The organism is Sinomonas sp. T428B (genome assembly GCF_056780155.1).
This window is the reverse complement of sequence record NZ_JBRAZR010000001.1, coordinates 1,681,019-1,738,689: the sequence shown is the minus strand read 5'-3', so window position 1 is coordinate 1,738,689 and position 57,671 is coordinate 1,681,019. Positions and strand designations below refer to the sequence as shown.

Annotated in this window: 48 protein-coding genes (2 of these 48 running past the window's edge); 19 read left to right on the top strand and 29 right to left on the bottom strand. The window is 73.4% G+C overall.

Annotated features, from left to right (window positions below):
- Positions 1–1,070 carry the 5' portion of an alpha/beta hydrolase family protein gene (locus tag ACUYMY_RS07980; protein ID WP_481703059.1) on the bottom strand. It extends 205 nt beyond the left edge of the window, so 1,070 of the gene's 1,275 nt are visible here — the first part of the coding sequence; its start codon is at positions 1,068–1,070; its stop codon lies off the left edge, out of view.
- A gap of 105 nt (positions 1,071–1,175) precedes the next feature.
- On the opposite strand from ACUYMY_RS07980, the gene ACUYMY_RS07975 reads away from it, so the two are divergent.
- From ACUYMY_RS07975 to ACUYMY_RS07935, 9 genes are all read left to right on the top strand, one after another.
- Positions 1,176–1,667 (top strand): hypothetical protein, encoded by a 492-nt coding sequence (locus ACUYMY_RS07975; RefSeq protein ID WP_481703058.1) that lies wholly within the window; start codon positions 1,176–1,178, stop codon positions 1,665–1,667.
- Between the two features lie 14 nt (positions 1,668–1,681).
- Positions 1,682–2,122 (top strand): peptide-methionine (R)-S-oxide reductase MsrB, encoded by a 441-nt coding sequence (gene msrB / locus ACUYMY_RS07970; RefSeq protein WP_481703057.1) that lies wholly within the window; start codon positions 1,682–1,684, stop codon positions 2,120–2,122.
- A 218-nt stretch (positions 2,123–2,340) separates the two neighbouring features.
- Positions 2,341–3,777 (top strand): DUF6421 family protein, encoded by a 1,437-nt coding sequence (locus ACUYMY_RS07965; protein ID WP_481705004.1) that lies wholly within the window; start codon positions 2,341–2,343, stop codon positions 3,775–3,777.
- Entirely contained in the window at positions 3,774–4,610 is an 837-nt protein-coding gene (locus ACUYMY_RS07960) for an SDR family NAD(P)-dependent oxidoreductase (protein ID WP_481703056.1), read from the top strand. The genes ACUYMY_RS07965 and ACUYMY_RS07960 overlap by 4 nt, the downstream gene beginning before the upstream one ends.
- A gap of 98 nt (positions 4,611–4,708) precedes the next feature.
- Entirely contained in the window at positions 4,709–5,779 is a 1,071-nt protein-coding gene (locus ACUYMY_RS07955) for a threonine aldolase family protein (RefSeq protein WP_481705003.1), read from the top strand.
- Between the two features lie 71 nt (positions 5,780–5,850).
- Entirely contained in the window at positions 5,851–6,444 is a 594-nt protein-coding gene (locus ACUYMY_RS07950) for a DUF3000 domain-containing protein (protein WP_481703055.1), read from the top strand.
- A 12-nt stretch (positions 6,445–6,456) separates the two neighbouring features.
- Positions 6,457–7,812 carry an HRDC domain-containing protein gene (locus tag ACUYMY_RS07945; RefSeq protein ID WP_481703054.1) on the top strand — a complete coding sequence of 452 codons (1,356 nt, stop codon included), beginning with the start codon at positions 6,457–6,459 and terminating at the stop codon, positions 7,810–7,812.
- A 117-nt stretch (positions 7,813–7,929) separates the two neighbouring features.
- Positions 7,930–9,165 (top strand): thiolase family protein, encoded by a 1,236-nt coding sequence (locus tag ACUYMY_RS07940; RefSeq protein ID WP_481703053.1) that lies wholly within the window; start codon positions 7,930–7,932, stop codon positions 9,163–9,165.
- On the top strand, positions 9,162–11,351 hold the full coding sequence (locus tag ACUYMY_RS07935; RefSeq protein ID WP_481703052.1) for a 3-hydroxyacyl-CoA dehydrogenase NAD-binding domain-containing protein: 2,190 nt from the start codon (positions 9,162–9,164) through the stop codon (positions 11,349–11,351). Before ACUYMY_RS07940 ends, ACUYMY_RS07935 begins: the two co-directional genes overlap by 4 nt.
- A 17-nt stretch (positions 11,352–11,368) precedes the next feature.
- On the opposite strand, the gene ACUYMY_RS07930 is transcribed toward ACUYMY_RS07935, so the two are convergent.
- The 12 genes from ACUYMY_RS07930 to ACUYMY_RS07875 form a co-directional block, all read right to left on the bottom strand.
- Complete coding sequence (locus tag ACUYMY_RS07930; RefSeq protein ID WP_481703051.1) at positions 11,369–11,983, bottom strand: hypothetical protein; 615 nt, start codon at positions 11,981–11,983, stop codon at positions 11,369–11,371.
- A 52-nt stretch (positions 11,984–12,035) separates the two neighbouring features.
- Entirely contained in the window at positions 12,036–13,691 is a 1,656-nt protein-coding gene (locus ACUYMY_RS07925) for an ABC transporter ATP-binding protein (RefSeq protein ID WP_481703050.1), read from the bottom strand.
- Positions 13,688–14,389, bottom strand: coding sequence for an energy-coupling factor transporter transmembrane component T (locus ACUYMY_RS07920; protein WP_481705002.1), 702 nt, complete (start codon positions 14,387–14,389; stop codon positions 13,688–13,690). The genes ACUYMY_RS07925 and ACUYMY_RS07920 overlap by 4 nt, the downstream gene beginning before the upstream one ends.
- 94 nt (positions 14,390–14,483) lie before the next feature.
- Positions 14,484–15,311 carry an ECF transporter S component gene (locus ACUYMY_RS07915; protein ID WP_481703049.1) on the bottom strand — a complete coding sequence of 276 codons (828 nt, stop codon included), beginning with the start codon at positions 15,309–15,311 and terminating at the stop codon, positions 14,484–14,486.
- 91 nt (positions 15,312–15,402) lie between these two features.
- Positions 15,403–16,503, bottom strand: coding sequence for a nucleoside hydrolase (locus ACUYMY_RS07910; RefSeq protein WP_481705001.1), 1,101 nt, complete (start codon positions 16,501–16,503; stop codon positions 15,403–15,405).
- 63 nt (positions 16,504–16,566) lie between these two features.
- Positions 16,567–17,544 (bottom strand): aldo/keto reductase, encoded by a 978-nt coding sequence (locus tag ACUYMY_RS07905; protein WP_481703048.1) that lies wholly within the window; start codon positions 17,542–17,544, stop codon positions 16,567–16,569.
- Positions 17,545–17,622: 78 nt separating this feature from the next.
- On the bottom strand, positions 17,623–18,180 hold the full coding sequence (locus tag ACUYMY_RS07900; RefSeq protein WP_481703047.1) for a hypothetical protein: 558 nt from the start codon (positions 18,178–18,180) through the stop codon (positions 17,623–17,625).
- Entirely contained in the window at positions 18,177–18,758 is a 582-nt protein-coding gene (locus ACUYMY_RS07895) for a DUF402 domain-containing protein (RefSeq protein WP_481705000.1), read from the bottom strand. Before ACUYMY_RS07895 ends, ACUYMY_RS07900 begins: the two co-directional genes overlap by 4 nt.
- Positions 18,759–18,829: 71 nt before the next feature.
- Positions 18,830–20,836: a 1-deoxy-D-xylulose-5-phosphate synthase gene (gene dxs / locus ACUYMY_RS07890; protein ID WP_481703046.1), complete on the bottom strand. Its 2,007-nt coding sequence runs from the start codon at positions 20,834–20,836 to the stop codon at positions 18,830–18,832.
- A gap of 120 nt (positions 20,837–20,956) precedes the next feature.
- Positions 20,957–23,779 (bottom strand): aconitate hydratase, encoded by a 2,823-nt coding sequence (locus ACUYMY_RS07885; protein WP_481703045.1) that lies wholly within the window; start codon positions 23,777–23,779, stop codon positions 20,957–20,959.
- Between the two features lie 161 nt (positions 23,780–23,940).
- Positions 23,941–25,311 carry a class I SAM-dependent RNA methyltransferase gene (locus ACUYMY_RS07880; protein WP_481703044.1) on the bottom strand — a complete coding sequence of 457 codons (1,371 nt, stop codon included), beginning with the start codon at positions 25,309–25,311 and terminating at the stop codon, positions 23,941–23,943.
- Positions 25,308–27,281, bottom strand: coding sequence for an APC family permease (locus ACUYMY_RS07875; protein WP_481703043.1), 1,974 nt, complete (start codon positions 27,279–27,281; stop codon positions 25,308–25,310). The genes ACUYMY_RS07880 and ACUYMY_RS07875 overlap by 4 nt, the downstream gene beginning before the upstream one ends.
- 56 nt (positions 27,282–27,337) lie before the next feature.
- Here ACUYMY_RS07875 and ACUYMY_RS07870 point away from each other — a divergent pair, with 56 nt between their 5' ends.
- Positions 27,338–28,012, top strand: coding sequence for a potassium channel family protein (locus ACUYMY_RS07870; RefSeq protein ID WP_481703042.1), 675 nt, complete (start codon positions 27,338–27,340; stop codon positions 28,010–28,012).
- Entirely contained in the window at positions 28,009–28,728 is a 720-nt protein-coding gene (locus ACUYMY_RS07865; protein ID WP_481703041.1) for a potassium channel family protein, read from the top strand. Before ACUYMY_RS07870 ends, ACUYMY_RS07865 begins: the two co-directional genes overlap by 4 nt.
- 4 nt (positions 28,729–28,732) lie before the next feature.
- Here ACUYMY_RS07865 and ACUYMY_RS07860 read toward each other — a convergent pair whose 3' ends face one another.
- The 4 genes from ACUYMY_RS07860 to dut form a co-directional block, all read right to left on the bottom strand.
- Complete coding sequence (locus ACUYMY_RS07860; RefSeq protein WP_481703040.1) at positions 28,733–29,512, bottom strand: DUF3159 domain-containing protein; 780 nt, start codon at positions 29,510–29,512, stop codon at positions 28,733–28,735.
- 1 nt (position 29,513) lies between these two features.
- Positions 29,514–29,831: a single stranded DNA-binding domain-containing protein gene (locus ACUYMY_RS07855; protein ID WP_481703039.1), complete on the bottom strand. Its 318-nt coding sequence runs from the start codon at positions 29,829–29,831 to the stop codon at positions 29,514–29,516.
- Positions 29,824–30,597, bottom strand: coding sequence for a DUF3710 domain-containing protein (locus ACUYMY_RS07850; RefSeq protein ID WP_481703038.1), 774 nt, complete (start codon positions 30,595–30,597; stop codon positions 29,824–29,826). Before ACUYMY_RS07850 ends, ACUYMY_RS07855 begins: the two co-directional genes overlap by 8 nt.
- 74 nt (positions 30,598–30,671) lie before the next feature.
- On the bottom strand, positions 30,672–31,199 hold the full coding sequence (dut, locus tag ACUYMY_RS07845) for a dUTP diphosphatase (RefSeq protein ID WP_481703037.1): 528 nt from the start codon (positions 31,197–31,199) through the stop codon (positions 30,672–30,674).
- Between the two features lie 69 nt (positions 31,200–31,268).
- Between dut and ACUYMY_RS07840 the strand changes: the two genes are divergently transcribed.
- The gene (locus tag ACUYMY_RS07840; protein ID WP_481703036.1) at positions 31,269–31,778 is read left to right on the top strand and encodes a DUF3093 domain-containing protein; all 510 of its coding nucleotides are present in this window, start codon (positions 31,269–31,271) and stop codon (positions 31,776–31,778) included.
- Positions 31,779–31,891: 113 nt separating this feature from the next.
- Here ACUYMY_RS07840 and ACUYMY_RS07835 read toward each other — a convergent pair whose 3' ends face one another.
- The gene (locus ACUYMY_RS07835; RefSeq protein WP_481703035.1) at positions 31,892–32,191 is read right to left on the bottom strand and encodes a DUF4193 domain-containing protein; all 300 of its coding nucleotides are present in this window, start codon (positions 32,189–32,191) and stop codon (positions 31,892–31,894) included.
- Positions 32,192–32,479: 288 nt separating this feature from the next.
- Here ACUYMY_RS07835 and sepH point away from each other — a divergent pair, with 288 nt between their 5' ends.
- A complete protein-coding gene (gene sepH / locus ACUYMY_RS07830; RefSeq protein WP_481703034.1) occupies positions 32,480–33,874 on the top strand; it encodes a septation protein SepH in 1,395 nt (464 codons plus the stop codon).
- A 22-nt stretch (positions 33,875–33,896) separates the two neighbouring features.
- On the opposite strand, the gene ACUYMY_RS07825 is transcribed toward sepH, so the two are convergent.
- The 4 genes from ACUYMY_RS07825 to ACUYMY_RS07810 form a co-directional block, all read right to left on the bottom strand.
- On the bottom strand, positions 33,897–34,571 hold the full coding sequence (locus tag ACUYMY_RS07825; protein WP_481703033.1) for a thymidine kinase: 675 nt from the start codon (positions 34,569–34,571) through the stop codon (positions 33,897–33,899).
- On the bottom strand, positions 34,564–35,772 hold the full coding sequence (locus tag ACUYMY_RS07820; protein WP_481703032.1) for an alkaline phosphatase family protein: 1,209 nt from the start codon (positions 35,770–35,772) through the stop codon (positions 34,564–34,566). Before ACUYMY_RS07820 ends, ACUYMY_RS07825 begins: the two co-directional genes overlap by 8 nt.
- Complete coding sequence (locus tag ACUYMY_RS07815) at positions 35,769–36,476, bottom strand: DUF5998 family protein (protein ID WP_481703031.1); 708 nt, start codon at positions 36,474–36,476, stop codon at positions 35,769–35,771. The genes ACUYMY_RS07820 and ACUYMY_RS07815 overlap by 4 nt, the downstream gene beginning before the upstream one ends.
- A gap of 76 nt (positions 36,477–36,552) precedes the next feature.
- Positions 36,553–39,261, bottom strand: coding sequence for a bifunctional acetate--CoA ligase family protein/GNAT family N-acetyltransferase (locus ACUYMY_RS07810; protein WP_481703030.1), 2,709 nt, complete (start codon positions 39,259–39,261; stop codon positions 36,553–36,555).
- A gap of 66 nt (positions 39,262–39,327) precedes the next feature.
- Here ACUYMY_RS07810 and ACUYMY_RS07805 point away from each other — a divergent pair, with 66 nt between their 5' ends.
- From ACUYMY_RS07805 to ACUYMY_RS07795, 3 genes are read left to right on the top strand one after another with little or no spacing between them, the layout of a single operon-like run.
- Positions 39,328–41,913, top strand: coding sequence for a DNA gyrase/topoisomerase IV subunit A (locus tag ACUYMY_RS07805; protein ID WP_481703029.1), 2,586 nt, complete (start codon positions 39,328–39,330; stop codon positions 41,911–41,913).
- A gap of 58 nt (positions 41,914–41,971) precedes the next feature.
- Positions 41,972–42,490: a DinB family protein gene (locus tag ACUYMY_RS07800; RefSeq protein ID WP_481703028.1), complete on the top strand. Its 519-nt coding sequence runs from the start codon at positions 41,972–41,974 to the stop codon at positions 42,488–42,490.
- Between the two features lie 51 nt (positions 42,491–42,541).
- Positions 42,542–42,937 (top strand): VOC family protein, encoded by a 396-nt coding sequence (locus tag ACUYMY_RS07795; RefSeq protein WP_481703027.1) that lies wholly within the window; start codon positions 42,542–42,544, stop codon positions 42,935–42,937.
- Positions 42,938–42,974: 37 nt separating this feature from the next.
- Here ACUYMY_RS07795 and cydC read toward each other — a convergent pair whose 3' ends face one another.
- Genes cydC through ACUYMY_RS07780 form a run of 3 tightly spaced genes read right to left on the bottom strand, consistent with a single transcriptional unit; the run spans position 42,975 to position 49,117 of the window.
- A complete protein-coding gene (gene cydC, locus ACUYMY_RS07790; protein ID WP_481703026.1) occupies positions 42,975–46,445 on the bottom strand; it encodes a thiol reductant ABC exporter subunit CydC in 3,471 nt (1,156 codons plus the stop codon).
- 4 nt (positions 46,446–46,449) lie between these two features.
- Positions 46,450–47,511, bottom strand: coding sequence for a cytochrome d ubiquinol oxidase subunit II (gene cydB, locus ACUYMY_RS07785; protein WP_481703025.1), 1,062 nt, complete (start codon positions 47,509–47,511; stop codon positions 46,450–46,452).
- A 10-nt stretch (positions 47,512–47,521) separates the two neighbouring features.
- Positions 47,522–49,117 (bottom strand): cytochrome ubiquinol oxidase subunit I, encoded by a 1,596-nt coding sequence (locus ACUYMY_RS07780; protein WP_481703024.1) that lies wholly within the window; start codon positions 49,115–49,117, stop codon positions 47,522–47,524.
- Between the two features lie 238 nt (positions 49,118–49,355).
- Between ACUYMY_RS07780 and ACUYMY_RS07775 the strand changes: the two genes are divergently transcribed.
- The gene (locus ACUYMY_RS07775) at positions 49,356–49,727 is read left to right on the top strand and encodes a BlaI/MecI/CopY family transcriptional regulator (RefSeq protein ID WP_481703023.1); all 372 of its coding nucleotides are present in this window, start codon (positions 49,356–49,358) and stop codon (positions 49,725–49,727) included.
- Positions 49,728–49,749: 22 nt separating this feature from the next.
- Positions 49,750–50,715 (top strand): M56 family metallopeptidase, encoded by a 966-nt coding sequence (locus tag ACUYMY_RS07770; protein ID WP_481703022.1) that lies wholly within the window; start codon positions 49,750–49,752, stop codon positions 50,713–50,715.
- Positions 50,716–50,830: 115 nt separating this feature from the next.
- Here ACUYMY_RS07770 and ACUYMY_RS07765 read toward each other — a convergent pair whose 3' ends face one another.
- Positions 50,831–52,936 (bottom strand): DNA gyrase/topoisomerase IV subunit B, encoded by a 2,106-nt coding sequence (locus ACUYMY_RS07765; protein ID WP_481703021.1) that lies wholly within the window; start codon positions 52,934–52,936, stop codon positions 50,831–50,833.
- Between the two features lie 261 nt (positions 52,937–53,197).
- On the opposite strand from ACUYMY_RS07765, the gene ACUYMY_RS07760 reads away from it, so the two are divergent.
- The gene (locus ACUYMY_RS07760; RefSeq protein WP_481703020.1) at positions 53,198–53,419 is read left to right on the top strand and encodes a DUF7455 domain-containing protein; all 222 of its coding nucleotides are present in this window, start codon (positions 53,198–53,200) and stop codon (positions 53,417–53,419) included.
- An 89-nt stretch (positions 53,420–53,508) separates the two neighbouring features.
- Here ACUYMY_RS07760 and ACUYMY_RS07755 read toward each other — a convergent pair whose 3' ends face one another.
- The 3 genes from ACUYMY_RS07755 to ACUYMY_RS07745 form a co-directional block, all read right to left on the bottom strand.
- Positions 53,509–54,795, bottom strand: a complete 1,287-nt coding sequence (locus ACUYMY_RS07755; RefSeq protein WP_481703019.1) for an RNA polymerase sigma factor — start codon at positions 54,793–54,795, stop codon at positions 53,509–53,511.
- Positions 54,796–55,194: 399 nt separating this feature from the next.
- Positions 55,195–56,643, bottom strand: coding sequence for a DUF4192 family protein (locus tag ACUYMY_RS07750; RefSeq protein WP_481703018.1), 1,449 nt, complete (start codon positions 56,641–56,643; stop codon positions 55,195–55,197).
- Between the two features lie 90 nt (positions 56,644–56,733).
- Positions 56,734–57,671, bottom strand: partial view of an MFS transporter gene (locus tag ACUYMY_RS07745; protein WP_481703017.1) — the 3' portion only. Its footprint extends 373 nt past the window's final position; only the last 938 of its 1,311 coding nucleotides appear in the window; the start codon falls outside the window, past its right edge — the gene reads right to left on this strand; it ends in the stop codon at positions 56,734–56,736.

The window sequence follows — 57,671 nt, the reverse complement described above, 5'->3', positions numbered from 1 at the left end:
AGGATGAGGGTGGGCGTGCGCAGCTCGACGGCGCGCGTGACCCAGTCCATGGCCTTGAAGTCCAGGGGCGCGGCGAGGCCCGTGAGCCAGCGGCCCCACGGGTGGCCAAGGAGGATCTGCCCGAACGTGCCGACCCGCGAGGGGATCCGGTTCACGCGCGCCTGGTGCGCGAGCACGTTGACCCAGTCCACCACGGGGGCATCGAGGACGAGGGCCCGGATGTACTGGCGCAGGGTCGAGAAGTCCGCGGCCCGGAGGCTGATCGCCCCGCCCATGGACCAGCCGAAGAGGACCACGTCCTTCGCGCCGTGGTCGAGTGCGTACTGGATCGCCACCTCGACGTCGCGCCACTCCGTCATCCCGAGCCCGTAGCGGCGGTCGGGGGCCGAGGGCGCCTCGCCGTCGTTGCGGTACGAGATGACGAGGCTCGTCAGGCCCAGCGAGTGCGCGGTGGGCAGGCCACGCAGCCCCTCCAGCCGCGAGGCCCCGCGGCCGTGCACCATGATCGCCCAGGTGGAGGAGGGGTCCTCGGCCGGGACGAGCCACGCGGGCCCGGGCCCGACGTCGAGCGGCAGGACGACCTCCTCGAACTCGAGGCCCGCATCCCGGGGGCTGCTGTACACGACGCCGCTCCAACGGGCCCGCACCGCGGTCGTTAGGTCCCCCGAGTACTCGGCCAGGACTGGCCGGGTCACGGTCATGTCGCCGGGCGCCGAGTCCTCGATGGGGCCGAGCCGGACGTGGCCCGCGCCCGCGTGGAAGAAGAGGCTGTACTCGCCGTCGACCAGGGTCTCGGGGGTCGCGCGCAGGATCACCCGCCGCTCGGCCCCCGTGCCCTGGACCGCGAGGATCTCCTGATTCTCCTCTTTGACGCGGTCCGGCATGACGATGCGCCGCGCGAAGTAGGTGGCGAGCCCAGAGCTCAGGGCCCCCATGCCCGAGGCGAGGACGAGCGCAGCGCCCGCGCCGCCGAGCGCCCACACACTGAGCGGGAGCGGCTCCGCGGACGACGGCGGGAGGCCCGCCGGGCCTGTCGGGTGCGGTTTCGCGCGCGGTGCTCGGGTGGCCATGCCCCCATTGTGGCAAGGAATCTCCGGCCGGCGCGCAGGGCGCCGGGCGGGTGGGGACGGCGTCGCGGCCTGCCGCTGCCGTGCGCCGGAGGCTAGTCTGAGTGCATGAGCGCGCCGATCCTGATCCTGACCGAAGTCGCCCTCGGACCGAGCGAGCGCAAGTCCATCCAGGGGCTCCTCGAGGCCGCGACTGCCCCGCTCGAAGTGCTCGTGCCCGCGGGCCGCAAGCGGCGCCTGATCGTCGACTTCCTCGACCACCTCTCGATGCTCGAGTTCGGCAAGGCCGTCGACGGGCTCACGGACAAGGGCCCGAGCCCCGAGGAGGCCCACCTCGTCGCCGAGACGGCGCTGGCGACCTCGCTCGCCGCCCTCGAGGGGCTCGGCGACAGCGTCTCCGGCGCCGTCGTCGACGGGGACCCGGTGCAGGCCCTCGCGGACCGCGTCACGGGATCGGGCGCGGAGCAGGCCGTCGTCGTGACCCTCCCGCACGCGGTCGAGGACACGTTCCACACGGATTGGGCCAACCAGGCCCAGCGCAGGCTCGGCATCCCCGTGCTGCACCTCTACGCGGGCACGGGATTCATCGGCGACTCCTGATCGTTGGGACAGACATGGAGAACACCACGACGGGCGGCCACCCGGCGCCCCGCCCCACCGTCCGCAAGTCCGACGAGGAGTGGCGCGCCCAGCTGAGCCCCGACGAGTACCGCGTCCTGCGGCAGGCCGGCACCGAGCGGGCCTACACGGGCGAGTACTGGGACACGCACACGAAGGGCAGCTACCGGTGCCGGGCGTGCGGCGCCGAGCTGTTCACGAGCCGGGAGAAGTTCGACTCGCACTGCGGCTGGCCGTCCTTCTGGGCTCCGCTCGCCGAGGACGCCGTCGTCTACCTGCACGACCGCACGCTCGGGATGGACCGCATCGAGGTCCGCTGCGCGACGTGCGACTCGCACCTCGGCCACGTCTTCGAGGGCGAGGGCTACCCCACGCCCACCGACCAGCGGTACTGCATCAACTCCGTCTCGCTGACCCTCGTCCCCGACGAGGGCTGAGCCGCAGCCCAGCCTGGGCAGGGGGCGGCAGAGCGGCAGCGCGCTGAGGATCAGCGCGCACTGCTCCGCCGCCCTCTTCTCCGCTCCTGAGCAACAGACTTTCTGATCTATACCTCTCCCGAGGAGAAGTCATGATGCCCTCTCGCTACGCTCGGCTCAGCAGCGAAACCACGCCGGCTCCGCCCCAGCGGACGCCACGATCAGGAAGCGAGAACATGATGTCCGCCACCGCCGTCGCGACCCCGACCGCCTCGAACCCGGAGCTCCCCGTCCAGCACGACCCAGCCTGGCTCTCGCTCAAGGCCGCGGCCGTGGCCCTGCGCTCCCTGCAGGCGCACGACGGCTCCCTCGCGGAGGGCGCCGACCGCGGCGAGGCGGCCCGGCTGGCCGCGGCGATCACCGCCGGCATCGAGGCGCTCGCCCCGCGCTTCCCGCACGACGCCGAGTACCTCCACCTGCTCGTGGCCGACTTCACGGCCTGGGCCGAGGCCGGCTTCGGGGTGCCGGACTTCCTCGACTCGCTCGTCGCCTTCCAGCCGCAGCTGGACCGCGTGGACGGCCTCGCCCATCTCGTGGTCTTCCCCATGTACACCCAGAACGGCAGCGCGGACCGACTCGTCGAGGCCGTGCTCGTCGAGGTCATCTGGCCCGAGTTCGTGGCCGAGCTCGAGGCCGGGGACTACAGCAACAGGCTCTTCGTGCCGATCCGCTTCCTCGACTTCACCCCGGGCTACGACACGAACTCGGCGGTGCTCTTCCCGGAGACCGTCGCGATGCGCGAGGTCCCGCACTTCACGTGGGGCGCGATCTTCGCCGACCGGGAGGCCGCGCGCTTCCGCCGCGTGCTCGACGCCGCGGCCAAGGTCACGAACCTCGACCTGCCCGCGGACGCCGCCGAGCTCATCGCGGACCAGCGGCTGACCGAGGAGACCTTCGTCATGTGGGACCTCATCCACGACCGCACCCACATGCGCGGCGACCTGCCCTTCGACCCGTTCATGATCAAGCAGCGCATGCCGTTCTTCCTCTACTCGCTCGAGGAGCTGCGCTGCGACCTCACCGCCTTCCGGGAGAGCGTCAGGATCGAGCGCGACGAGCACGCAGCCCCCGAGGCCCGCCGGCATGCGAGGCTCGTCCAGTATGCCGTGGTCTTCGACCGGATCTTCCGCTTCGCGATCAGCGGCACCCGCGTGCGCAACTACGACGGCCTCGGCGGCCAGCTGCTCTTCGCGTGGATGCACCAGCACCGCGTCCTGCACTGGACCGACACGAAGCTCTCGATCGACTGGGACGAGGTGCCCGGCGTCGTGAGCGCCCTGGGCGACGCGATCGACGAGCTGTACTGGCGTTCCATCGACAGGCCGAAGGTGGCACACTGGCTCGCAGCGTACGGGCTCGTCTCCTCGACCGTGACCCCGCACCCCGCCTCCGTGTGGGCCAAGGGCCCCGACGCCCTGCCGCTGACCGGCACGCCGCGCGAGATCACGGACACGGTGCTGGACGACGAGTTCCCGCTGTCGATGTTCTTCGAGGCACTGGAGAAGAAGATGCGCGCAGTCATCGGGTCCACGGCAGGCATCACGGGCGAGACGGCGCTCGCGCCCGCGCAGGGGGCGTCGGCCCTCAGGACGTCCACGCAGGGCGCCGCCGCGTGAACGCCGTCACGAGGGGGGCCGACGGGGCCGTCGTGGTCGTGGCCGGCGCGACCTCGGCCTCGGGCGTGGCGATGGTCCACGCCCTGCGCGCCGCGGGCGCCATCCCGGTCGCCGTCGGCAGCGACGCCGGCCGGCTCGCCAAGGCGTTCGGCGAGCCCGCGGCGTTCGGGGAGCCTGGGACGCTCGGCGAGAACCCGCTCGCGGGCGCGTCTGCCGTGCCCGCGCTGGCGCGAACCGGCACCATGGACGACGGCGGGGTCCCCCAGCGCGCGTGCGACCTCACCGACTTCACGGCGGTCCGCTCCCTCGCGGCGGAGCTGCGCGAGACGTTCGGCGCGGTCGACGGCGTCGTCCACCTCGTGGGCGGGTGGCGCGGCGGCAAGACGCTCGCCGACCAGTCTGACGAGGACTGGGAGGCCCTGTCCAAGACGTCGATCGCGACGCTGCGGAACACGAGCCGGGCCTTCTACGACGACATCGCCGGCTCGCCGCGGGGCCGGTTCGTCATCGTGTCCTCGACGCTCGTCGACCGCCCGCGGGCAGGCTACGCGAACTACGCGGCGGCCAAGGCGGCGGCCGAGGCCTGGGTCCGCGCCATGGCCAGGGGCCTGGCCACCGACCAGTCCGAGCGCGCGGAGGCGCCGCGGCCCCAGGCGAGCGCCGCCGTCGTGCTCGCCGTCAAGGCCCTGCTCGACGAGGGGATGCGCGCGGAGCATCCGGAGCGCCGCTTCGAGGGCTACACCCACGTCGACGACCTGGCCGCGCGGACCGTGGCCCTCTTCTCCGAGGATGCCGCCGGGATCAACGGCGCGCGCTTCGACCTGACCGCATGAGACCCGTGTCTCCAGAACCCCTAGGCAATACTGTGACCGTGACCGTGCCCCCTGCCGCCTCCTCGTCCCCTCACCGGACCGCGTCCACTGCTCCCCCCGTGGGTGCCCACGTGCCGGCGGGGTGGCCGCTGCACGATGCGTCAGTGCGCGGCTTCGCCTCGGACAACTACTCGGGCGCCCACCCCGAGGTCCTCGCGGCCCTCGCCGTGGCGAACGGCGGGCACCAGACCGCCTACGGCGAGGACTCCTACACGAGGCGGCTCCAGGAGGCCATGCGCGGCCTCTTCGGCGACAGTGCCGAGGCCTTCCCGGTGTTCAACGGGACGGGCGCCAACGTCCTGTCGCTCCAGTCCCTCCTGCCGCGCTGGGGCGCGGTCGTGTGCGCGACGACCGCGCACATCAACGTCGACGAGAACGGCGCGCCGGAGCGCGTCGGCGGGATGAAGCTCCTCGCCGTCCCGACCGCGGACGGGAAGCTCACGCCCGAGCTGATCGACCGCGAGGCCTGGGGCTGGGGGGACGAGCACCGCGCCCAGCCACTCGCCGTGTCCATCACCCAGACCACCGAGCTGGGGACGCGGTACAGCATCGAGGAGGTCCGGGCCATCGCGGACCACGCCCACTCGCTCGGCATGAGGGTTCACATGGACGGGGCCAGGCTCGCGAACGCGGCGGCGGGCCTGGGCGTGCCCGTGCGCGAGTTCACGTCGGACGCCGGCGTCGACGTCCTGACCTTCGGCGGGACGAAGAACGGCATGCTGTTCGGCGAGTGCGTCGTCGCACTCAACCCGGACGCCGCACGGGGCCTGACCTACCTGCGCAAGATGAACATGCAGCTCGCCTCGAAGATGCGCTTCGTCTCGGCCCAGTTCCTCGCCCTGCTCGAGGACGGCCTCTGGCTGCGCTCGGCGGGGCACGCGAACGCGATGGCTGCGCGGCTGCGGGCCGCCGTCGAGGGGATCGACGGGGTCGAGCCCACCCAGCCGACCGAGTCCAACGGCGTCTTCGCCGTCCTGCCGGAGGGCGTCGCGGACCGGCTGCGCGAGCGGTTCCGGTTCTACGACTGGGACCCGGGCCGCCGCGAGGTGCGCTGGATGTGCTCGTTCGACACGACGGAAGAGGATGTGGACGCGTTTGCAGCCGCCCTGCGCGAGGAACTCGCGCGCTAGCTGCTTGACGGCCTGAGCGGGCCCCGGCGTGCCTTCTCTGGCCGCCGGGGCCCCAAGCGTAGTCTGGAGATGTGACCGCACTAGCACACCTGCCTGCGGATTTCTCGAGCGCCCTCCGCTCCCTCCGCAGCGCTGCGAGCAGGCCGGAGCTCACGCTCCAGGAGATCCCCGCCCCCGCGCGCCTGGCCCCGTACGCGGTGGCGCTCGAGGCGGAGGTGCCCGACGACGAGGCGGGCGAGCTGGCAACGGGACGCTTCATCCTCCTGCACGATCCCCAGCCCCCGGCGGTGTGGGAGGGGACCTTCCGGATCGTGACCTACATCCGCGCGCAGCTCGAGCCGGAGATGGGCAACGACGCCCTCCTCGGATCGGTGGCATGGACCTGGCTCGTCGAGGCGCTCGAGCAGCACGGCGCGGCGTACACCGCCGCCGGAGGCACCGCGACCCGCGTCCTCTCGGAGGGCTTCGGGACGCTCGAGGGCCGCAGCGACACGATCGACATCGAGCTCCGCGCCTCGTGGACGCCCACCGGCCCGGCGCTGCGCGAGCACCTCGAGGCGTGGTGCGAGATGGTGTGCACCTTCGCCGGGATCCCTCCCCTGCCCGACGGGGTCGCGGCCCTCCCGCGCCGGCGCCGCCCGAGGCCAGCACCGCCCCGGCGGTAAACTGGCCCGATCATGACCGCACAGCCACAGGACGCAGCAGCGCCGGGATCGGAGGACGGGCCCCGCGGGGCCGCGCCCCCCACCGAGGACCAGCAGAAGACCCACATCACCGTCGACGGCTTCGAGGTCCCCGTTCCGGCCGTGATCGGCCTCGATGCCCCCCGCGACGGCGTGCCCCTCGTCATCTCGACCCAGGAGGGCCTCGAGCGCGCAGCGGCCGCGATCGCCGCGGGCACCGGGCCGGCGGGCGTCGACGCCGAGCGCGCCTCGGGCTTCCGGTACGGCCAGCGGGCCTTCCTCGTCCAGATCCGGCGCGAGGGCTCGGGCACATGGCTCATCGACCCCGAGCCCTTCACCGACCTCAGGATCATCCAGGAGGCCCTGCGCGGGGTCGAGTGGATCCTGCACGCCTCGACCCAGGACCTCCCGTGCCTCGCCGAGCTCGGCATGTGGCCCGACCGGCTCTTCGACACCGAGCTCGCTGCCCGCCTCGCCGGGCTCCCGCGGGTGGGCCTCGCCGCCGTGGTCGAGCACATGCTCGGCTTCGGGCTCGCGAAGGAGCACTCCGCGGCGGACTGGTCCACGCGGCCGCTCCCCGAGCCGTGGCTGCGCTACGCCGCGCTCGACGTCGAGGTGCTCGTCGAGCTGCGCGAGGAGCTCGTCGAACTGCTCGCCGAGCAGGGCAAGCTCGCATTCGCCGAGCAGGAGTTCGCCGCGATCCTCGCGGCCGGCCTCCCCGAGCCCAAGCCCGACCCCTGGCGGCGCACCTCGGGCGTCCACCAGATCCGCGACCGGCGCCAGCTCGCCGCGGTGCGCGAGCTCTGGCTCGAGCGCGACTCCCTCGCCGAGAAGCGGGACATCGCCCCGGGCAAGCTCATCCCCGACTCGGCGCTCGTCGCCGTCGCCCGCGCCATGCCGAGCACGGTCCCGCAGCTGCTCAGCACGAAGGGCTTCCATGGGCGCGCCGCGCAGCGCGAGGCGCCGCGGTGGCTGCGGGCGATCGCCACCGCGCGCCAGCTCGACGAGCTCCCTCCCCTGCACCTCCCGAGCACCGCTCCCCCTCCGCCGCGCGTGTGGGAGGACCGCGACCCGGAGGCCGCCGCACGGCTCAAGACCGCCCGTGCGCGGATCGCTGAGATCGCGGAGCGGCTCGGCATGCCGACGGAGAACGTGCTCACGCCGGACCACCTGCGCCGGATCGCGTGGCGGCCGCCGGAGACGCTCGACGCCGACTCGCTCGCCGAGGCGCTGCGCGGCCTCGGGGCCCGCGAATGGCAGATCGCCCAGGTGCTCCCCGACCTGCTGGCCGCGCTCGCGGACCCGGAGCCGCTCCCCGCCAGGGCGAAGGGGTCCTCCGCGGACCGATGAATCCCGACTCGTAGGCCCGGATGACGGCCTGCACGCAAGGCATTGCCAGGCGAAGTTACTGCTGAGTAACATGGGCGGGGGCGGCCAGCCGCCCCAACCGACCCAAGGAGCATGCGCATGGCCTCGAGCAGGCACCTCCGTGACGTCGTCTTCGTCGACGGCGTCCGCACCCCCTTCGGCAAGGCCGGCGAGACCGGCATCTACCACGGCACCCGGGCAGACGACCTCGTGGTGAAGACCATCCGCGAACTGCTGCGCCGGAACCCCACCCTCCCGGCGGAACGCGTCGACGAGGTCTCGATCGCGGCCACGACCCAGACCGGCGACCAGGGCCTCACGATCGGGCGCACCGCCGCGCTCCTCGCGGGCCTGCCCCGTACGGTGCCCGGATTCGCCGTCGACCGCATGTGCGCCGGCGCGATGACCGCCGTCACGACGACGGCGAGCGGGATCGGCGTCGGCGCCTACGACGTCGTGATCGCCGGAGGCGTCGAGCACATGGGCAGCCACCCCATGGGGGCGGGCGCCGATCCGAACCCGCGCTTCCTGTCGGAGCGCCTCGTGGACGCCACGGCCCTGACCATGGGGAACACGGCCGAGAACCTGCACGACCGCTTCCCGGCGATCACGAGGGAGCGCGCAGACGCGTACGCCGTCGCGTCCCAGGCCAAGCTCGCCGCCGCATACGAAGGCGGCCGGATCCAGGCGGATCTCGTTCCCGTCGCGACGCGCCGCCCCGACGAGGGCTTCGGCCTCGCCACGGTGGACGAGCCCCCGCGCCCGGGCACGACTCTCGCAGACCTCGCGTCCCTGCGAACGCCGTTTCGCCCGCACGGCCGGGTGACCGCGGGCAACGCCGCGGGCCTCAACGACGGCGCGACGGCGTGCCTCCTCGCCTCGGCCGAGGCCGCCGAGGAGCTCGGGCTCGCCCCACGCATGCGGCTCGTCTCCTTCGCGTTCGCCGGCGTGGAGCCGGAGGTCATGGGCATCGGGCCGATCCCGGCCACGGAGAAGGCGCTGTCCAGAGCCGGGCTGGGCATCTCGGACATCGGCCTCTTCGAGATCAACGAGGCGTTCGCGGTGCAGGTCCTGAGCTTCCTCGACCACTACGGGATCGCGGACGACGACCCCCGCGTCAACCGCTACGGCGGGGCCATCGCCGTCGGCCACCCCCTCGCCTCCTCGGGCGTGCGCCTCATGACCCAGCTGGCGCGCCAGTTCGCCGAGGACCCCACGGTCCGCTACGGCCTGACCACGATGTGCATCGGCCTCGGCATGGGCGGGACCGTCATCTGGGAGAACCCGAACCACCCCGACTACCAGCACCCCTCTACCGGAAGGGCGAGTGAATGACCACCGCATCCGAGTCCATCCCCGCCTCGCCGGCCGCCTCCCGCTTCGACGCCTTCGCCGGGCTCGCCGCCCAGGTCCCGGACGAGATCGTCACCCACTCGCTCGTCACCGACGTCGTCCTGCCCGGGACGGGGGGACGCAACGGCGGCGCGGTGACGATCGCCCTCATCACGCTCGACAACGGCCTCGACCACACGAAGCCCACCACCCTCGGCCCGAACACCCTCGTGGAGCTCGGCCGCACCCTCGAGGGCCTGCAGGCGCGGGCGGCAGCAGGCGAGATCCAGGCCGTTGCCGTCACGGGCAAGCCGCACTTCCTCGTGGCGGGGGCCGACCTGTCCACGGTCAAGACCCTCCGCGACCCGGTCCACGGGGCCCAGATGGCCCGGCTCGGCCACGCTGCATACGACCTCCTCGCGGACTTGGGCGTCCCGACGTTCGCGTTCATCAACGGCGTGGCCCTCGGCGGCGGGCTCGAGATCGCCCTCGCCTGCACCTACCGGACCGTCTCCACCGGGGCGCAGGGGATCGGCCTGCCCGAAGCTTTCCTGGGTCTTATCCCGGGCTGGGGCGGCGTGTGGCGGCTCCCGCACCTCATCGGCCCCGAGGCGGGCCTGACGGTCATGATCGAGAACCCGCTCAACAACAACCGCACGATCGACGGCGCGCAGGCCTTCCGGCTCGGCATCGCCGATGCGCTCTTCGAGCCGGCCGACTTCCTCGAGCGCTCGCTCGCGTGGGCGGCGTCAGTCCTCGCCGGGGACACCGCCGTCGAGCGCCCGAACGCCGTCGATCCCGCGGCGGATCCCGCCGCAGCGCAGCGCTGGGCCGCCGCCGCTGCCGCCGCCCGCGCCCTCGTCGCCGCCAAGGTCGGCGACGCCGCACCCGCCCCAAGCAGGCTCCTCGACGTCTTCGAGGCAGGCTCCACGGCGACGCAGAGGGAGTCCGCAGAGCTCGAGGTCGCCGCGCTGACCGAGCTCATGCAGTCCCCCCAGTTCCGCGATACGGTCTACGCGTTCCTCGACCTCGTCCAGAAGCGCGGAAAGCGCCCCGCCGGCGCCCCGGACCCGGCGCTCGCCCGGCCCGTGGCGAAGGTCGGGATCGTCGGGGCGGGGCTCATGGCGAGCCAGCTCGCGCTGCTCTTCGCGCGCCAGCTCGCGGTGCCCGTCGTCATGACGGACATCGACAAGGTCCGGGTCGACAGGGGCGTCGCATACGTCCACGGGGAGGTCGACAGGCTCCTCGAGAAGGGCCGCATCACCCCCGACGCGGCCAACAGGACCAAGGCCCTCGTCAGGGGCACGGTCTCCAAGGCCGAGTTCGCCGACGCGGACTTCGTCATCGAGGCCGTCTTCGAGGAGCTCTCCGTCAAGAAGCAGGTGCTTGCCGAGGTCGAAGCGGTGGTCAAGCCCGAGTGCATCCTCGCGACCAACACGTCCTCGCTCTCGGTCACGGCCATGGCGGAGGAGCTGGCCCACCCCGAGCGCGTCGTCGGCTTCCACTTCTTCAACCCGGTCGCCGTCATGCCGCTGCTCGAGATCGTCCGGGCGCCCGAGACGGACGACGCCGTGCTCGCGACCGCGTTCGCGCTTGCGAAGGGGCTCAGGAAGACCGCCGTGCTGGTCAAGGACGCCACCGCGTTCGTCGTCAACCGCGTCCTGCTCCGCCTCATGGGCGAGGTCATGGCCGCGTTCGACGAGGGCACCCCGGCCGAGGTCGCGGACGGCGCCCTCAGGCCGCTGGGCCTGCCCATGACGCCGTTCGAGCTCGCGGCCCTCGTCGGCCTGCCGGTCGCGCAGCACGTCGCGGAGTCGCTCCACGCCGCCTTCGGGGACCGCTTCCACGTCTCGGCGAACCAGCAGGCGCTCATCGACGCGGGCGTGCCGGGGCTGTGGGCCCCGACGCCCGACGGCGGGCGGGAGGTCCCAGCCTCGACGCTCGCGCTGCTGAAGGTCGGCGACGCGCCATCGACGCCGGAGCAGGTCCTGGCCCGCTGCCAGGACGCGCTCGCGGAGGAGATCGGCCTGATCCTGGCCGAGGGCGTCGTGGCTGGCCCCGAGGACGTGGACCTGTGCATGATCCTCGGCGCCGGCTGGCCCCTGCACCTCGGCGGCATCACGCCCTACCTGGACCGCGTGGGCGCCTCCACCCGGGTCAACGGCCGCCCGTTCCACTCTGGGTCCTGAGGGCCAGAGGCAAAGGCTCAGTCCCCTCCGAAACCCTCGCGGAGGAACTGCGCGAGGGCCGGGGCCAGCCCGGCGAGGGCCTCGGCCTCGCCGGAAAGGGGGAAGCTCAGGGCGCCGGCCCACGCGCTCCGGACCAGCCCGCCGTCGTGCACCCAGTGCGAGGCCGTCCGCATCCCGCCCGCCACGACGTCGAGGCGCTCTGCGGCGAGGCTGCGTCCGTTGGGGAGCTCGACGGTCTCGGTGCCGCCGCGGCGCACCTCGGCCGGGGCCGGCGCCTCCTCGGGGCAGGCCTCGTCGACCCGGCGGTAGGCGGCCCGCGGCCGGTCCGAGGCGGCGAGCCGCGCGACGAGGAGGTGCTCCCCGGCCGCGGGCAGGGTGTCGACGCCGAGCCCGGCCTCCTCGCGCCGCGCGCCCGAGCGCAGGCCGCCCGGCTCCTGCCGGTAGCGGAAGGCGTGCCACGTGTCGCCGCGCTCGCTGAGCCGGATGAGCGACTCGCTGCCGAACGGCGAGCCGGAGCCGTCCTCGAACCCGACGCGCGTGACGAGGACCTCGCCGTCGAAGGCACGCAGCACGGCGCCGCGCCGCTCCCCGGCAACCCAGAAGCCCTCCCAGCGTTCCCACGCCGCCTGCACGATCCCCCCTCCAGGCACCGGGCTCACATCGCCGGTGCCACAGCGACTGACCCTACCGGATCGGCCCAGCGTCCACGCGTGTGAAGCGGCCCGCGTCGAGGGCCAGCACGCGGTGGGCGATCCGGTGGGCCCAGGGCAGCCCGTGGGTCGTCAGGACGACGGCGGCCCCCGCCTCGGCCGAGGAGGCCACCGCCGCCTCGAGCAGCAGCAGGCCCGGACGGTCGAGCCCGACTGTGGGCTCGTCGAGGAGCAGGACGCGGGGCCGGCGGGCGAGGACCGTCGCGAGCGCGAGCAGGCGCTGCTGAGCCCCGGAGAGCTCGTACGGGTGCGCGTGGGCCGCGTCCCCGAGGCCGACGGCGTCGAGGGCCTCGAGCGCGCGGGACCGGGCGGCGTCGCGGCCGAGCCCGAGCCGGCCGAGGCCGAACTCGACCTCGGCGTGGGCCGTGCGCGCGAAGAGCTGGTCCCGCGGGTCCTGGAACAGGGTGCCGACGTGCTCGGCGACGGCGCCCGCCGGACGGCCGGCGATGTCCCTGCCGGCGATCCTCACGGTGCCGGCCTCGGGGCGCAGGAGCCCGGCGAGGGTCCGCAGGGCCGTCGACTTCCCCGCCCCGTTTGGGCCCGTGAGGGCCACGACCTCCCCCGGAAGGACGGCCAGGGAGGCGCCGTCGAGCACCGGCCGGCCGGCGGGCCGGGCCTCCGCCCCCAGCCTCCGCAGGCGGCGGCCGGGACGTCGGGCCGCGCGGTCTGGGTAGGCACAGCGCACCGTGTCGAGCTCGGCGACGGGACCGCCGGCCGCCGACGGGCGGCGTTTGCCGTGGCGGATGGCCTCGTCGGAGGTGGGCCCGCGGTCCACGGGGTCACCCTCCGCAGGATCCCGGGGCAGGACGCCCGACCCCTCGAAGGTGCGGGAGCCGAGGACCTCGCGGGGCGGCCCCGAGGCGAGCGCCGTCCGATCCCCCAGCACGAGCACGTGCCCGGCCCGCCGCGCGAGCGCCCCCGCGCACGCGCCGAAGACGGCGACGGCGGTGCCCCCCGCCACGGCGCGGTCCACGATCGCGGCGAGGGCGGCGGCCCCGGCGGCGTCGAGGGACGCCTCGGGGTCGTCGAGGAGCAGGACGGCCGGGCGGTCCACGAGGGCGCAGGCGATCGCGAGCCGGCGCTGCTCGCCGCCGGAGAGGTGCTGCGGGCTCCGCCCGAGGAGGCCGGAGAGCCCCACCTCGGCCGCCGCGCCTGCGACGCGCGCAAGCATCTCCAGGCGCGGGGTGCCGCGCTGCTCGAGGGAGAACGCGAGCTCCTCCCCTACGGTCGCCGCCGCCCCCGTGAGCAGGTCGGCCGCGCGCTGGGGGACGTAGGCCACATGCCCTCCCCACGCCCCGAGCCGGAGCCGAGGGTCGTCGGGACCGCCCGTGAAGGACAGCGCGACAGCCGCGCCCGAGGCCCCGGCCTGGGCGTCTCCTGCCGCGAGCTCGAGCGTCCCCTCGAGCCGGCCGTGCCCTCCGGCCACCGCCCACCCGGCGAGGACCTTCGCGAGCGTCGAGGTCCCGCTGCCCGAGGCCCCGAGGACCGCCGTGAGCGTCCCCGGCCGCAGCGCTAGCCCCACCTCGCGCAGCACGGCCGGCCCGCCGTCGTCGTACGCGAAGCGCCGGATGCGGGCCGAGAGCGCGGGCCGCGCCGCGGCACCCGCGCCGGCCGGAGGATGCGCGCTCACCGGGCCGCCCCCGCGAGGGCTGGCACGACGATGGAGGCCAGGATCGCTGCGGCGGCCACGGCGAGGGACCAGCGCAGGGCCCGCTGGCTGCGCGAGTCGGGCTCGGGGAGGTAGGCCGTGCGCGGCCCCGGGAGGGACTGCCCGCGCGCCTCGAGCGCGACCGCTCGCTCCCCCGCCTCGTCCACGAGGGCCAGCACGAGGGGAAGCGCCTGGAGCCGCGCCGCGAGGAGCCGGCCGCCCGGGCTGCGCCGGACCACGAGCCCGCGCGCCTCCTGGGCTTCACGGATGCGGCGGAGCCTGTCCGTGACCGTCGCCGCTAGCCCGAGCGAGGCAGCCAGGACGTAGCCGAGCTGCGGCGGGACGCCGCGCCGGACGAGCGCGGCGCGGAGCAGGCCGACGTCGGCCCACAGCGAGAAGGCGAGCATGACGGCGGCGAGGGCGGCGGTGCGCAGGACGAAGGCCCCCGCGTAGGCCAGCCCCTCGGCGGTCACCCGGGCCGGGCCGAGCTCGGCCAGCACCGTGCGCCCCTCGGGGAAGAACAGGCCGTGGATCGCGAGCGCCCACAGCGCGAAGGGCACGACGACGGCCGCTCCGGCGGCGGCGACCCCCCGGGCGGTGCCGGCCCGCACCGCCGCCGCGACGGCCGCGGCGAGAGCGCCGAGCCACACGGCCCAGTGCGCCCAGGCGAGGCACGCCAGGCACGCGGTGCCGGCGAGGGCGAGCCCGGTCAGCGGGTTCAGGCGGCCGCGGCCTGGGGGCTCCCCCTCGGGCGGGGCCGCCGGGGTGGGGACGTCAGGCAGCGGGCGCCGCCTCGGAGTCGCGGGCCTTGCGCGGGACCGCGAGGACCCGGTGGCGCCGGACGAACTCGAACCGCCGGGTGGCGCGGCGCGGGAGCGCGTACGCGAGCGCGGCGGCCGCCGCGAAGGTCACGAGCTTGTCGACGAGGTCGGAGAGGATCGCGCCCTTGAGGACGGACTCGGCGAGCCCGTCCCCGGCCGCCCGGAAGAGGGCGATGACGGCGCCCGTCGCGCCGGTCGAGGTGCCGCCGTACACGGCCAGCGCCACCGTGGAGCCGATGAAGGCGGCGGCGAATCCGGTCGCGATGGCCGCGAGGGGGAGCCACCAGAGTTGCCGCACGGCTCCCCAGCGGGCAGCGAGCCCGGCCAGGGCGCCGATCACGGCGGCGCCCGCGGCGAACGGGATGAGCGTCGGGTTGAAGAAGGACCACACAATCGTGCTCAGCAGGCCCGTCGCGGCGCCGGCCGCGGGCCCGGCGAGGATGGCCACGAGGACGGTTCCGATCGAGTCGAGGTAGATCGGCACGAGGGCCGTCCCGACGAACTGGCCGAGCACGATGTTGAGCACGAGGGCCACGGGGATGACGGCGAGCGTCGTCGTCGGGAGCGTCGGGAGGATGCCGGCGAAGAGCAGCACGGTCGCGATCCCGTAGCCCGTGAGCGCGACGAGGGTCGCGGACGCCGACGGCGTGTCCACGGGCTCGCCGGGCTGCGTGAGGATGAGGAAGGCGAAGGTTGCGGCGACGGCGAGGGCGCCGAGCACGGTCAGTGCCGTCCTCAGGGGCGAGCGCCGCGGGGCCTCGGCGGTCAGGGGGTGCGACATGGGGCAGGTCCTTGCGGTGGGTGCTGGCGGGGATGGGACGCCTATGTCACCTCGGCGGGCCGGTGCGCTCGCGGCGCGCACGCGCCACAGTCTAGCCGAGCCCGGCCCGTCCGGGCCCAGCCCCGCCGAGCCGCCGCGCAAGGGCACCGACGCCTGTCACCAGCTCGGCGAAGGACTCCTCCGGGTGGTTCTCGCTCACGATCCGGGCATTGGGCGGCTCACCCCAGAGGCCGCGGAAGTCCGCCACGGTCGTGCCGAGCAGCCTCGGTGCCTCGGTCTCGACGTGCACCGTCGCGTCGCGGGTGGCGTAGCGCGCAGTCCCGGCGGCGACGCTCGCGGCGAAGTAGTCGTGGATGTGCGCGATGTAGCCCTGGTCGTAGCGCCGGTGGAACTCGAAGTAGAACCGCAGCATGTCGCTCACGTGCCGCACAAGCGTGTTGGACGCGCGGCTGCGGGTCCCCTCGGGCTGGTCCGGAAGGACGAGCTCGGGGTCGGTGCAGCCGGCGGCCCGGGCGAGGGCGGCGACGTGCTCGGGCTGCATCTCGATCCGCTCGGTCGCCTCGAGCGCGCACACGACCGGGAGCCGCTCGGCCGGCAGGCCGGCGTAGGCGGCGAAGACCTCGGCGGCGGCGTGCGGATCGACGTGCGTGTTCCACTCGGCGGTAGGCGTCGTGTTGCCCTGGTAGTTGTAGGCGCCGCCCATGATGACGACGCCGGCGAGCAGCTCGGGCAGGCGCGGCTCGGCGCGCAGGGCGAGCGCGAGGTTGGTCAGGGGCGCCGTCGCGAGCACCGTGAGCTGGCCCGGGCGAGCCCTCGCGAGCTCGACCCAGAGCCCGACGGCGTCCCGCGGCTCGGGCGCGCGGCGCGGCGGCGGGAGCTCCGCGTGGCCGATGCCCTGCGGGCCGTGGGTCTCGGGGGACGTGACGAGCGGCACGCGCAGGGGCGCCCTCGCGCCGACGGCCACGGGGACGTCTCCGCGGCCGCACAGCTCGAGGACCGCGAGCGTGTTCCGGGCCACCTCGTCCACGCCGACGTTGCCTGGCGTCGCCGTGACCGCGGCGATCTCGACGTGCGGCTGGCTGCAGAGGTAGACGAGCGCCAGTGCGTCGTCGATGCCCGTGTCGCAGTCCACGAGCAGCGACACGGGGGCGCGCGAGGGCTCGTGCGCCACGGGCCGGGAGGCCTCGTTCATCAGGGGCGCGCCGGAGGGGCCGGGCGCCTCGTTCACTGGCTCCATCGTCGAACCGGCTGGGCCCTAGAAGAGCGCGACCTTGGGGATGCGCGGGAAGATGTCGTCGAGCTCCTCGAGGTCCTCGGGGCTCGGCTGCCACGAGGCGGCCTCGGCGTTCTCGCGGATCTGCTCCGGCTTCGTCGCGCCCGCGATGACGCTCGCGACGGAGGGCTGGGCGGCCAGCCACGAGAACGCGACCTGCAGCTCGGTCAGCCCGCGCTCCTCCGCGAACGCCGAGAACCTGTCTAGCTGCTCCCAGTCGGCGTCCTGGACGAGGTTCGTGCGCGTGTGCGTCAGGCGGGACCCCTCGGGCGCCGTCCCGCGGGAGTACTTGCCCGTCAGCAGGCCGTTCGCGAGCGGGAAGTAGGGCAGGACGCCGAGCCCATACGCCTCCGCGGCCTCGGTCACCTCGAGCTCGGCCCGGCGGTCGAGGAGGTTGTAGTGGTTCTGGCTCGAGACGAAGGGGGTCCAGCCGCCGATGCGCGCGGCGAACTCGGCCTCGGCGATCTGCCACCCCGCCCGGTTGGAGTGGCCGATGTAGAGCACCTTGCCCTCGTGGACGAGGTCGTCGAGCGCGGCGAGGGTCTCCTCGATCGGCGTCGACGCATCCGGCGTGTGGTACTGGTACAGGTCGATCCGGTCCGTGCCGAGCCGGCGCAGCGAGCCCTCGACGGCCTGCCGGATGTACCGGCGCGAGCCGCGGGCGCCGAAGTCGCGTCCGTTGGCCCCGTGCATGTCCATGCCGAACTTGGTCGCGATGACGACGTCGTCGCGGCGGCCCGCGAGGGCCTTGCCCAGCATCTCCTCGCTCAGGCCAGGCGTCGCGCCGTAGACGTCGGCGACGTCGAAGAGCGTGATGCCCGCGTCGATCGCGGCGTGGACGACGGCGTCGGTGCCCTCCTGGGTCGCCGTCGGGGTGTTCGCGCGGCCGAGGTTGTTGCAGCCGAGCCCGACGGTCGAGACGGTCAGGCCGGAGTGGCCGAGGCGGCGGTAGTCAGTCATGCTGCCAGACTACTCGCGCCCGGAGTCCCCGGCGGGGAAGGCCGGCGGGGATGGCCAGCGGTGGTGGAGCGGCAGGGCTCAGAGGGAGAAGCCGCGCACGCCCGCCGGGGCGTGCCGGAGCTTGAAGGCCTCGGGGTCGGTGGCAGGAGCGACGGCGATCGAGAGCTTCGTGAAGTCGCTCGTGGCCTCGCGCAGGCACGTCTTGACGGCGGCGACGGCCTTGGCCGCGTCGACGCACGTCGTGAACACGTTGAGCTTCCCGGCGGCGATGCTGCTGCCCTCGACCGTGCCGAGCCCGCGCCACGCGAGGTGGGCGGAGAGGGCCTGGACGGCCTGCCGCTCGAGGTGGCGGTCGCGCTCGGTGCCCTCGGCCGTCTTGAGGGCGAACTGGGCGACGACGCGCCACTGCTCGTCCTCGGCGAGCGGCGCGTAGCCGTCGGCGTCGCACTGGGCCTCGAACGCGGCCAGGAGGGCCTCGGCGGCCTCGGCGTCGACGTCGTCCGTCGACTGCGTCGCCGAGAGGTGGCCGACCTTGCCGTGGTTGACGACGAACTGGCGGGCCTCGTCGTCGTGCCAGGCCTCTCGGAACTCGAGGGTGCCGTCCTCGGCGCGGCGGTAGAGGCGGGCGTAGCTCATGGGTGCTCCTTCCGGCCGCGCGCCATCCAGGCGTCGGCGGCCCCGTCGAACGGGCCCGTGCCCTCGAGCACGGCCCTGTGGAGGCGCGCGCACTCGGCGCGCACCGCGGCCACGAGCGGGCCGGGGTACGCCATCGTGCGGCGGTGCTCGTCGAACTCGTCCTCGTCGTCGACGAAGACCCCGTGGCGCGCCGAGCGGATGACGTCGAGGTCCATGTCGACCATGTGGAACTCGACGACGCCCGGATGCCCCTCGCCCGCGGGCTCGCCGATGCGCTTCCACGCGAGGTCCCACGCTAGGTCCACATAGATGCGGAAGTCCCCCGGGTTCGTCTCGTCGTAGAAGGTCGCGGCGTAGCCGCCGCTGCGCGGGACGAGCAGGACGGCGTCGGAGCGCGTGTGCAGGGCGGCCCCGGGGCGGGAGATGAACTCGCCGCGGCCCTGGTAGATCCACCAGCCGTGCTCGTCCTCGCCGAGGCTGAACCCCGGCACGACCCAGTGCGCCGAGCCGTCCCACTTGCGGTTGCGGGCGACGACGAGCTCGCCCGGGCGGGGCGTCCCCGTGCCGGCCGGCGGCAATGGCGCCCAGGGGGCCTCCGGGGTCAACGGGGCCGCCGGCCCGGGGGCTGCGCCGTCGTGCCTGCCGGCAGTCACAGCTGCGGGAGGCTGCCGGTCGTGGGGGCCGGCTGGCCCGGGAGGGGCCGCGCGAAGGGGACCTTCGTGCCGAGCACCTGGGCCACGATGTCGTGCGCGATCTGGCGCGGCGTGAGGCCCACGCGCTCGAGGACCTGCCCGCGCGTGCCGTGGTCGAGGAACTCCGCCGGGAGCCCGACCTCGTTCAGGGCCGTGTCGACCCCGGCCGCGCGCATCTCCTGGCGGATCCGGGATCCGACGCCGCCCGTGCGCACCCCGTCCTCGAGACACACGACGATCCGGTGCGCGGCCGCGAGCCGGATGACGCTGCGCGGGACGGGCAGGACCCACCGCGGGTCGATCACGGTTGAGCTGATGCCCTGCTGGGCGAGCCGCTGGGAGACGTCGAGGGCGGTCTCGCTCATGGCCCCGACCGAGACGAGCAGGACGTCGGCGCCCTCGACGCCGGCGGCGCCCGCGCCGCCGTCGTTCTCCAGGACGTGCCCGACGCGCGCGAGCACGTCCACGCCGTCGGCGAGCCGCTCGATCGCCTCGGTCTCGGCCCCGACGGTGCCCTTCGAGAAGCGCACGACCGTGGGCGCGTCGTCGACCGCGACGGCCTCTCGCAGCTCCTCGCGCAGCCGCGTCGCGTCGCGCGGGGCGGCGAGGTGCAGGCCTGGGATGCTCTGGACGAGCGCCATGTCCCACTGCCCGTGGTGGCTCGCGCCGTCGGGGCCGGTGACGCCCGCGCGGTCGAGGACGAGGGTCACCCCGGCCTTGTGGAGCGCCACATCCATGAGCAGCTGGTCGTAGGCGCGGTTGAGGAAGGTCGCGTAGACGGCCACGACGGGGTGGAGGCCGCCGAAGGCGAGGCCCGCCGCGGAGGCCACGGCATGCTGCTCGGCGATGCCGACGTCGAAGACGCGGTCCGGGTGCCGGGCGGCGAACTTGTGAAGGCCCACGGGGATGAGCATGGCGCCCGTGATGCCGACGACATCGGGCCGCTCGTCCGCGATCGCGGCGATCTCGTCGGCGAAGACCGACGTCCACGAGGTGCCGCCGCCGGGCTCGGCGGGCTCGCCGGTCTCGGGGTCGATGACGCCGACGGCGTGGAACTGGTCGGCCTCGTGGTTGCGGGCCGGCGCGTAGCCGTGGCCCTTCTCGGTCATGGCGTGGACGATGACGGGCCCGGCGTAGTTCTTCGCCGTCGTGAGCGCCTCCTCGAGGGCGCGCTCGTCATGGCCGTCGACGGGGCCGACGTACTTCAGGCCGAGGTCCTCGAACATGCCCTGCGGGGCCCACCAGTCCTTGATGCCCTTCTTGGTGGCATGGAGGCTCTTGTAGACGAACTGCGCGAAGGGCCCGCCCTCCTTGAGGCGGCGCTTGGCGAGGTCGAGCAGGCTCTCGTAGGCGGGAGCGGTGCGGACCCTGTCGATCGTCGGGCGCAGCGACGCGAGGTGGTCGGCGATGCCGCCGACGGTCGGGGCGTAGGAGCGGCCGTTGTCGTTGACCACGATCACGACGCGCCGGCGCTTGTCCGCCGCGATGTTGTTGATGGCCTCCCAGGCCATGCCGCCGGTGAGCGCGCCGTCGCCGATCACGACGACGGTGTACCGGTCCCCCTCCCCCGTGAGCTGGCGCGCGCGGGAGATGCCGTCCGCCCAGGACAGCGAGGAGGAGGCGTGCGAGGACTCGACGATGTCGTGCTCGCTCTCGGCGCGGGACGGGTAGCCCGAGAGCCCGCCCTCCTTGCGCAGGGAGGAGAAGTCCTTGCGGCCCGTGAGGAGCTTGTGCACGTAGGACTGGTGGCCCGTGTCGAACACGACGCTGTCCCGCGGCGAGTCGAAGACGCGGTGGATGGCGAGGGTCAGCTCGACGACGCCGAGGTTCGGGCCGAGGTGTCCGCCCGTCTGCGCCACGTTTTGGATGAGGAACTCGCGGATCTCGCCCGCGAGCCGCGTGAGGTCCTCGGCGCTGAGGCGGGCGAGGTCCCGCGGACCCTCGACGGACTCCAAGATGCCCAAGGGCGACTCCTTGCTCGAAACGTGCACGAACCACTCTAGCGCCTCGCGGCCACCCACCCCGTGCACGGGAAGGGGCCCCGCCTCACAGGCAGGGCCCCTTCCACGCTCGCGTCAGTTGACTCAGTTCGCCGAGATCTGGCGCAGCACGTACTGCAGGATGCCGCCGTTGCGGTAGTAGTCCGCCTCGCCGGGGGTGTCGATGCGCACGACGGCGTCGAAGGACTTCGCGCTGCCGTCCTCCGCCGTCGCGGTCACCTTCACGGTCTTCGGGGTCGTGCCCTCGTTGAGCGCGGTCACGCCCTGGACGGAGAAGACCTCGTTGCCCGTGAGGCCGAGCGTCGCGGCGGACTCGCCCTGCGGGAACTGGAGCGGCAGGACGCCCATGCCGATGAGGTTAGAGCGGTGGATGCGCTCGTAGCTCTCGGCGATGACGGCCTTGACGCCCAGGAGCGCGGTGCCCTTCGCGGCCCAGTCGCGGGACGAGCCGGAGCCGTACTCCTTGCCCGCGAGGACCACGAGCGGGATGCCGGCGGCCTGGTAGTTCACCGCGGCGTCGTAGACGTAGGCCTGCGGGGCGCCGTCCTGCGTGAAGTCCTTCGTGAACCCGCCCTCGACGCCGTGGAGCAGCTGGTTCTTGATCCGGATGTTCGCGAACGTGCCGCGGATCATGACCTCGTGGTTGCCACGGCGCGAGCCGTAGGAGTTGAAGTCCTTGCGCTCGACGCCGTTGGCCAGCAGGTACTGGCCTGCCGGGGTGTCGGACTTGAAGGAGCCAGCCGGCGAGATGTGGTCGGTCGTGACCGAGTCGCCGAGCTTGAGGAGCACGCGCGCGCCCTCGATGTCGGTGACGGGGTCCGGCTGCGCCTTCATGCCCTCGAAGTACGGGGGCTTGCGGACGTAGGTGGACTTGTCGTCCCACTCGAACGTGTCGCCGGTCGGCGTCGGGAGCGACTGCCAGCGGTCGTCGCCGTCGAAGATCGTCGCGTACGACTTCGTGAACATCTCCTGGTCGATGGAGGCGTCCATGACCTGCTGGACCTCGGCGGGGTTCGGCCAGATGTCCTTGAGGAACACGTCGTTGCCGTCCTCGTCCTGGCCCAGCGGGTCGGCGTCGAAGTCGAAGTCCATCGTGCCGGCGAGGGCGTAGGCGATGACGAGCGGCGGGGACGCGAGGTAGTTCATCTTCACGTCCGGATTGATGCGGCCCTCGAAGTTGCGGTTGCCCGAGAGGACGGCGGTGACCGAGAGGTCGTTGGCCTGGACGGCCTCGGAGATCTCCGACTCAAGCGGGCCCGAGTTGCCGATGCAGGTCGCGCAGCCGTAGCCGACCGTGAAGAAGCCGAGCTTCTCGAGGTACGGGATGAGGCCGGACTTCTCGTAGTAGTCGGTGACGACCTTCGAGCCCGGGGCCACGGAGGTCTTGACCCACGGCTTGGACGTGAGGCCCTTGTTCACGGCGTTGCGGGCCAGGACTGCCGCGGCGAGCATGACCGACGGGTTCGACGTGTTGGTGCAGGACGTGATCGAGGCGATGGTCACGGCGCCGTGGTCGAGCTCGAACTGGCGGCCGTCCTCCATCGCGACGTGGACGGGCTGCGACGGGCGGCCGAAGGAGCCGGACGCGGCGGACTCGACCGGGTTGGCCAGGCGCGCCGTCTCGTGGACGTGGCTGTCGGCCTCGGTCGTCGTCGGGGAGTCGGAGGCCGGGAAGGACTCGGCGATCGTCTCGTCGACGCTGCCGTCCTCGATCGAGATGTAGTTGTGCAGGTCCTTGCGGAACTGCTCCTTCGCGTCGGTGAGCTCGATGCGGTCCTGCGGGCGCTTCGGGCCGGAGATCGAGGGGACGACGGTCGAGAGGTCGAGCTCGAGGTACTCCGAGAAGCGCAGCTCGCGGGAGGCGTCGTGCCAGAGGCCCTGCTCCTTGCAGTAGGCCTCGACGAGGGCGAGGTTCTCCTCGGAGCGGCCCGTGAGGCGCAGGTAGTCGAGGGTCACGTCGTCGATCGGGAACATCGCCGCCGTAGAGCCGAACTCGGGGCTCATGTTGCCGATCGTGGCGCGGTTCGCGAGCGGCACGGCCGCGACGCCCTCGCCGTAGAACTCGACGAACTTGCCCACGACGCCGTGCTTGCGCAGCATCTCCGTGATCGTGAGGACGACGTCGGTCGCGGTCGCCCCGGCGGGGATGTTGCCGGAGAGCTTGAAGCCGACGACGCGCGGGATGAGCATCGAGACGGGCTGGCCGAGCATGGCCGCCTCGGCCTCGATGCCGCCGACGCCCCAGCCGAGCACGCCGAGGCCGTTGACCATCGTCGTGTGCGAGTCGGTGCCGACGCACGTGTCGGGGTAGGCGCGCAGCTTGCCGTCCACCTCGCGGGTCATGATCGTGCGCGCGAGGTACTCGATGTTGACCTGGTGCACGATGCCCATGCCCGGGGGGACGACCTTGAAGTCGTCGAACGCCGTCTGGCCCCAGCGCAGGAACTGGTACCGCTCCCCGTTGCGCTGGTACTCGATCTCCATGTTCCGCTCGATCGCGGACGCGTTGCCGAAGACGTCGATCTGGACCGAGTGGTCGATGACCATCTCCGCCGGCGCGAGCGGGTTGACGCGCTTCGGGTCTCCGCCGAGCTCCTTGACGGCCTCTCGCATCGTCGCGAGGTCGACAACGCAGGGCACGCCGGTGAAGTCCTGCATGATGACGCGGGCGGGGGTGAACTGGATCTCGGTGTTCGGCTGGGCGTTCGGGTCCCAGCCAGCGAGTGCGCGGATGTGGTCCGCCGTGATGTTCGCACCGTCCTCGGTGCGGAGCAGGTTCTCCAGGAGGACCTTGAGGCTGAAGGGGAGGCTCTCGTGGCCTTCCACAGAGTTCAGCCGGAAAATTTCATACTCGGTTCCGCCGACGTTCAGGACGCCTTTGGCTCCGAAGCTGTCCACAGTGCTCAATGCAGGACTCCTCTCGCAACACAGCCATCTTTGTCCCGGTACCATGGCGGTGCTAGTTAGGCACGCCTAACTCGGGTCAGTGCGTCCTCGAGGGGGGACGCGTGGCTTCGCCGCCCATCCTAGTTCTCGGCGACGGGCAGCAGGAGGGGGTGTAGCCAGGCTCACGCGCCGGGCAGCAGCAGTCCTACTACTTCCACGTGGTGCGTCTGAGGGTACAGGTCGAACGCCCGGAGGCTCTCGAGCCGCCAGCCCGCGTCGCGGAACCAGCCGACGTCGCGCGCGAACGATGCCGGATCGCACGCGACGTACGCGATCGCGCGGGGCGCCGCCGCGACGAGCTGCCGCACGACCTCCTTGCCGGCACCCGCCCGCGGCGGGTCGAGGACGACGGCGTCGAACGCGCCGCGGCGGCCGTGCTCGCGCAGCACCCGCTCGACCCGGCCCTGGACGACGGCGACCTCCTCGCGGCGCTTGAACGTCCGGCGCGCGTCGCGGCTCGTCCCGGGCGCGCCCTCGACCGACAGGACGTGCCCCGAGGGCCCGACCGCCTCCGCGAGCGGGGCCGTGAAGAGCCCGGCGCCGGCGTACAGGTCCGCCACTTGGGCGCCCGGGGCGAGGGCGCCGTCGAGCGCCTCGAGCACGGCGCCGACGAGGGTCTCGGGCGCGCGGCGGTGGATCTGCCAGAAGCCGTCGCCCGTGACGGTGTAGCGGTGGCCGAGCACGTTCTCCGCGACCCAGCCGCGCCCCCGGACGATCAGCGGCGTGCGGCTCCCCGCGCCCAGCGCGCTCGCCGAGACCGCGGGGTCGAGGCCCGCGAGGGCCTGCCGGAGCCTGCCAGGCGTCACCCCGTCGGCGAGCGTGAAGACGATGAGCGGCAGCGTGCCCGAGGCGGGCGCGGCCACGTCGACCCGCTCGACCCCGCTCAGGTCCAGCTCCCACAGGCGCAGCGCATTGATCTCGTCCGTCGCGAGCGGCATGGCCTGGACCGCGATGAGCGCCTCGGACCGGTGGGCGTGCATCGCGAGCCGCCCCTCGGGGGTGACCGCGAAGCTGCAGCGGGTCCGCCAGCCCAGCCCGCCGCGGTCGTCCGCTGCGGGCGTGCCGGCATCCTCCGGCGCGCGCAGCGGCACCGCCTCCGTCTCGACGTCCCACGCGAGGCCAGCGAGGCGCTCGAGCTGCTCGCGCACGACGGCGGACTTGAGCCGGCGCTGCTCGGCCAGGGCGATGTGGCCGAACTCGGCCCCGCCCACGGGCAGCCGGCCCTCGGCGTAGGCGCGCGGCGAGTCGGCGAGGTCCCACACGTGCTCGCGGCGGTGCGGCGAGGGCTCGAGGACGTCGACGACGTCGGCGCGCCAGAACTTCCCCGCGGGCTCGGCCTCGGTCAGGGACGCGCGGACGAACTCGCCGGGCAGGCCGTGGCGGACGAACAGGACGCGGCCCTCGTGCCGTGCCACGACGTGGCCGCCGTGGGCCACGGGGCCCAGCCGGAGCTCGAGGACGCGGTCCTGCAACGGTGTTTCTTCGGCGCTCACAGCTCCTGCAGCCTCCTGGCTTCCTCCGACGACTTCAGCTGCCACGGCACGCTCGCGACCATGACCCCGGGCTCGAAGTGGAGCCGGGTCTTGATCCGCAGGGCCGTCTGGTTGTGCACGAGCTGCTCCCACCACTTGCCCACGACGTACTCGGGGATGTAGACGACGATGAGGTCCCGCGGCGACTCGCGCCGCATCCCGCGGATGTAGTCCATGAGCGGTGTGATCGTCTCGCGGAAGGGGCTCGCGAGGACCGTCAGCGGGACGGGGATCTCGAGCTTCTCCCAGTCAGCGACCGTCTGGGCGGTCTCCTCGGGGCTGATGTCCACCGTCACGGCGTCGAGCGTCGAGGGCCGCGACGCCCGCGCATACGCGAGGGCCCGCAGGACGGGCTTGCGCACGTGCGAGACGAGCAGGACGGCGTGGACCCGGCTCGGCAGGGCGCGCGCGGAGACGTCGTCGCCCACCGCGAGCTCCCGCGCGACGTTCTCGTAGTGCGCGTGGATGCTCCACATGATGAGGAACAGCACGACCATGGACAGGATCGCGATCCAGGCCCCGTGCTCGAACTTGGTCACGAGCACGATCACGAGGACAAGGCCGGTGAGCCCGAACGCGATCCCATTGACGGCGCGGGAGCGCATGATCCGCACGCGCGCCCGCCGGTCCCGCTGCCGCCGCAGCTCGCGGCCCCAGTGCCGCACCATGCCGAGCTGGCTCGCCGTGAACGAGACGAAGACGCCCACGATGTACAGCTGGATGAGCCTCGTCACGTCCGCGTTGAACGCGACGATGAGCAGGGCCGCCCCGGCCGCGAGGGCGAGGACGCCGTTGCTGAACGCGAGCCGGTCGCCGCGCGTGCGCAGCTGCCGCGGGAGGTAGCCCTCCTGGGCGAGGATCGAGGCCAGGACGGGGAAGCCCGTGAAGGCCGTGTTGGAGGCGAAGACGAGGATCGCGACCGTGGCCGCGACAACGACATAGAAGAGGGCGTGGCCCGGCCCGAAGACGGCCTCGGCGATCTGCCCGATGGCGGGCATCTGGATGTAGTCCGCAGGGAGGGGCCGGCCGTCCAGGAGGAACTCCCGGCCGGGGTCCTGCACGATGTGCACCCGGGCGGCGTTGGCCAGGAAGATGACGCCGCCGAGCATCGCGGCGGCCAGGGCCCCGACGAGCAGAAGCGTCACGGCCGCGTTGCCGCTCTTGGGCGGGCGGAAGCTCGGGACGTTGTTGCTGATCGCCTCGACGCCCGTCACGGCCACGGCGCCCGAGGAGAACGCGCGCAGCAGCAGGAACGCGCCCGCGACGCCGACGAGGCCCTGCTCGAACTCCGGCACGGGCACGATGTCGAAGGCCGCGCTCTCCGCCGGGCGCAGCGTCCCCGTGAGCCACTGCACGAGGCCCACGGCGGTCATGCCGAGGATCGCCGCGACGAAGATGTAGGCGGGCAGCGCGAAGAGCGCGCCGATGCCGGTGATCCCGCGCAGGTTGGCCAGCGCGAGGAGGGCGACGCCGACGACGGCGATGAGCGCCTGGCGCCCGTGCAGGGAGGGGACGGCGGCGGTGAGGTAGGTCGCGGCCGAGGAGATCGACACCGCGACCGTCATGACGTAGTCGACGAGGAGGGCGCTCGCGACGGTGAGGCCGGCAGTGCGCCCGAGGTTGACCGTCGTCGTCTCGTAGTCCCCGCCGCCCGAGGGGTACGCGCGGACGTTCTCGCGGTAGGCGGCGACGACGACGAGGAGCACGACGATGACGGCGAGGCCGACCCACGGCGAGAGCGCGACGGCGGCGACACCGGCGAGGGCCAGGGTGAGGAGGATCTCGTCAGAGGCGTACGCGACCGAGGAGAGCGCGTCGGAGGCGAAGACGGGGAGCGCGACGCGCTTGGGCAGGAGTGTCTGCCCCAGGCGGTCATTTCGCAGTGCCCTCCCCACGAAGACACGCTTGACCGAGTTCAGAAGCGTCAGCACTCTGACACGTTATGCGCAAAGGAGCGCCCGTGTCATGGCGGGGTAGATTTGGGGACATGGCGCACTACGTGATCATGGGCTGCGGCCGTGTCGGGGTGACGCTGGCCCACACCCTCGAGGACTCGGGCCACTCGGTCGCCGTCATCGACCAGGACGACCGCGCCTTCCGCCGGCTCCGCCGCAGCTTCGCTGGCCGCAAGGTCACGGGCATCGGCTTCGACCGCGACACCATGAAGCAGGCCGGCATCGAGGAGGCCTACGCGTTCGCCGCCGTCTCGAGCGGGGACAACTCCAACATCCTCGCCACCCGCGTGGCGCGCGAGACCTTCCACGTCCCGCACGTCGTCGCGCGCATCTACGATCCCGGCCGCGCGGAGATCTACCAGCGCCTCGGGATCCCCACCGTCGCGGCCGTGCGCTGGAGCGCCGATCAGGTGCTGCGCCGCATCCTCCCCGAGTCGGGCGTCGCCGGGGACTTCCGCGAGCCCTCGGGCCGGCTCGTGCTGACCGAGGTCAACCTCGACCCCGGGTGGTTCGGGCACCCGCTCTCGGCGATCGAGAAGTCCGCCCGCGTCCGGGTGGCCTACCTCACGCGCTTCGGCGAGGGCCTGCTGCCCACCGCGTCGACGAGCTACCAGGAGGGCGACACGGTGCACGTCATGATGGACCTCGCCGACGCCGCCGAGGTCACCCGCGCCCTGTCCGCGCCGCCCGCGAAGGAGTCCGAGTGAAGGTCATCATCGCCGGGGCCGGGAGCGTCGGCAGCTCGATCGCACGCGAGCTCCTCGCGCACGGACACGACGTCCTGCTCATCGACCCGAAGCCCGAGGTGATCGGGCGCAGCGGGCTGCGCGGGGCCAAGTGGCTCATCGGCGACGCGTGCGAGCTGAGCACCCTCAAGGAGGCCCAGATCGCCGAGGCCGATGTCGTCGTCTCGGCGAGCGGCGACGACAAGGTCAACCTCGTCGTCTCGCTCCTGGCCAAGACCGAGTTCGGGGTCGGCCGCACGGTCGGCCGCGTCAACAACCCGAAGAACGACTGGATGTTCGACGGCTCGTGGGGCGTCGACGTCGCGGTCAACACGCCGCGGCTCATGACGGCGCTCGTCGAGGAGGCGGTCGAGATCGGCGACGTCGTGCGCCTCCTGACGCTGCGGACGGGCGAGGCCTCGCTCGTGGAGTTCACGGTCCCCGCGGACTCGGCGATCATCGGACGCACCGTTGGCGAGGTCGAGTGGCCTGCCGACTGCACGCTCGTGGCGATCCTGCGCGACCAGGCGCCGATCTCGCCGAGCCGGGACGACGTCGTCGACCACCGCGACGAGCTCTTCTTCCTCACGACGCTCGAGGCCGAGGACGCCCTGCGGCGCCTCCTCGCACCGCGGACGACGCCGGCCCCGGCCGAGGAGCGCGAGCCCGAGGACGAGGACGACGCCTTCGACGGCTGACGCGTCAGGCCCGGGACTCCTCGGGCAGGGGCCGCGAGACGATCCACGCGAGCCAGATCCCGAGCGCGTACAGCGGCACGCCCATGATGAGCCGCGTCGCGCCCAGGGCAACGAGGCCAGCGTCGCCGAGGAGGTACAGCGGCACCTGCACGACGAGCCGAAGCCCGAGGACGGCGACCATGATCCATGTTCCGAGCCTGTACTGGCGCATGCGCTGCGCGTCCTCGCGCCAGTGGACGCCCTCGTTGCGCAGGAACCCGAACACGACGCCCATCAGCGGCCAGCGCATCGTTATCGAGACGACGAGCGCGAGGATGTAGGCCGCGTTGGTCACGAACCCCGTCACGTAGAAGTTCTCGGCCCGGCCCGTGAACAGCGCGAGCGCGGCGGAGACGGCGATGCCCACGATGCCCGCGAAGGCCTGCGTCGGCGGCGTCCTGCCGACGAGCCGCACGGCGACGAAGACGGCGGCGACGGCCAGGGCGAGGACCGCCGAGAGCGCGAGGTCCCGGGCGACTGTGAAGGCCACGAGGAACACGAACCCCGGAAGGATGCTCTCGAGCACGCCCCGCAGACCGCCCGCGCTGCGCAGGACGTCGATGCGCCCGTCCCGGTGGCGGTGGAGGCCGGCCTTCGCGGCGTAGGCCGCCGCGAGGTCCTCGGGGCGCGGGACGCCGCCGTGGGCCGTGGGCCCCTGCCCTTCCGGCCCTTGCCGCTGTGGCCCGTGGTCGGGGCGGCCGTCCGGGGCTGGCGGCGTGGGCGCTCCGTCGTCGCGGGAAGTCACGTCAGTCCTCCTGGGCCAGGATCTCGTAGCGGGGGTTGTAGATGGTGGGAACGCCGTTGTAGTGGGCGAGCATGCCGGCGAACCGCAGCCGGCTCCCTGCCCCCAGCCCGCTCACGCGGCGCCGGCCGAGCCAGATGAGGGACAGCGCCGGACCGAGCCCAGGGCGGTCCGCGTCCTCGGCCACCACTGCGCTCACGCGGGGCGGCTCCGCGACCGGGACGTAGGTGACGGAGCGGACGACCCCGCGCCCCGACACGAGGCCGCGCTCCGGGAGGGACCGGAAGTCCTCGAGCACGGTGACGGGGCCCGCATCAGCCACGGTGGGTGATCTCCGGGCCGCGCTGCGGCGGCTCCGGCGCGCGCTGCCCGGCGCCCGTGGCGCCGTCAGCCGCTGCGGCGTTCCCCGCCGCAGCGTTCCCCGCCTCGGCGTTCGCCGCAGGGTTCTCCGCTTGCGCGGGAATCCGCAGGGGCAGCAGCTCGCGCGGCGGCAGCGGCGACTCGCCCCGGTCGACGACGATGTTCCGGAAGAGCTCCTCGAGCGGGGCCGCGGCCGCGCGGTCCTCAGCCGCGGGGCCGCCGATGACGCCGCGGAGGAACCACCGGGGCCCGTCGACGCCCATGAAGCGGGCGGCCCGGTAGCTGCGCCGCTCCCCCGAGGCGTCCGCGGGCAGGCGGGCGAGGAGCTCGGTCCCGAAGGCGCCCTCTGCCTCCTCGACCGTGCCTCCCTGGCTCGCGACCGACTGGGCGATCTGTGCGCGGATCTCGCCCCAGAGCCCCTCGGAGCGGGGCGCGGCGAACGCCTGGAGCTGGAGGCTCGAGCCCCCGAGGTCCATGGTCACGGCGACGACGCGCTGGGTGGCCTCCTCGAGCTCGAGGCGCAGCTGGAGGCCCTCCGTGGGGCGCACGAGGATCGAGCCGAGGTCCACGTAGCCGGTCTCGGTGCTCGCCTCGCTCGCGTCGAACGGCCCCTTCTGGGCGCGGCCGTAGCCGCTCTTGTCCGGCTCGGTCTGCCGGGCCTTCGGCTGGCCGAGCACCGAGGGATCCTCGGCGGTCAGCTTGGCATTCTTGCCGCGTCCGAACAGCACCACACCACTCCTTAGTCTTGCCGGCCCGCTGCCGGCACGCCCGCGGCGGCCATCGCGGGCCGACGCATCATGCGCTACTGGGCTGAATACCCGCCGGTCGAGCCGAAGCCCGACGCCCCCCGCACGGTGTCGGAGAGCTCGTCGACGGGGACGAACCGCGCGTGCTCGACGCGCTGGATGACCATCTGGGCGATTCTATCGCCGCGGCGCAGGGTCAGGGGGGCCGCTGAGTCGGTGTTGAGCAGCGTCACGGAGATCTCGCCGCGGTAGCCGGCGTCGACGGTGCCGGGGGCGTTGACGACGGTCAGGCCGTGCTTCGTCGCGAGGCCCGAGCGCGGGTGGATGAGCGCGACGTAGCCGAAGGGCAGGGCGATGCTCACCCCCGTCGGCACGAGGGCCCGCTCCCCCGGGGCCAGCGTGACGTCGGTGCGCGCGCGCAGGTCGGCTCCCGCGTCGCCCGGGTGCGCGTACGACGGCGGCTCGAGGCCGTCGTCGAGCATGCGGAGCTGGACGTCGAGGGTAGGCTCCCAGACGGGGAACTCCCCCTCGGGGGTGTGCCTCTCGAAGGCCTGGGCGGCGGGGGCCTGCTGCTGCGCTGTCACCCGTATACTCTACCGGCCTGTGGACAGGTGCTTTTGTCGCCGGGGACTGGGGGATGGAAAGCTGGTGCCATGCCTCACGACCCGACGCCGGCCTCCGGCAGCTCCACCCCCACCGGCCAGCCCGTCCTCTACTCCGAGCGGCTCTGGCCCGCCTGGTGGGTCTGGCTCGTCACCCTGGGCATCGCGGCCGCCGGCATCCTCATCTTCGCGCCCATCAGCCTCGCGGCCGGATATATCGCGGCCGTCGCGATCTTCGCCCTCCTCGCGGGCGGCCTCGTGGCGTCGACGCCGCTCGTCGCGGTCACGGCAGGGGGCTTCCGGGCGGGGCGCGCGTCGCTGCCGCTGGAGTTCGTGGGCGCCGTCGAGGCGTTCGACGGCGAGGAGGCCACCGCCGAGCGCGGCCCCCGGCTCCACGGGCTCGCCTACCTGTGCATCCGCGGCTGGATCCCTGGCCTCGTGCGCGTCGAGCTGACCGACCCCGAGGACACGACGCCGTACTGGCTCGTCTCCTCCCGCCGCCCGGACCGGCTCGCCGCGGCCCTCACGGAGGCCGCGGGCAGCCACCCCGCCCAGGCCTGATCAGGCGCCCAGGCCTGACCGGGCCAAAAACCTGATCACACAAAGGAAGGCCCCCGGCGCTGCTTGAACTGCGCGCCGGGGGCCTTCCGCTCACTCGTGCTGGGAGGGCCGGATCAGCCCTCGCACTCCTTGCAGAACAGGAGCCCGTTCCTCTCCCGGGCAATCTGGGAGCGGTGACGGACCAGGAAGCACGAGGCGCAGGTGAACTCGTCGGCCTGCGCGGGCAGCACTCGGACAAGGAGCTCCTCGCCGGACAGGTCGGCGCCGGGCAGCTCGTAGCTGTCCGCGGCCTCGGCCTCGTCCTCGTCCACGGAGGCAGACTGCTTCTCCGAGCGGCGGGTCTTCAGCTCTTCGAGGGAATCCTCGCTGAGCTCTTCCTCGTTCTTGCGCGGCGCATCGTAGTCGGTCGCCATAGTTTTTCGTTCACGCTCCGGTAGCTAGCCATGTCACGTGGCATCCCACGTAGTCCACTCCAACGCACTCGGCCCCCATTTTGTGCCCAGTGACGGGGAGATTGTTCCCGATGTGCGTCCAAAACGCCACTCGGGTCTCGGCGGCCCGCAGTGCGCGCCCCACCAGGGGGCCCGCCGAAGGGCGGCGGGGCGGGCGAATTTTCGCGGCACACCGGGCGTGTGCAGCAGGAAAAGGGGGCGTGGATGGCACAGTGCTGTGCAGGATCAATGCAAGGCTGGAGGCTTTCTATGCGGGAGCAACCGCAGGACCATGTGCAGCAGCTGCGGCTCGTCGGGGTGCACGACGACGGCGCCCACCTGCTCGTGAGCGCTGCATCGGGCGAGGTGTTCCGGCTGCCGCTGGACGAGGCGCTGCGGCGCGCCGTCTCCCGGCCCGCCCCGCAGCGGCCCCCCACCGGCGGAGCCGACGGCCCCATGATGTCCCCCCGGCAGATCCAGGCGGAGATCCGGGCCGGCGCGACCGCCGAGGAGGTCGCAGAGTCTTCCGGCATCCCGCTCGCGCGCGTGCAGCGCTACGAGGGCCCCGTGCTTGCCGAGCGCGAGCACATGGTGCGGCGCGCCCAAGCCGTCGAGGTCCCGGGACGCTTGCCCTCGCACGATCTCCTCCGCGGGCCCGCGGCCTCACAGCCCGTATCGCTCGGCGAGATGGTCGCGTATCGCCTCTCACTGCACCGCGTGCCGGCCTCGACGGTCGAGTGGGACTCGTGGCGCCGGCCCGACGGCCAGTGGACCGTGGTCGCGCGCTTCGCGCTCCCGGACGGCGCCCCCTCGTCCATCGGCGAGGAACCCCCGGCGATGTGGACGTACCACCCCGTGCACCGCACGGTCGCCAACGCCAACCGGTGGGCGCAGCAGCTCAGCGAGCTCGAGCCCCTCGACGGCCCCGCCCCGCGGCGACGGCTCGCCGCCGTCTCCGACCGGCCGTTCGACGTCGAGGCCGACGTCGCGCGCGAGGGTTCGCCCCGGGAGGCCGTGCTCCGGCAGGAGGAGGACCGCGAGGGCGAGCTCCTCGACATGCTCAGGGCGCGCCGGGGCCAGCGGCTCGGCGTCGACGAGGACGGCGACGATGCGCTCGCGCTCCTGCTGACCAACGGCATCCCCGCCGCGCACCCGCGCCCCTCGGAGGTCCCTGCGCCCGAGCCGGACCCGGAGGACGACGACGCCCCCTACGGCCCGGCGCTGCCGGCAGCCCGTGATACCGCGCCGGATGCGGCCGCCGAGCGTTCCATCTTGCGCGACGAGCCCGAGCACCCAGTCCTCCCCGAGCGCTCCGCCCCGCGCGGCGAGGCCGGACAGACCGCCGTGCCGCGCGGCGGCATCACCTCGCTCTTCTCGCGCCTCGAGCCGCCCGGCGACGACGCCGGCACCGGCCACCTCGGCCTCTTCCCGGGCGTGAGCACCGCGACGCGCGAGATCTCGATCATCCCCGCCCCCGCGGTCCCCGCCGACGGACCGGCCGCGGGCTCTTCGTCCGGCTCCCCGTCCCCGGGATCCCCGTCCTCGGGGGACCAGGACGACGGCGGCAGCACCCGGCCGCCCGAGCCCACACGCCGCTCGAGCCGGCCCAAGCGCTCCTCCGTGCCCAGCTGGGACGAGATCGTCTTCGGCACGAAGGGCGACTGACGCCGTCGGGCTGCTCGGCTTCCTAGTCGCCGAAGGGCAGGAGCTGGTCGCCCTCATGCAGGACGCGCGCGGGGGCCGCGGTCTGGCCCGCCATGTAGTGCCGCCGGCACAGGGTCTCGTAGCCCACGTCCGCCGACGCCCCGGCGTCGGGGCCGTGGCCGCCGTGCGAGGCGATGTCCGCGACCAGGACCTGCTCCCCCTCGAGGACCATCCGGCCCCCGACCGTGCGCGCGTTGTGGGTGGCCCGGCGGCCGCACCAGCACAGGGTCTCGACCTGGAGCACCTCGACGCGGTCCGCGAGCTCGACGAGCCGGCGCGAGCCCTCGAAGAGGCGGCCGCGGAAGTCCGTCGAGATGCCGAACGCATAGACGTCCGCGTCGAGCTCGTCCACGACGCGAGCGAGCTCCTCGACCTGCTCGGCGAGGTAGAACTGCGCCTCGTCGCAGATGAGGTAGTCCACCTCGGCGGCGTGCGTGCGGCGCGTGACGACCTCGTCCCAGAAGCTCGTGGTGCCCGTGACCTCGATCGCGGGCGTGCGCAGCCCGAGCCGGCTCGTGATGGCGGCCTCGCCCGAGCGGTCGTGCCGGGTGAAGAGGAGCCCCCGGCGGCCTCCGGCCCGGTGGTTGTAGTCCATCTGGAGGGCGAGGGTCGACTTGCCGCTGTCCATCGTGCCCGTGAAGAAGGCGAGCTCAGCCACGGCGGCGCCTCTTGGGCTGAACGCGGCCGCCGGCGCGGAAGGCCACGAGCGGCACGAGGCGCTCGGCCTTCGTCCACGAGCCGTGCTGGCCCACCATGCTGAACGCGGTGGGCCGCGCGCGGCGGCCGTCGAAGAGCGCGAGGTCGCCGTGCGCGGCGACGAGGACGTCCCCGATGCGCTCCCGGACCTGCTCCGAGACGGGCCCGAAGAGGCCGTGGCCGATCGCCTCCTCGCGGGTCATGATCCACGCCTGCCCGCCGAAGCGCGCCCGCCAGCGGTCCATGACGGCCGACCGCGCGGCGTCGTCCGCCCCGTCCTCGAGGTGCAGGTGCAGCATGCGCGGCTCCCCCGCCGTGTGGCGGATGCCGTGCGTGAGCTCGGGCTCGGCGCCGAAGTCGATCCGCCGCGCGGGCGGGATGTCCACCATGCCGTGGTCCCCCACGACGAGGATGAGGGTTCCTGCGGGCAGCTGTGAGCCGAGCCGGCGCACGCACGCGTCGACCTCCTCGAGCGCTTCTTCCCATTCGGGCGAGTCGCAGCCGTACTCGTGCCCGGCCTTGTCCACCTCGTTGAGGTAGAAGTACGCGAGCATGCGGGGGTGCGCCGCCATCGCGGCGGCCGCGGCCGTCGTGCGCTCGTGCAGCGTCGTGGCGCCGATGAACTCACCGCCGCGCAGGGCCGCCCGCGTCATCGGCGAACCCTCGAACTGCGGCAGGCTCACGGTCGCGACATGCGCATGGCCCTCGAGCCGCTCGAAGACGGTCGGGAAGGGCTGCCAGGCCGTCGGATCGACGTCCGGGTCCCACCCGTTGAGCTGGTTCACGACGCGTCCGAGCTTGGGCGAATACACGTCGTAGCCCACCATCCCGTGCTGGCCCGGCGGGACGCCCGTGCCGAGGCTCGCGAGCGAGGCCGCCGTCGTGCTCGGGAAGGCCGCGTCGAGCACCTCGGGGATCGCGCCCTGCCCCGCCTGCATCTGCTCGCGCAGGAACGGCGTGTGCGCGGCGCGGCTCGTCAGGAGGCTCCGGCCGAGCCCGTCGACCATGACGAGGCAGATCCGCGGCACCTCGGGCAGGCCGAGGACGTTCTCGAAGCCCGAGGCCCCGAGCGCGGCGGCGCAGCTGGGCAGGACGTCGGCGAGGGAGCGCGAGCCGAAGGCGGGCGGCGGCGGGAGGGGCTGGCCGGTGCCGGCGGCCGTCACTGGCGGCCCCCATGGCCGCGCAGGCTGCGCCCGGCGAACGCGACGCGGGGGCGCTGCGGCCCGGCACCCGCCACGCCCGCGGGGGCCGGCGCGGAGCCCGTGTTGACGGCCCGCAGGAGGCGGGCGAAGTGCTTGGCGTCCTGGACGGCGCGGGGGCCGTCCGCCTCGGCGCTGATGCGCAGCACGAGGTCCTCCTGGGCCATCGTGCCCGTGTAGCCGTGGTCGGCCTCGCACTGCGGGTCTCCGCATCCGGCGGGGACGATGTCGAGGCGCTGGCCGCCGCTCCACGCGATCGCGAGGGTCACCTCCCGCACGGGGTCGTCCGGCGTGTACTCGGCGGGCTCGGAGTAGACGTAGCTGAGCACGACGGTCGCGATCTGGGACACGGGGACCGACTCGGTCGAGACCTGGGCGGACATCCGGTGGCCGGAGTCGTCCAGAGGCGCCTCGTCGACATGCGTCACGACGAGCATGTCCTCGGTCAGGACCAGGACTGTGACGTGGCGGCGGACCTCCGAGCGCTCGAAGTGCGTCTCGAGGTGGGTCAGGTGTGCGAGGGGCGCGCGTCCGTCCAGGGCATCCTCGACGACGTCGCCCACGAGCCGGGGGTAGAACCCCGTCCGCTCGAGCGCGGCCGTGAGAGACTCCCCCGAGGACCGGCGGGTCAGGCGGCCTGCATGGTCCTCTGGCGCATTGTGGCTCATGGGCCACATTCTCCCAGATGGCCTGCGGGCGCCCCAAAGCGGCGCCGCGCCCGGCGCCTGCTGCGTGAGCCTCGCTCTATTGGGTGAGCATCGCACGCCGCGCGCTGTCCGTGCGGCGCGCGGCGTTGCCGATCCGGACGTCGGCGGCGAGCACCGTGAGCCCCTCGCCGCTCACGACGACGGGCCGCAGCTCGAGCAGCGCGACCTCGGGGTGCCTGTCCTTCAGGAGCGAGACCCTGCCGATGAGGTCCTCGAGTGCCGCGACGTCGAGGGCCGGCATGCCCTCGTGGCCGAAGAGCTTGACGGCCGTGCGCGGGGCCCGGACGATCTCGCGCACGTCCCCCGTGGTGAGCGGGGTGATGCGGTGCGCCCAGTCGTCGAGGAGGTCGACGGCGTCGCCCGCGAGGCCGAAGGACAGCACCGGCCCGAGCAGCGGGTCCTCGATCGCGCGCACGACGCAGGCCTGCCCCACCGGGGCCATGCGCTGGACCTCGAGGGGGGCGCTGCCGTACGCGGTGAGCGAATGCCCCATGTGGTCCACGGCCGCGCGCAGGGATGGGGCGTCGGCGACGTCGAGGCGCACGGCGCCGAGGTCGAGCCGGTGGCGCAGGTTGGCCCGGGTCGACTTGATGGCGACGGGCCAGCCGAGCTCGTCTGCCGCGGCGACGGCCTCGTCCGCGGTCGCGATGCGCCGCGAGGGCAGCACGGAGATCCCGTAGCAGGCCAGGAGCGCGGCGGCGGCCCCGGCGTCGAGCTGCGTGAGCTCCGTGCCGGCCACGCGCGCGAGGTGGGCCTCGATGAGCGCCTCGGCCGCGTCGTCGTCGTGCTCCGCCTCGAACGGCTCGCCCTGCTCCCGGGCGAGCCACTCGCTGTAGCGCACCGCGGCGGCGAGGGCCGCGACGGCGGCGCCCGCGCTCGTGAAGCTCGGCACCGTGGCGCCCTGGGCGTCCGCGCCCGCCTCGGGCAGCAGGCCGTCGGTGTCGACCCGGCGGTCGAGGACGCCTGGGAAGACCGCCACGACGGTCCGGCCCGAGGACTCGGCGAGGTCGGCGAGCACGGCCGCGACGGTGTCGACCGTGAGGCTCCGCTCGGGCAGGACCGCGACGACGACGGCGTGGACGCCGTCGCGGCCCGCGAGCTCGCGCACGCGCTCCCGGAGCGTGCCCAGTGCGACCGACTGGCCCGTCGAGAGGTCGAGCGGCTCCGTCGCGGCGACCGTGAGCCCGAGGGTGTCCGCAGCGTCGGCGACGACGCGCGCAAGCGCCGGCGAGTTGCTCGCCACGGCAACGCCCGGCCCGGCGGGGAGCGGGCCCGAGACGATCTGGGCGACGTCCACGAGCTCCTCGACGGTCGCGACGCGGATCGCGCCGGCCTGGCGCAGCATCGCGTCGAGCGCGCCGGGGGGCGCCTGGGTCGTCCTGCCCGAGTGGCCCGGCGGCAGGCGCAGGCCGAGTCCCTCGCCCTTGGCCACGATCACGGGCTTCGAGCGGGCGAGCCGCCGGGCGATCCGGGAGAACTTGCGCGGGTTGCCGAAGGACTCGAGGTAGAGCGCGACGGCGCTCGTGGCGACGTCGTCCTCCCAGTACTGCATGACGTCGTTGCCCGAGACGTCGGCGCGGTTGCCCGCCGAGACGATCGTCGAGAAGCCGAGGTGGCGGCGCTCGGCGGCGGCGTAGAGCGCGACGCCGATCGAGGCGGACTGGCTGAAGAGCCCGAGGCCGCCCTGGCGCGGGAGCCGGGGCGCGAGGGACGCGTTGAGCCGCACGTCCGGATCCGTGTTGGCGATTCCGAGGGAGCCGGGGCCGACGACGCGCATGCCGTGGGCGCGGGCGTGCCGCACGATCTGACGCTGGGCCGCGAGGCCCTCCTCGCCTCGCTCGGCGAAGCCGGCGGAGGCGATGAGGACGCCGCGCACGCCTGCCGCGGCGCATTCGGCGACCACGCCGGGCACCTCCTCGTACGGCACGGCGACGAGGGCGAGGTCCACGGGCTCCGGGACGTCGCCGATGCGCGGATAGGCCGCCATGCCGCCCACCTCGAAGGCCTCGGGGTTGATCCCGTAGACCCGCCCGTCGAACCCGCCCTCGACGACGTGCTCGAGGAGCTGCTGGCCCAGCGCGCCCCATTTCCGGCTCGCGCCGATGACCGCGACGGACGACGGCGCGAGCAGCCCGAGCACGCTGCGCGCCTCGGCGCGGTGCTCGCGGGCCTCCATGACGGCGCGCGACTTCTCGGTCGGGTCGATCTCGAACTCGACGCTCACGATGCCGTCGTCGAAGTGCCGGTCGACCGCGTAGCCCGCCTCGGCGAACACGGCGAGCATCTTGCGGTTCTCGGGCAGGACCTCGGCTGTGAACCGGCGGATGTGGTTCTCCCGGGCCGCGGCCGCGAGGTGCTCGAGGAGGATCGAGCCGAGCCCGCGGCCGTGGTGGCGGTCGGAGATGTTGAACGCGACCTCGGCCTCGGCCGGGTCGCTGAGCCTGTCGTAGCGCCCAATGCCGATGAGCTCGTCGCCGACCGTGATGACGAGGGCGACCCGGTCGCGGTGGTCGACCGTCGTGAAGCGCGTGAGCTCGGCGGCCGTGAGCCGGGACTTGTAGCTGAAGAACCGCAGGTAGATGGACCCCTCGGACTGCCCGCTGTGGAAGGCCTCGAGCGCGGGGGCGTCCTCGGGCCGGATGGGCCTCAGGTGCGCGGTCCCGCCGTCGCGGAGGACGACGTCGGCCTCCCAGTGCTGTGGATATGCCGTGGCCGGATGTGAGTCGGCCGTGCTCGGTTCCGCCATAGGGTTAGCCTAGATCAGGCCTGAAGAGCCAGAAGTCCCGACCCAGAAGTAAGGATCCCCCCAGTCTTGGCACGTCGACAGAACCCGCGCAGCGCAGGACCGCTGGGAGCGGACACCCTCCCCGGAACGGACGACTTCGCGGAGAACATCACCGACATCGACGTCGCCGAGGAGATGGAGTCCTCCTTCCTCGAATACGCCTACTCGGTCATCTACTCCCGCGCGCTCCCGGATGCGCGCGACGGCCTCAAGCCCGTCCAGCGCCGCATCCTGTACATGATGAGCGAGATGGGCCTGCGCCCGGACCGCGGCCACGTCAAGAGCGCCCGCGTCGTCGGCGAGGTCATGGGCAAGCTCCACCCGCACGGCGACGCCGCCATCTACGACGCCATGGTGCGCATGGCCCAGGACTTCTCCCTGCGCCTGCCGCTCATCGACGGCCACGGCAACTTCGGCTCGCTCGACGACGGCCCCGCGGCCCCGCGCTACACCGAGGCCCGCATGGCGGCCGCGTCGCTCGAGCTCACGGGCGACCTCGACGAGGACGTCGTCGACTTCGTCCCCAACTACGACAACCAGCTCACGCAGCCCGAAGTGCTCCCGGCCGCGTTCCCGAACCTGCTCGTCAACGGCACGACCGGCATCGCGGTCGGCATGGCCACCAACATGGCCCCGCACAACCTCGGCGAGGTCATCGCGGCGGCCCAGCTCGTCGTCGCCCGCCCCGACGCGACGCTCGAGGAGGTCATGGAGCTCGTCCCCGGCCCCGACCTGCCCTCCGGCGGGCGGATCGTGGGCCTCGATGGGATCCGCGATGCCTACCGGACCGGCCGCGGCTCGTTCAAGACCCGCGCGAAGGTCGCCGTCGAGCAGCTCTCCGCGCGGCGCACGGGCCTCGTCGTGACCGAGCTGCCGTACATGGTGGGCCCCGAGAAGGTCATCGAGAAGGTCAAGGACGCCGTCGGGTCCAAGAAGCTCACGGGCATCAGCGCGGTCACCGACCTCACGGACCGCAAGCACGGCCTGCGGCTCGTGATCGAGGTCAAGAACGGCTTCAACCCGCACGCCGTCCTCGCCCAGCTCTACCGCTACACGCCGCTCGAGGACTCATTCGGCATCAACAACGTCACGCTCGTAGACGGCCAGCCGCAGACCCTGGGCCTGCTCGACCTCCTGCGCGTCTACGTGGACCACCGGCTCGACGTCGTGCGCCGGCGCACGGCGTTCCGGCTCGGCAAGCGCAAGGACCGGCTGCACCTCGTCGAAGGCCTCCTCGTGGCCATCATGGACATCGACGAGGTCATCCAGATCATCCGCACCTCGGACGAGGCCGCGGCGGCGCGCGAGCGGCTCATGTCGATCTACGACCTGAGCGAGGTCCAGGCCAACTACATCCTCGAGCTGCGCCTGCGCCAGCTCACCAAGTACTCCCGGATCGAGCTCGAGAAGGAGCAGGACGAGCTGCGGCGCGAGATCGCCGAGCTCGAGGCCATCCTCGGCTCGGACACCCTCCTGCGCGAGCTCGTCTCGCGCGAGCTCGGCGAGGTGGCCGCGAAGCACAGCACGCCTCGGCGCACCATCCTGCTCGAGTCCGAGGACGTGGCCCCGACCTCGTCGAAGGCGCTGGCCGCCGCGGCGGGCGCCGCGGCCGGTGCGGGCAGGGCCTCGGCGAAGGCCCCGGCCCTCGCGCTCGAGATCGCCGATGACCCGTGCTGGGCGATCCTCACGGCGTCAGGCCTCGTCGCGCGGACCCAGACGGGCGAGCCGCTGGCCGACGCAGGCCCGCGCTCGAAGCACGACGTGTACCGCTCGCTCGTGCGCACGACGGCGCGCGGCGAGCTCGGCGCGCTGACCTCGACGGGGCGCATGCTGCGGCTCCAGGCCGTCGACCTGCCGGTCCTCGAGCCCTCTGCCGGGCTGCCGAACATGGCCGCGGGTGTGCCCGCAGCGGAGTTCATCCAGCTCGGGAAGGGCGAGGAGCTCGTGGCCCTCGTGCCGCTCGACACCGTCGTCGCGCTGGGGACGGCGCAGGGCATCGTCAAGCGCGTGAGCCCCGACTACCCGCTCAACCGCGAGGACTGGGAGGCCATCTCGCTCAAGCCCGGGGACGCCGTCATCGGCGCGGGCCCGGCGGCGGACGAGGACACGCTCGTCTTCGTCTCGGCCCAGGCCCAGCTCCTGCGCTTCGCCGCCTCGGCCGTGCGGCCTCAGGGCCGCGCCGCGGGCGGCATGGCCGGGATCAAGCTCGCAGAGGGCGACTCGGCGGTGTTCTTCGGCGTGGTCGCGGCGGCCGACGCGGGAGCGGCGCTGGCGGACGACGGCGAGCTGGCCGGCTCCGGGGACGCGGGCTCCGCCGTCGTCGTCACGATTGCTGGCAGCGCCTCGGCGCTCCCGGGCACCTCGCCGGGCACGGTCAAGGTCACCCCGCTCTCGGAGTATCCGGCCAAGGGGCGCGCGACGGGCGGCGTCCGCTCGCACCGCTTCCTCAAGGGCGAGGACCGGCTCACGCTCGCGTGGGTGGGCCGCGGCCCGGCCAAGGCGTCCTCGCGCGCGGGCGTGGCCCGCTCGCTGCCGACCGAGCACGGGCGCAGGGACGGCTCCGGCGTGCCCCTGTCCCAGGCGGTCGAGGAGATCGGCCCGTCCTTCCCCTGATCCTCTCTTCCGGGCCTCCGGGTACAGGTGCTCCCCGCCCCGGGCCTAGACTGCGGGCATGGCGATCACCCCTGACACCAAGGACTGGACGTGGGTCCTCGAGCGGCCGTGCCCCGAGTGCGGCTTCGAGGCCCGAGGGCTCGCGCCCGCCGACGTCGCCCGCCGGCTCGGCGAGGCGCTGCCCAGGTGGGACGCCGTGCTGCGGAGGGAGGACGTGCGCGAGCGCCCGGACGAGTCGACGTGGTCGCCGCTCGAGTACGGCTTCCACGTCCGGGACGTGTGCGAGCTCTTCCGCCACCGGCTCGGGCTCATGCTCGCCGAGGACGGCGCCCGGTTCGCCGACTGGGACCAGGACGCGAGGGCCCGCGAGAAGGACTACGCTGCCGCGGATCCGGAGACGGTGCGCGCCGATCTCGCCGAGCAGGGCGCCGCGACGCGGGACGCCTTCGCGGCCGTCCCCGAGGAGGCGCAGGGCCGGCGCGGCCTGCGCAGCAACGGCAGCGAGTTCACCGTGGTGACCCTCGCGCGGTACTTCCTGCACGACGTCGAGCACCACCTGCACGACGTCCGCGGCTGACGCCGTGGTCCAGGGCGTGCCCCCCACCGGAACCGGGACAAGGAGCGTGACATGGCAGACGACAGGGACTTCGTGAGCGTCCGCTACCCCGTCGACGACGTCGAGGCGTCCGTCGGCTTCTACACCCAGCACCTCGGGTTCACCGGGCGGCACAACTTCGCCCCGGCGTTCGCGGACGTGGTCCGGGGCCGGCTGCGGCTCCTGCTGAGCGGCCCGACGAGCTCGGCCGCGCGTCCGATGCCCGACGGCGAGGCGCCCTCCCCCGGAGGGTGGAACCGGATCCACCTCATCGTCGATGACATCGCAGCCGAGGTGGGCCGGTTGCAGGCCGCGGGCGTCACGTTCCGGAACGAGATCGTCTCCGGCCCCGGGGGCCAGCAGATCCTGGTGGTCGACCCGTCCGGGAACGTCGTCGAGCTCTTCCAGTCGGCGGCCGGGACGCCGTAGGCGCACGAGCCCTCGCGACGTCGCCTGGCCTGGCCTTTCAGCCGACGAGCTGGGCCGGCCATGTGCCGTCGTTCTCGGCGCCGTCGTCCGAGAGGGAGCCGCCGGGCCAGCCGAGCCGCACGAGCCGGTCCCCCGGCATGAGCTCGGTGGCGTGGTGCGTGACCATGACGACCGTCCGGTCGGCCAGCGCCCCGTGCAGGGCCCCGACGAGCTCGAGGCCGGACTCCGGGTCGAGGTGCGCCGTCGGCTCGTCGAGGAGCACCACCTGCGCCCCCGTGAGCAGCGTGCGGGCCACCGCGAGACGCTGGCGCTGCCCGCCCGAGAGGAACGATCCGCGGCTGCCGATGCGCGCGTCGAGGCCCCCGGGCAGCGAGCGGACGTGGTCGAGCAGGCCGACGCGGGCCAGGACGCCCTCGAGCTCGGCATCCGACGGCGCGTCGTCGCGGGCGCGGGCGACTGCGAGGTTGCCGCGCACGCTCGAGTCGAACAGGTGCGACTCCTGGGGGCACCACGCGACAGGCCCGCCCACGTGGACGGTCCCGGCACGCGGGGGCAGGAAGCCCGTCAGGAGAGCGAGCATCGTCGACTTCCCGCTGCCCGAGGGGCCCGCGAGGACGACCCAGTCCCCCGGCCCCGCCTCGAGGTCCAGTCCCGCGACGACGTCGGGGCCGCCCGCCCAGCCCACCCTCACGCCGCGCAGCCGGATGCCGGGCGTGGCCGGGGCTGCGGCGGGCGATACGGCCGGGGCGGCGTGTGCCGCGGGGAGCGCCGAGGACGACGGCGCGTCGGGGGCCTGCGCGCCGAGCCCGGCCCCCTCGGCCGCGACCCGGGTCAGGGCGGCCCGGAGCGCCGGCAGCTGCTGGACGGCGGTGCTCGCGGCGGCGAGAGGCTCGGCGAGGGCCAGCTGCAGCAGGAGGACGGCGGCCGCCGTCGTGCCCGGGGCCCCGGCGGCGCCGGCCGTGACGAGGGTCAGCGCACCCGCCGCCGCGGTGGCGGCCAGGACGATGGCCTGTGCGAGGCCCTCGGCGGAGGCGCCGCGCCGTTCGAGGCGGGTGAGCCGGGCATCCTCGGCCCGGAGGCCGGCCAGGACGGTGCCGGCGCGGCCGTTCGCGGCGAGGTCGCCCGCGGCGGAGAGCGCCTGGCCCATCCGAGCGAGGAGCCCGGAGCGGCCGGCCTGGAGCCGTCGGGCGGCGCGCCTGTCTGCCGCGAGGGCCACGGCGGGCGCGACGACGAGTGCCGTCGCGCCCGCCGCGGCGAGGACGGGAACCTGCGCCGGGAGCAGGAGGCCGACGGCGGCGAGGGAGCCGAGGCCGACGAGCACGGCCGTGGCGATGGGGTGCAGGACGCGCGGGAGCTGGTCCCTGACCGCCTCGGCGTCGCCGACGAGGGAGCCGAGGGCCGCCCCGGGCACGAGGAGGCGGCGGGCCGAGAGGCCGCGCGAGGACAGGATGCCCCAGAGCCGGTCGCGCAGGACGGTGAGCGTGGACAGCACGGCCGAGTGCACGGCGAGCCGCTCGCGGTAGCGGAGCACCGCCCGGGCGATGCCGAAGAGGCGCACGCCCGTGATCGCGGTCAGCAGGTAGAGGATGGGCGGCTGCTCGCTCGCCCGCACGATGAGCCAGCCGGACAGGGAGGCCAGGGCGATGCCCGCGGCCGCGGCCCCGAGGCCCGCGAGCGCCGCGAGGACGTACCTGCCCGCGTCGGGCCGGAGGAGGCGGAGGAGCTCCCGCAGCCAGGCCAGGCCGGCCGCGCGCTCCGGGCCGGGCGGCTGCCGGTCCGGGTGCCGGACGTCCATGATGTCCGCGCTCTCGGCGCGGAAGCGCTCGGACGCGGCCCCCGGCCGCGCCTGTCCGGGGGCGAGCCGGACGACGTAGTCCGCGAGCGCGGCGGTGCGGCCCTCGTGGGAGACGAGGAGGACGGTGGCCCTGCCCCGCAGCGAGGCGATGGCGTCCTCGACGAGCCCCGCCGACGCGGAGTCGAGATGCGCGGTTGGCTCGTCGAGGAGCACGGTGTCCGCGCCGTCCGCGACCCGTGCGAGGCCGCGCGCCACGGCGAGCCTGCGCTGCTGTCCGGGGCTCAGCTCCGCCGGGTCGGCGCCGCCGAGGCCGTCGAGGCCGAGCTGGGCCAGGAGCCGGCCGGGCAGGGCCGGGTCGTCCTCCGCGGCGGCCCCGGCGTAGAGGGCGAGCTCCCCGGCCGCGCTCGGCTCGGTGAACTGCGGGTGCTGCGGGACCCAGGCGATCCTGCCTGCCGGGATGCCCCGGACGCTCCCGGAGACCCGGGCCCCGGCCCCATCCCGCACGAGGCCGGCCAGCGCCGCCAGAACCGTCGTCTTGCCCGAGCCGCTCGGGCCGGAGAGGAGGGTGATCTCCCCCGCGGGAGCGGTGAAGGAGACCCCCGCGATCGCATCGGCGGCGGCCCCCTCGTAGCGCACGCCGAGGGCCTCGACGCCGATCCCTCGGGCGGTGTCGCTCTCTCGGCGGCCGTCCGGGGCGGCGCTGAGTGCTGTTCCGATTCCAGCTCCACGTCCTGCTGCGCGCCGAGCGCCGATCCGCTCCCGCACCCGGCGCAGGGCCTCGGCCCCGTCCTCGCTCGCGTGGTGGGCGGAGCCCAGGTCCCTCAGCGGCTGGAAGCACTCGGGCGCGAGAATGAGGGCCAGGAGACCTGCCTCGAGCGCCATGTCCCCGTGCACGAGCCGGATGCCGATGAACACCGCGACGACCGCGACCGAGATCGTCGAGACGAGCTCGAGCGCGAGGGCGGAGAGGAACGCGACCCTGAGGGTCGCCATCGTGCGCTCCCTGTACGCGCGCGACAGCCCTGCGAGCGCGGCCCGCTGCTCCACGGCGCGCCCCAGGCCCACGAGCACAGGCAGCCCCTGCGCGAGCTCGACGAGGTGCGAGCCGAGGCGCAGGAGCGACTGCTGGGCCTCGGAGACGGCATCGAGCGTGTGCCGGCCGATGAGGACCATGAAGAGCGGCACGAGCGGCAGCGTCGCGGCGAGGACGAGCGCGCTCACCCAGTCCGCACCCAGGATCCTCGCGCCCAGCAGGAGCGGCACCGCCGCGCAGTGGACGACGGCGGGCAGGTACTGGGTGTACAGCGCGTCGAGGGCGTCGAGGCCCCGGCCTGCGAGCACGGCGGTCGCCGCGGCCGACGACGCCACGCGCGCCCCGCCGTCGTCCGCCGCTCCCCCCTGGCCCGCGGCTCCCGGCGCGAGCCCGGCCTCGAGGAGCTGGGATCGCAGCTCCTCCTTGACGCCGACGGCGGCCCAGCGGCCCGCGGCAGCGGCCCCCCAGTGCGCGAGCGCGCGGACGAGGACGCCCAGGGCGGCCAGGAGCGTGCTGTCCGCAAGGACGGAGCGGTCGGGAACGCCGGCGGCAAGGGCGGCCAGCCCGGACGCCACGCCCTGCGCCAGGAGCGCGAGGCCCACGGCCTTGGCCACGGCGAGCGCGCCGAGGAGCACGAGCGCGCGCCGCGTCGTGGGGCCCAGGGGGACGTCGGGCCGCACGGCGCTAGCTCCCGCCGGCCGGAGAGCCCGTCACGAGCCTGCGGACGGTCGCGGGGACGACCGTGTGCGCCGTCGGGATGCTGCCCACGGTGAGGCGGCGGCGGAACACCCAGTAGGTCCAGGTCTGGTAGGCGATCACGAGCGGCAGCCCCACGAGCGCCACGACGGTCATGAGGCCGAGCGTGTAGTCCGAGGAGGACGCGTTGGCGATCGTGAGGCTGTTCGCCGGGTCGAGCGTCGAGGGCAGGACCACGGGGAAGACGGCGCTGAAGATCGCGGCAGCTCCCGCGACGAGGAACGCACCGGCGGCGATGAACGCCCGTCCCTCCGAGCCGCGCCGGCCGAGCGCCCACGCGGTGGCCGCCGCGACCGCCGCCGCGCCAGTGAGGGCCCAGCTGTACCAGGCGCCGGTGGCGAGCTGCACCGCGACGGCCCACGCGGCGAGCGGCAGGACCCCTGCCGGGAGCCAGCGCACGAAGGCGGCGTGCGCGCGGGCCCGGATGCCGCCGTCGGTCTTGAGCGCCACGAACGCGAGCCCGTGCACGAGCGCGAAGGCGACGACGGCGAGCCCGCCGAGGACCGCGTAGCCGTTGAGCCACGCGAAGGGCCCGCCCACGCGGTCGCCGTTCGCGTCGAGCGGCAGGCCCGTCGTCGTGAGGGCGAGCATCGCACCGACGCAGAAGGCCGCGACGCCCGAGCCGAGGGCGATCGCCCAGTCCCAGCCGGCGCGCCAGCGGTCGCTGTTGATCTTGCCGCGGTACTCGAACGCGACGGCGCGGAAGATGAGGGCGACGAGCGTGAGGGTCAGCGGCAGGTACAGGGCCGAGAAGAGGGACGCGTACCAGCGCGGGAAGGCCGCGAAGGTCGCGCCGGCGGCGGTCAGGAGCCACACCTCGTTGCCGTCCCACACGGGGCCGATGGTGTTCAGCAGCAGGCGGCGCTCCTGCTCCCCGCGCGCGAAGAGCCTCATGTGCATGCCGACGCCGAGGTCGAACCCCTCGAGGAAGAGGTAGCCGGTCCAGAGGAGGGCGACGGCGCAGAACCAGACAGTGGGCAGGGTTTCCATCGTCGTGCTCCTAGTAGGCGAAGGCCAGGACGTCGTCGGCGGGCTTCCCGCCGCCCGGGCCCGCCTGGTCGTCGTGGTCGTCGTGGTGGGCGGGCGCGAGCTCGGGCATCGCGGAGGCGACGCCGCCGCGGACGTAGGTGGTCAGGAGGCGCACCTCGACGACCATGAGGGCAGCGTAGATGGCCGTGAGGACCACGAGGGAGGTCAGGATCTCCCCGGCCGAGACGCCGGGCGAGACGGCGGCGGCGGTGAACATGAACACCTGGTCGACGCTGCCGGCCATCGTGGGGTTCGGGGCCACGACGAACGGCTGGCGGCCCATCTCGGTGAAGATCCAGCCCGCGGCGTTCGCCCCGAAGGGGGCGAGGATCCCGACGACGGCGAGCCGCATGAGCCAGCGCGACCGCGGCACCGTGCCCCGGCGCGTCGCGTAGAGGGCGACGGCGGCGGCGAGGGCGGCGAGGCCGCCGAAGCCGATCATCATCCGGAAGCCCCAGTAGGTGACCTCCATGACGGGGACGTACTGGACCTCGCTGCCGGCGCGCTCGCCGTAGAGCGGGTTGTCCGGGATGGTGGTCCCGTACTGCTCGCGGTACTCGTCGAGCAGGCTGTTCACGCCCTGGACCTCGGTCGTGAAGTCGCCCTTGGCGAGGAAGGAGAGCAGGCCGGGGAGCTCGATGACGGCGACGATGTCGTCGCAGTCGCGGGCGCCGACGTTGCCGATCGAGAGGACCGAGAAGCCCGTGCCGTCGTGGCAGGCGGCCTCGGCGGCGGCCATCTTCATGGGCTGCTGCTCGAACATGAGCTTGCCCTGGAGGTCGCCCGTGATGCCGGTGCCGGCGAAGGAGATCATGGCGACGACGGCGCCGATCCGCAGGGAGCGCAGCCACACGGTGTGGTCGGTGCGGTCGCGGCCGGGGACGTCGGGCACCTCGCCGACGACGACGCGTCCGTCGGCACCGACGGTGTCGATGCCGTCGTGCCGGCGCCGCCACAGGTGGTACCACGCGATCCCGAGCAGGAACGCGCCCGCGACGCCGAGCGCGCCCATGAGCGTGTGCGGGAACGCCACGAGTGCGGTGTTGTTCGTGAACACGGCCCACGCGTCCGTCATCACGGGCCGCCCGTCGACGACGGTGACGCCGACCGGGTGCTGCATCCAGCTGTTCGCGACGATGATGAAGTACGCGGAGACCACCGAGCCGAGCACGGCGGCCCACAGGGCGGCAAGGTGGAGGCCGGGCCGCAGCTGCTTCCAGCCGAAGATCCAGAGGCCGAGGAACGTGGACTCGACGAAGAAAGCGAGGAGCGCCTCCATCGCGAGCGGCGCCCCGAAGACGTCGCCGACGAACCGGCTGTACTCGCTCCAGGCCATGCCGAACTGGAACTCCTGCACGATGCCCGTGGCCACGCCCATGATGAAGTTGATCAGGAAGAGCTTGCCCCAGAACTTCGTCATCCTGAGGTACTCGGCCCGGCCCGTGCGGTTCCACATGGTCTGCATGACGGCCACCACGAGGCCGAGGCCGATCGTGAGCGGCACCATCATGAAGTGGTAGACCGTCGTGATGCCGAACTGCCAGCGTGCAATTTCTACAGCGTCCACGCATGCTCCCGTGTCGTCGCCCGACGGACTTCTACATTCGGTAGAAATCCTGACTTCTACAAAGTGTAGAACATTGGCCCCCGCCCGGGAACCAGTCTGCGTGCCGCCGAGAGCGAACGGAACCCCGTCAGGCTTGTACGGAAATGTTCTACCCCGCGTAGAATGGACGGTGGGCGCTGAGACGCCTGCCGCGCGCCAGGGGTGCGCGCCGGCACTGAGGGTGAGGACTGAGAGAACGATGGCAAGCCTGGGTGAACTCGAGCGTTCGGTGATGGACCTGCTGTGGTCGGCCACCGAGGCGTCCACCGCCAACGACCTCCGCGACCGGCTCGCCTCGAGCGAGGGCCCGGAGCACGCGAGCAAGGACCTCGCCGTGACCACCGTCCTGACCGTGCTCTCGCGCCTCGAGAAGAAGGGCCTCGTCGAGCGCGAGCGCGGCACGCGCCCGCACCGCTACCGGGCCGTCTCGACCCGCGAGGAGCACACCGCGCGGCTCATGCACGAGGCGCTCGGCACCGCGCCTGACCGCGAGGCCGTCCTCGCAAGGTTCATCGGCACGGTCACGGACGCCGAGGCCGCGACGCTGCGCAAACTCCTGGCCCGGGGCTGATGCTCGCCGCCGGGAGCCCTGAGTGCTCCTGACCGCGTACCTCCTCGCGCTGCTGGCCCTGGTCCTCGCGTGGCCGGTGCCGGTAGCGCTCTCGCGCGCCCGCTGGACGGCCCGCTCCCCCTTTGCCGCCATGGTCCTGTGGCAGTCGATCGCCCTCGCCGGCGGGCTGTCCATGATCGGCGCGATGCTGGTCTACGGGCTCGAGCCGCTCGGCGGCAACCTCGTCGCCGCCCTGCGGCGCGCAGCGACGATCGTCCTGGGCAACGAGAGCCCCGGCGAGGAGCTCCACTTCTGGCACCTCTTCGCCCTCTGCACGGCCGCGCTCCTGACCGTCCACCTCGTCTTCACGCTGCTGCTGACCTACGCGCGGATCGTGACCCAGCGGAGGCGCCACCGTGAGCTCCTCGCGCTCCTGAGCTCGCCCTCCGGCGCCCTCGACCGCACGTGGGTCATCAACCACCCCGCCCCCGTGGCCTACTGCCTCCCGGGCGGTTCGCGCTCCGTCACCGTGCTCTCCGATGGGCTCATGGAGGCCCTCGCGCCCGAGGAGCTCGCCGCCGTCGTGCGCCACGAGAAGGCCCACCTGACCCAGCGGCACCACCTGCTCCTGTGGGCCTTCGAGGCGTGGCGCGCCGCGCTGCCCTGGCTGCCCACGAGCCGCCTCGCGCGGGCCGCCGTGAACTCCCTCGTCGAGATGCTCGCGGACGACGTCGCCCGCCGCTCGACCCCCGACGCCGTGCTGGTCCGGGCCATCGCGCTCGTCGCCGTCGGCGGTGCGGACGACGGCGAGGGGCCGCCGGGCGGGCGCAGCGGCTCCCTGCCCGCCACGATGGACGAGGGGGAGGACGTCGACGTCGCCGCGCGGCTGAGCCGGCTCCTCACCCCCCGGCCGCCGCTCGGCAGGACCGCGACGGCCGGCGTGCTCACCGCCTCGGCCCTGCTCCTCGCGGTGCCGACCGTGCTCCTGCTCGCCCCGGGGATCCTCTAGGCAGAGCCGAGGGCTGGGAGCACGCGCTACGCGTCGATGCGCTCCGGGTTCTGCCGCTCGCGGCCGAGCGCTACGCGTCGATGCGCTCCGGTGTTCTGCCGCTCGCGGCCCAGCGCTACGCGTCGATGCGCTCGCGGTCGAGCTGGGAGCTACCCGTCACAATGAAGTCCTTGCGCGGGGCCACGTCCGAGCCCATGAGCAGCTCGAAGACCTCCTCGGCCCGTTGGGCGCTCTCGATCGTGACCCGGCGCAGGCTGCGGTGCCGCGGGTCCATGGTCGTCTCGGCCAGCTGGTCCGCGTCCATCTCCCCGAGGCCCTTGTAGCGCTGGATCGGCTCCTTGTACTTCTTGCCCTCGGCCTCGAGCCGCGCCAGGAGCCGGTGCAGCTCGGCCTCCGAGTAGGTGTAGACCATCTCGTTCGGCTTGGATCCGGGGTGGACGACCTCGACGCGGTGCAGCGGCGGGACCGCGGCGAACACCCGGCCCTGCTCGACCATGGGCCGCATGTAGCGGAAGAACAGCGTCAGGAGCAGCGTTCGGATGTGGGCGCCGTCGACGTCGGCGTCCGTCATGAGGATGACGCGGCCGTACCGCGCGGCCGCGAGGTCGAAGCTGCGGCCCGAGCCGGCGCCGACGACCTGGATGAGGGCTGCGCACTCGGCGTTGGAGAGCATGTCCCCGACCGAGGCCTTCTGGACGTTGAGGATCTTGCCGCGGATCGGCAGGAGCGCCTGGAACTCGGACGAGCGGGCGTGCCGCGCCGTTCCGAGCGCCGAGTCACCCTCGACGATGAACAGCTCCGAGCGCTCGGTGTCGTCCGTCCGGCAGTCGATGAGCTTGGACGGCAGGGTCGAGGATTCGAGGGCGGTCTTGCGGCGCTGCGTCTCCTTGTGGACCCGCGCGGTGATGCGCGACTTCATCTCGTTGACGACCTTCTCGAGCAGCACGGCGCTCTGGTTCTTCTCGCCGCGGGCCGTCGAGCTGAGCTTGGCGCCGAGCTCCTTCTCGACCACCTTCGCGACGATCTGGCGCACGGCGGGCGTGCCGAGGATCTCCTTGGTCTGCCCCTCGAACTGCGGTTCGGCGAGCCGCACCGTCAGGACAGCCGTCATGCCGGCGAGCACGTCGTCCTTCTCGAGCTTGTCGTTGCCGGCCTTGAGCTTGCGCGCGTTCGCCTCGACGGCCTTGCGGAAGACCTTGAGCATGGCGGCCTCGAAGCCGGCCTGGTGCGTGCCGCCCTTGGGCGTCGCGATGATGTTCACGAACGTGCGGATCGTCGTGTCGTAGCCGACGCCCCAGCGCAGGGCGACGTCGACCTCGCACGAGCGTTCGACCTCGGCGATGCGGCTGTGCCCCTGCTCGTCCAGCACAGGGACCGTCTCGTGGAAGGTGCCCGAGCCGTGGAGCCGCCACACGTCGGTGACTGGGGCGTCGATCGCGAGGAAGTCCACGAACTCGGAGATCCCGCCGTCGTGGTGGAAGACCTCCTCGTGCACGCCCGACTCCCCCGGCGTGCCGGGGAGGCGGCGCTCGTCGCGGACCGTGATCCGCAGGCCTGGGACGAGGAACGAGGTCTGGCGCGCGCGGGCCGCGAGCTCCTCGTAGGAGAACTTCGCGTCCGGGGTGAAGATCTGGGCGTCCGCCCAGTAGCGGATGCGGGTCCCGGTGACGCCGCGCTTGGCCTTGCCCACGACGTCGAGCACCGAGTCCTCGATGAACGGCTCGAACGGTGCGGCCGGGGTGGGCCGGCCGGCGTCCTTGAAGCGGCCGGGCTCGCCGCGGCGGAAGGACATCTGGTACGTCTTGCCGCCTCGGTCGACCTGGACGTCGAGCCGCGCGGAGAGGGCGTTGACGACCGACGCGCCGACTCCGTGCAGACCGCCGGAGGCCGTGTAGGACCCGCCGCCGAACTTGCCGCCGGCGTGCAGCTTCGTGAAGACGACCTCGACGCCGGTGAGTCCCGTCTTGGGCTCGACGTCGACGGGGATGCCGCGGCCGTCGTCGTGCACCTCGACCGAGCCGTCAGGGTGGAGGATGACGGCGATCTCGTGGCCGAACCCGGCGAGGGCCTCGTCCACCGAGTTGTCGATGATCTCCCAGAGGCAGTGCATGAGGCCGCGCGAGTCCGTCGAGCCGATGTACATGCCCGGGCGCTTGCGCACCGCTTCCAGCCCCTCGAGGACGGACAGATGCCGGGCGGTGTATTCAGAACTCGGTGCCACGCGGTCGGGACTCCTTCTTGGCGGGTCGAACAGGCCTGCCGGCACGCGGCAGGGTATGGTCACAAGGCTAGTCGGCTTCGGGTCGGGGAACCGCACGCCACCCGGCGTCACGCCCCTCAACGGTACTGCCGCTTCTCTTCCGTTGCCGAACTGCAATACGCCGCGAGCGAAAGTTGCGCATTCTTGGCACGTTTCCGGGCAACGACGGTGTTAGATGTAGTGACCGTGTAAGACCACCCGGTTGTTGTGAAGGAGGCTGAGATGACTGCAGCACTGGCGGACCGCACCCTTACTGCGGCGGATCGTTGCGACCGCTGCGGCGCCCAGGCCTACGTACGAGTGGTCCTGGAATCGTCCGGCGGAGAGCTCCAATTCTGCGCACACCACGCCCGCGCCGTCGAGGGAACCCTTCGGCCGCTCGCGTCGCACTGGCAGGATGAGACCGGAAGGCTGACCGAGAAGGCCGCCCTCTCCGAGGACTGAGCAGACGCCGCCCGGGCCGAACGGCCAGGGGCACATGCGAAAGGCCCGGACACCGACTGTGTCCGGGCCTTTGCGCTGCCCTGCCGCTCCTAGTCGAGGTAGTCGCGGAGCACCTGGGAGCGGGACGGGTGCCGCAGCTTCGACATCGTCTTGGACTCGATCTGGCGGATCCGCTCGCGCGTGACGCCGTAGACCTTGCCGATCTCGTCGAGCGTCTTGGGCTGCCCGTCGGTGAGCCCGAAGCGCATGGCCACGACGCCGGCCTCTCGCTCGGAGAGCGTGTCCAGGACGGAGTGCAGCTGCTCCTGCAGGAGGGTGAAGCTCACCGCGTCGGCCGGGACCACGGCCTCGGAGTCCTCGATGAGGTCGCCGAACTCGGAGTCGCCGTCCTCGCCCAGCGGGGTGTGGAGCGAGATCGGCTCGCGGCCGTACTTCTGGACCTCGACGACCTTCTCAGGGGTCATGTCGAGCTCCTTGGCGAGCTCCTCCGGGGTGGGCTCCCGGCCGAGGTCCTGCAGCATCTGGCGCTGGACGCGGGCGAGCTTGTTGATGACCTCGACCATGTGCACGGGGATGCGGATCGTGCGGGCCTGGTCGGCCATGGCGCGCGTGATGGCCTGGCGGATCCACCACGTGGCGTACGTGGAGAACTTGAAGCCCTTCGTGTAGTCGAACTTCTCGACGGCGCGGATGAGGCCGAGGTTGCCCTCCTGGATGAGGTCCAGGAACAGCATGCCGCGGCCGGTGTAGCGCTTGGCGAGGGAGACGACGAGGCGCAGGTTCGCCTCGAGGAGGTGGTTCTTGGCCCGCTCGCCGTCGTGGACGATCCGCTCGAGGTCGTGCCGGTACTGGGGGTCGTAGCTGGCCCCCTCCTCGTCGAGCTTGTGCCGCGCGAAGAGCCCCGCCTCGATGCGCAGCGCGAGGTCGACCTCCTGCTCCGCGTTGAGCAGGGCCACCTTTCCGATCTGCTTGAGGTAGTCCTTAACCGGGTCGGCGGTGGCGCCCGCGCTCGTGACCTGCTGGACGGGGGCGTCGTCTTCGTCGGCGTCCGAGATGACCATGGCCGAGGAGCCCGGCTTCGCGTCCTTGCCCTCGGTCTCGAGGGCCTCATCCTCGGCAGCGATCTCGCCCTCGTCGGGGGTGACCGAGTCGAGGTCCTGCTCCTCGACGACGTCCTCGGCCGCGTCGCCCTCGGGCTTGGTCGCGTCCGCCTTGCCCGTGGTGTCCTTGGCGGCCGCGCCTCGGGCGGGAGCCTTCGCCTTGGACGCGGCGGGCCTGCCCGCCGACCGCTTGGCCGCGGTGCGCGTGCCAGCGCTCTGGGCCGAGCCGTTCACGGTCGCCATCTCGGCGGTCTCTTTATCCGTGGGGGGCGTCACGATTACCTTCCTGCCGCAGTGCCAGTGCCACCCTGCGGGCAACACCACTATGACCCTGTCAAGTCCGAAGTGCGGCGCGTGCGCCTCACCGGACCGAAGGGTCGTGCATGCTTAACCCCCCAGCGCCCGAATTCGTTCCCCGTGGGGGCGAAATGAACGGCTTCCGGTGCTCGGACCCAACCGGGTCTGGCGTCCATTTTCTCATGAAGCCGGGGCCTCGTCCTTCACCGCCCCGCACGGGCCCGTTCATTGCCCCTTCACCGTCCCGTCACGGCCGACCCATCACAGCGGGCTCCGCCTGTCCCGGCCGTCCCGGCCCCGCCCGGCCCGGCCCGGATCATGCTGCCCGCAACCTGCCGGGCCGCGGGCCCGGCTTCCCCGCCCCCCGGCTCCCCCGGCTCACGCCGCGGAGGGCCCGCGCCAGGCAGCGTCCCCTCGCCGGGCCCAGCCCGAAAGCTCGCCGTGGTCCACAAATCGCCTGAGCAGCTGGGCGAGCCGGTAGCCGGGGTCGGCGCTCAGGGCCCGCTCGAGGTAGCGCAGCGACTGCCCTCCCCTGCCCCGTGCCCACTGGATCCAGGCGAGGAGGGAGAGGGCGGGAGCCCGCACCTCCGGCTCCTCCATCTCCGCCAGACGCCGGCAGATCCGGCCGAGCTGCTCGATCCGCCCCCAGTCGGGTGCACTGTCGGTGTGCCCGAGGAGCACGGCGCCGAAGACCGAGTCCGGGCCGGCGCCGGGCGAGTCCACGCGGGTGCCCGGCGAGTCCACGCGCGGGCCACCCTCCGGAACGGCCTCATCCCACGCCTGCTCGCACTGGGACCCCCGGCGCCAGACGCTGAGGGCGGCCAGAGCCTGCTCGGCGGGAACGCCTCCGGGCAGCGCCGGCGGAACCCCCTCGGCCGCGGCGGCCCGGAGGCTGGCGGTGGCCCGGAGGCTGGCGGTGGCCCGGCTCCCGCGCCAGGCGGTGCCGGCGTCCGCGGCGGCCGCCACGACCACTGCGTCGCGCAGGGCTGGCCGGGCGAGGGTCACCGCGAGGAGCCTGAGCCGCTCGGAGGTGGCGTGGGAGGCGTTCTCCAAGACCTCGTCCCACGCCGCGAGTGCTGCCGTGAAGGCCAGGGGGTCCCACCAGCGCCCGGGATCGTCGCGGTAGCGCTGCAGCTCGGCCGAACGGGCCGCCGGAGGGAGCAGCCGCATGCGCGGCTCGGGGATCTCGGGCGGGCCGTAGGAGCTGCCGCGGTACACCATCTCTGCGCCCACGCGCCCGGTGCGGAGCTCCTCGACGCTGTGGCCGGGCCAAGGGCAGCAGTGGAAGTCGGTGCACAGGACAGTCCGCCAGTGTGTGGCCCCGACGATCCAGGCGTCCAGCACGGGAAGCCCAGAACCGTCGAGCCGTTCGCCGACGGCCGCAAGGAGGGAAGAGTGCGGGGGCCTGCCGACCTCCGGCCATGCCGCGTCGGTGTACAGGGCCAGGACGACGCCCTCCGCCTCGGAATCGGAGCACACGTAGTCGCCGACCTTCTCCGCGAACCGGCCGAGGCCTCCTGCTCCGGGGGCGGGCAGGCTGGCCCGCAGGATGGGCCCGAGCCTCCCCCGGCCCACGGTGACCGCGACGAGGCTCTCAGCGGGCCACTCGCCCAGCGCGTGCGGGATGTACGCGAGGACGTCCCCGGGGCTGCGGACGGTGAGGGGCTCCTGCGGGGGCTCGGGTCCCTCCGGAAGGTCGGGCCGGACCGGGGCAACCGGAAGCGACATGCCGGGCGGGCCCGTCAGGCCTCCCCCTGCCACGGGCAGAGCGGGCCCCAGGGGCTCCGAGGGGCGGCTGGCGGGGTCGGGCTGCTTGATGCTGTCCATGCGGCCAGTCTCATGCGGCCCGCCACGGCGCGGGCCGGTCGGTGCTCCCATGTGGATGACACGCCCAGACGGACGGCTGGGGAGGAGAAGTCAGCCCCTCCGGCTCCGGGAGGCCGCCCAGACCTCGCGCAGCGGTGCCACGCGGATCCCCTGGGCGGCCAGGTTCCGGCGCACCTTCCGCCGGACGCCGAGGATCGCGACCGCGCCCGCGCCCATGACCACGAGCTGCACCGCGAGCGCCACCCTGAAGGCGTCGAGGCTGTACAGGCCCTCTGGGCTCAGCCCGAGCGCGTGCTGCAGGTCGAGCAGGTAGCCGATGAGGAACATCGTCGCGAGCGCGGCGACGAACCCGCCCGAGTTCACGATCCCCGTCGCGGTGCCGAGGCGGTGCGAGGGGTTGAAGGTGCGCGCGAAGTCGAAGCCGATCATCGAGCTCGGCCCGCCGAGGGCGAGGATCGCCACGAGGGCTGCCATGAGCCACAGGGGTGCCCGGCCCGGGACGAGCAGGACGGCGGCCCACGCCGCCGCCGTCAGGCCCGTGATGGCGAGGACGAGGGTGGAGCGCCGCAGCGGGTGCCGCGACACGAAGCGCCCCATCGGCGGCCCCGCGAGGAGGGCGACGACCACGAAGAAGGACATGAGGCCCGCCGCCTCGGCCGTGCTGTAGCCCTGGCCGGCGAGCATGAACGGGAACCCCCACGCGAGCGCGAAGACCGTGCCGCTGAACTGGACCGTGAAGTGGCTCCACAGCCCGAGCCGCGTCCCCGGCTGGCGCCACGCTGCGGCGAGCACCTCCCGCGTGCCCTCTGGCGGGCCGTCGTGCCCGGCCTGCCGGCCGGGCGGCGCGTTCCGCAGGAGGGCCAGGACGAGCACGATCACGACGACCGAGAGGGACGCGAGGGAGAGGAAGGCCGGGGTCCAGCCCCACGCGTGGACGAGCGCCAGGAAGGGGATGACGCTCACGAGCTGGCCGAGCTGGCCGATCATGCCCGTGAGCTGGCTCAGCACCGGCGCGCGCCGGCCCTCGA

Coding starts and splice junctions, on each gene's coding strand:
- ACUYMY_RS07975 (WP_481703058.1), top strand. CDS start 1,176: ATGAGCGCGCCGATCCTGATCCTGACCGAAGTCGCCCTCGGACCGAGC.
- msrB (WP_481703057.1), top strand. CDS start 1,682: ATGGAGAACACCACGACGGGCGGCCACCCGGCGCCCCGCCCCACCGTC.
- ACUYMY_RS07965 (WP_481705004.1), top strand. CDS start 2,341: ATGTCCGCCACCGCCGTCGCGACCCCGACCGCCTCGAACCCGGAGCTC.
- ACUYMY_RS07945 (WP_481703054.1), top strand. CDS start 6,457: ATGACCGCACAGCCACAGGACGCAGCAGCGCCGGGATCGGAGGACGGG.
- ACUYMY_RS07940 (WP_481703053.1), top strand. CDS start 7,930: ATGGCCTCGAGCAGGCACCTCCGTGACGTCGTCTTCGTCGACGGCGTC.
- ACUYMY_RS07935 (WP_481703052.1), top strand. CDS start 9,162: ATGACCACCGCATCCGAGTCCATCCCCGCCTCGCCGGCCGCCTCCCGC.
- ACUYMY_RS07915 (WP_481703049.1), bottom strand. CDS start 15,311: ATGTCGCACCCCCTGACCGCCGAGGCCCCGCGGCGCTCGCCCCTGAGG.
- ACUYMY_RS07910 (WP_481705001.1), bottom strand. CDS start 16,503: ATGAACGAGGCCTCCCGGCCCGTGGCGCACGAGCCCTCGCGCGCCCCC.
- ACUYMY_RS07905 (WP_481703048.1), bottom strand. CDS start 17,544: ATGACTGACTACCGCCGCCTCGGCCACTCCGGCCTGACCGTCTCGACC.
- ACUYMY_RS07900 (WP_481703047.1), bottom strand. CDS start 18,180: ATGAGCTACGCCCGCCTCTACCGCCGCGCCGAGGACGGCACCCTCGAG.
- ACUYMY_RS07870 (WP_481703042.1), top strand. CDS start 27,338: ATGGCGCACTACGTGATCATGGGCTGCGGCCGTGTCGGGGTGACGCTG.
- ACUYMY_RS07840 (WP_481703036.1), top strand. CDS start 31,269: ATGCCTCACGACCCGACGCCGGCCTCCGGCAGCTCCACCCCCACCGGC.
- ACUYMY_RS07835 (WP_481703035.1), bottom strand. CDS start 32,191: ATGGCGACCGACTACGATGCGCCGCGCAAGAACGAGGAAGAGCTCAGC.
- sepH (WP_481703034.1), top strand. CDS start 32,480: ATGCGGGAGCAACCGCAGGACCATGTGCAGCAGCTGCGGCTCGTCGGG.
- ACUYMY_RS07815 (WP_481703031.1), bottom strand. CDS start 36,476: ATGAGCCACAATGCGCCAGAGGACCATGCAGGCCGCCTGACCCGCCGG.
- ACUYMY_RS07810 (WP_481703030.1), bottom strand. CDS start 39,261: ATGGCGGAACCGAGCACGGCCGACTCACATCCGGCCACGGCATATCCA.
- ACUYMY_RS07800 (WP_481703028.1), top strand. CDS start 41,972: ATGGCGATCACCCCTGACACCAAGGACTGGACGTGGGTCCTCGAGCGG.
- ACUYMY_RS07795 (WP_481703027.1), top strand. CDS start 42,542: ATGGCAGACGACAGGGACTTCGTGAGCGTCCGCTACCCCGTCGACGAC.
- cydB (WP_481703025.1), bottom strand. CDS start 47,511: ATGGAAACCCTGCCCACTGTCTGGTTCTGCGCCGTCGCCCTCCTCTGG.
- ACUYMY_RS07775 (WP_481703023.1), top strand. CDS start 49,356: ATGGCAAGCCTGGGTGAACTCGAGCGTTCGGTGATGGACCTGCTGTGG.
- ACUYMY_RS07760 (WP_481703020.1), top strand. CDS start 53,198: ATGACTGCAGCACTGGCGGACCGCACCCTTACTGCGGCGGATCGTTGC.
- ACUYMY_RS07750 (WP_481703018.1), bottom strand. CDS start 56,643: ATGGACAGCATCAAGCAGCCCGACCCCGCCAGCCGCCCCTCGGAGCCC.